The sequence below is a fragment of the Acinetobacter endophylla genome, assembly GCF_053543775.1.
The window spans coordinates 40569-88176 of the sequence record NZ_JBLVOM010000316.1 but is presented as its reverse complement, the minus strand read 5'-3'; the positions used below and the strand labels follow the sequence as shown (position 1 = coordinate 88176).

At 43.1% G+C, this 47608-nt stretch carries 40 protein-coding genes, 5 pseudogenes and 1 other annotated feature; of the genes and pseudogenes, 29 read left to right on the top strand and 16 right to left on the bottom strand.

The genetic code is table 11. The annotated features are described in order from the left end of the window. Positions 1–583 (bottom strand): annotated as a pseudogene (locus ACNPNW_RS18335) (IS3 family transposase); the annotation flags it as partial. Then, positions 192–308, bottom strand: a sequence feature (AL1L pseudoknot). Its footprint overlaps the pseudogene before it by 117 nt. Between ACNPNW_RS18335 and zorA the strand changes: the two are divergent. The 4 genes from zorA to ACNPNW_RS18315 are packed head-to-tail and all read left to right on the top strand — an operon-like array spanning position 568 to position 7897. Then, the gene (gene zorA / locus ACNPNW_RS18330; RefSeq protein ID WP_527890973.1) at positions 568–2538 is read left to right on the top strand and encodes an anti-phage ZorAB system protein ZorA; all 1971 of its coding nucleotides are present in this window, start codon (positions 568–570) and stop codon (positions 2536–2538) included. The pseudogene ACNPNW_RS18335 and the gene zorA overlap by 16 nt on opposite strands. 18 nt (positions 2539–2556) lie before the next feature. Then, positions 2557–3288, top strand: coding sequence for a type I Zorya anti-phage system protein ZorB1 (gene zorB1 / locus ACNPNW_RS18325; RefSeq protein ID WP_411689835.1), 732 nt, complete (start codon positions 2557–2559; stop codon positions 3286–3288). Between the two features lie 5 nt (positions 3289–3293). Further along, positions 3294–4667 (top strand): EH signature domain-containing protein, encoded by a 1374-nt coding sequence (locus ACNPNW_RS18320; protein WP_411689834.1) that lies wholly within the window; start codon positions 3294–3296, stop codon positions 4665–4667. Positions 4668–4687: 20 nt separating this feature from the next. Next, complete coding sequence (locus ACNPNW_RS18315) at positions 4688–7897, top strand: DEAD/DEAH box helicase (RefSeq protein ID WP_448767297.1); 3210 nt, start codon at positions 4688–4690, stop codon at positions 7895–7897. 1138 nt (positions 7898–9035) lie between these two features. Here ACNPNW_RS18315 and ACNPNW_RS18310 read toward each other — a convergent pair. Next, on the bottom strand, positions 9036–9278 hold the full coding sequence (locus ACNPNW_RS18310; RefSeq protein ID WP_420937421.1) for a hypothetical protein: 243 nt from the start codon (positions 9276–9278) through the stop codon (positions 9036–9038). Between the two features lie 465 nt (positions 9279–9743). Here ACNPNW_RS18310 and arsC point away from each other — a divergent pair, with 465 nt between their 5' ends. The 8 genes from arsC to ACNPNW_RS18270 all read left to right on the top strand — a co-directional run bounded on the left by arsC (position 9744) and on the right by ACNPNW_RS18270 (position 15695). Then, positions 9744–10178, top strand: a complete 435-nt coding sequence (gene arsC / locus ACNPNW_RS18305; RefSeq protein ID WP_420937420.1) for an arsenate reductase (glutaredoxin) — start codon at positions 9744–9746, stop codon at positions 10176–10178. A 286-nt stretch (positions 10179–10464) separates the two neighbouring features. After that, complete coding sequence (locus ACNPNW_RS18300; RefSeq protein WP_420937419.1) at positions 10465–11484, top strand: permease; 1020 nt, start codon at positions 10465–10467, stop codon at positions 11482–11484. Between the two features lie 19 nt (positions 11485–11503). After that, on the top strand, positions 11504–11743 hold the full coding sequence (locus ACNPNW_RS18295) for a thioredoxin family protein (RefSeq protein WP_420937418.1): 240 nt from the start codon (positions 11504–11506) through the stop codon (positions 11741–11743). A gap of 192 nt (positions 11744–11935) precedes the next feature. After that, positions 11936–12256, top strand: coding sequence for a metalloregulator ArsR/SmtB family transcription factor (locus ACNPNW_RS18290; RefSeq protein WP_005093699.1), 321 nt, complete (start codon positions 11936–11938; stop codon positions 12254–12256). 6 nt (positions 12257–12262) lie between these two features. Then, positions 12263–12736: an arsenate reductase ArsC gene (locus ACNPNW_RS18285; RefSeq protein WP_074382687.1), complete on the top strand. Its 474-nt coding sequence runs from the start codon at positions 12263–12265 to the stop codon at positions 12734–12736. 5 nt (positions 12737–12741) lie between these two features. Beyond that, complete coding sequence (gene arsB, locus ACNPNW_RS18280) at positions 12742–13782, top strand: ACR3 family arsenite efflux transporter (protein WP_004730035.1); 1041 nt, start codon at positions 12742–12744, stop codon at positions 13780–13782. Positions 13783–13786: 4 nt separating this feature from the next. Further along, complete coding sequence (arsH, locus tag ACNPNW_RS18275; protein ID WP_004280163.1) at positions 13787–14491, top strand: arsenical resistance protein ArsH; 705 nt, start codon at positions 13787–13789, stop codon at positions 14489–14491. Positions 14492–14633: 142 nt separating this feature from the next. After that, entirely contained in the window at positions 14634–15695 is a 1062-nt protein-coding gene (locus ACNPNW_RS18270; protein ID WP_420937417.1) for an ArsO family NAD(P)H-dependent flavin-containing monooxygenase, read from the top strand. Between the two features lie 114 nt (positions 15696–15809). Here the strand turns inward: ACNPNW_RS18270 and ACNPNW_RS18265 are convergent, their stop codons facing one another. From ACNPNW_RS18265 to ACNPNW_RS18250, 4 genes and pseudogenes are all read right to left on the bottom strand, one after another. Next, on the bottom strand, positions 15810–16793 hold the full coding sequence (locus ACNPNW_RS18265; RefSeq protein WP_420937416.1) for a potassium channel family protein: 984 nt from the start codon (positions 16791–16793) through the stop codon (positions 15810–15812). A 174-nt stretch (positions 16794–16967) separates the two neighbouring features. Continuing rightward, positions 16968–17114 (bottom strand): annotated as a pseudogene (locus ACNPNW_RS18260) (IS5/IS1182 family transposase); the annotation flags it as partial. A gap of 324 nt (positions 17115–17438) precedes the next feature. After that, positions 17439–18824 (bottom strand): sensor histidine kinase, encoded by a 1386-nt coding sequence (locus ACNPNW_RS18255; RefSeq protein WP_420937415.1) that lies wholly within the window; start codon positions 18822–18824, stop codon positions 17439–17441. Next, positions 18817–19491, bottom strand: a complete 675-nt coding sequence (locus ACNPNW_RS18250) for a response regulator (protein ID WP_420937414.1) — start codon at positions 19489–19491, stop codon at positions 18817–18819. Before ACNPNW_RS18250 ends, ACNPNW_RS18255 begins: the two co-directional genes overlap by 8 nt. Positions 19492–19599: 108 nt before the next feature. Between ACNPNW_RS18250 and ACNPNW_RS18245 the strand changes: the two genes are divergently transcribed. The 4 genes from ACNPNW_RS18245 to ACNPNW_RS18230 all read left to right on the top strand — a co-directional run bounded on the left by ACNPNW_RS18245 (position 19600) and on the right by ACNPNW_RS18230 (position 23610). Continuing rightward, positions 19600–21537 carry a protein-disulfide reductase DsbD gene (locus ACNPNW_RS18245; RefSeq protein WP_420937413.1) on the top strand — a complete coding sequence of 646 codons (1938 nt, stop codon included), beginning with the start codon at positions 19600–19602 and terminating at the stop codon, positions 21535–21537. Beyond that, the gene (locus ACNPNW_RS18240) at positions 21534–22382 is read left to right on the top strand and encodes a prolipoprotein diacylglyceryl transferase family protein (RefSeq protein WP_420937412.1); all 849 of its coding nucleotides are present in this window, start codon (positions 21534–21536) and stop codon (positions 22380–22382) included. Before ACNPNW_RS18245 ends, ACNPNW_RS18240 begins: the two co-directional genes overlap by 4 nt. 17 nt (positions 22383–22399) lie before the next feature. After that, on the top strand, positions 22400–23140 hold the full coding sequence (gene dsbG, locus ACNPNW_RS18235; RefSeq protein WP_348939813.1) for a thiol:disulfide interchange protein DsbG: 741 nt from the start codon (positions 22400–22402) through the stop codon (positions 23138–23140). A 107-nt stretch (positions 23141–23247) separates the two neighbouring features. Beyond that, positions 23248–23610 carry a YidH family protein gene (locus tag ACNPNW_RS18230; protein WP_004646570.1) on the top strand — a complete coding sequence of 121 codons (363 nt, stop codon included), beginning with the start codon at positions 23248–23250 and terminating at the stop codon, positions 23608–23610. Here ACNPNW_RS18230 and ACNPNW_RS18225 read toward each other — a convergent pair. Beyond that, positions 23607–23927: an ArsR/SmtB family transcription factor gene (locus ACNPNW_RS18225; RefSeq protein ID WP_004810630.1), complete on the bottom strand. Its 321-nt coding sequence runs from the start codon at positions 23925–23927 to the stop codon at positions 23607–23609. The genes ACNPNW_RS18230 and ACNPNW_RS18225 overlap by 4 nt on opposite strands. A 120-nt stretch (positions 23928–24047) precedes the next feature. On the opposite strand from ACNPNW_RS18225, the gene ACNPNW_RS18220 reads away from it, so the two are divergent. The 4 genes and pseudogenes from ACNPNW_RS18220 to ACNPNW_RS18205 all read left to right on the top strand — a co-directional run bounded on the left by ACNPNW_RS18220 (position 24048) and on the right by ACNPNW_RS18205 (position 26608). Continuing rightward, positions 24048–24464, top strand: coding sequence for a YeeE/YedE family protein (locus ACNPNW_RS18220; RefSeq protein WP_016659403.1), 417 nt, complete (start codon positions 24048–24050; stop codon positions 24462–24464). A 1-nt stretch (position 24465) separates the two neighbouring features. Continuing rightward, positions 24466–24882, top strand: a complete 417-nt coding sequence (locus ACNPNW_RS18215; RefSeq protein WP_005404969.1) for a DUF6691 family protein — start codon at positions 24466–24468, stop codon at positions 24880–24882. Positions 24883–24884: 2 nt separating this feature from the next. Further along, complete coding sequence (locus ACNPNW_RS18210; RefSeq protein WP_420937411.1) at positions 24885–25757, top strand: MBL fold metallo-hydrolase; 873 nt, start codon at positions 24885–24887, stop codon at positions 25755–25757. 68 nt (positions 25758–25825) lie between these two features. Further along, positions 25826–26608: pseudogene (locus ACNPNW_RS18205) on the top strand (sulfite exporter TauE/SafE family protein). A 168-nt stretch (positions 26609–26776) separates the two neighbouring features. Here ACNPNW_RS18205 and ACNPNW_RS18200 read toward each other — a convergent pair. Then, positions 26777–27307 (bottom strand): annotated as a pseudogene (locus ACNPNW_RS18200) (transposase); the annotation flags it as partial. A 220-nt stretch (positions 27308–27527) separates the two neighbouring features. Here ACNPNW_RS18200 and ACNPNW_RS18195 point away from each other — a divergent pair. Next, positions 27528–28565, top strand: a complete 1038-nt coding sequence (locus ACNPNW_RS18195; protein WP_420937410.1) for a metallophosphoesterase — start codon at positions 27528–27530, stop codon at positions 28563–28565. A gap of 66 nt (positions 28566–28631) precedes the next feature. On the opposite strand, the gene ACNPNW_RS18190 is transcribed toward ACNPNW_RS18195, so the two are convergent. Further along, positions 28632–29054 carry an OsmC family protein gene (locus ACNPNW_RS18190; protein WP_420937409.1) on the bottom strand — a complete coding sequence of 141 codons (423 nt, stop codon included), beginning with the start codon at positions 29052–29054 and terminating at the stop codon, positions 28632–28634. Between the two features lie 147 nt (positions 29055–29201). Between ACNPNW_RS18190 and crp the strand changes: the two genes are divergently transcribed. The 4 genes from crp to clpB all read left to right on the top strand — a co-directional run bounded on the left by crp (position 29202) and on the right by clpB (position 34472). Continuing rightward, complete coding sequence (gene crp / locus ACNPNW_RS18185; protein ID WP_004280141.1) at positions 29202–29909, top strand: cAMP-activated global transcriptional regulator CRP; 708 nt, start codon at positions 29202–29204, stop codon at positions 29907–29909. Positions 29910–30082: 173 nt separating this feature from the next. After that, positions 30083–31132, top strand: coding sequence for an NADP(H)-dependent aldo-keto reductase (locus ACNPNW_RS18180; RefSeq protein ID WP_420937408.1), 1050 nt, complete (start codon positions 30083–30085; stop codon positions 31130–31132). Between the two features lie 143 nt (positions 31133–31275). Further along, positions 31276–31641: an antitoxin Xre/MbcA/ParS toxin-binding domain-containing protein gene (locus tag ACNPNW_RS18175; protein WP_396469702.1), complete on the top strand. Its 366-nt coding sequence runs from the start codon at positions 31276–31278 to the stop codon at positions 31639–31641. 251 nt (positions 31642–31892) lie between these two features. After that, positions 31893–34472, top strand: coding sequence for an ATP-dependent chaperone ClpB (gene clpB / locus ACNPNW_RS18170; RefSeq protein WP_420937407.1), 2580 nt, complete (start codon positions 31893–31895; stop codon positions 34470–34472). A 184-nt stretch (positions 34473–34656) separates the two neighbouring features. On the opposite strand, the gene rlmKL is transcribed toward clpB, so the two are convergent. Continuing rightward, positions 34657–36861 carry a bifunctional 23S rRNA (guanine(2069)-N(7))-methyltransferase RlmK/23S rRNA (guanine(2445)-N(2))-methyltransferase RlmL gene (gene rlmKL, locus ACNPNW_RS18165; RefSeq protein WP_448767296.1) on the bottom strand — a complete coding sequence of 735 codons (2205 nt, stop codon included), beginning with the start codon at positions 36859–36861 and terminating at the stop codon, positions 34657–34659. A gap of 231 nt (positions 36862–37092) precedes the next feature. Here rlmKL and ACNPNW_RS18160 point away from each other — a divergent pair, with 231 nt between their 5' ends. From ACNPNW_RS18160 to ACNPNW_RS18145, 4 genes are all read left to right on the top strand, one after another. Then, positions 37093–37437 (top strand): hypothetical protein, encoded by a 345-nt coding sequence (locus ACNPNW_RS18160; protein WP_168386798.1) that lies wholly within the window; start codon positions 37093–37095, stop codon positions 37435–37437. 224 nt (positions 37438–37661) lie between these two features. Then, complete coding sequence (locus ACNPNW_RS18155) at positions 37662–38678, top strand: aspartate carbamoyltransferase catalytic subunit (RefSeq protein ID WP_004280134.1); 1017 nt, start codon at positions 37662–37664, stop codon at positions 38676–38678. Positions 38679–38688: 10 nt separating this feature from the next. Continuing rightward, the gene (locus ACNPNW_RS18150; RefSeq protein ID WP_168386799.1) at positions 38689–39924 is read left to right on the top strand and encodes a dihydroorotase; all 1236 of its coding nucleotides are present in this window, start codon (positions 38689–38691) and stop codon (positions 39922–39924) included. A gap of 182 nt (positions 39925–40106) precedes the next feature. After that, a complete protein-coding gene (locus ACNPNW_RS18145) occupies positions 40107–41597 on the top strand; it encodes an OmpA family protein (protein ID WP_448767295.1) in 1491 nt (496 codons plus the stop codon). A gap of 63 nt (positions 41598–41660) precedes the next feature. Here ACNPNW_RS18145 and ACNPNW_RS18140 read toward each other — a convergent pair whose 3' ends face one another. The 6 genes and pseudogenes from ACNPNW_RS18140 to ACNPNW_RS18115 form a co-directional block, all read right to left on the bottom strand. After that, positions 41661–42299 (bottom strand): CoA transferase subunit B, encoded by a 639-nt coding sequence (locus tag ACNPNW_RS18140; RefSeq protein WP_448767294.1) that lies wholly within the window; start codon positions 42297–42299, stop codon positions 41661–41663. Positions 42300–42301: 2 nt separating this feature from the next. Further along, on the bottom strand, positions 42302–43006 hold the full coding sequence (locus tag ACNPNW_RS18135) for a CoA transferase subunit A (RefSeq protein ID WP_168386802.1): 705 nt from the start codon (positions 43004–43006) through the stop codon (positions 42302–42304). 93 nt (positions 43007–43099) lie between these two features. After that, positions 43100–44002, bottom strand: coding sequence for a hydroxymethylglutaryl-CoA lyase (locus ACNPNW_RS18130; RefSeq protein WP_448767293.1), 903 nt, complete (start codon positions 44000–44002; stop codon positions 43100–43102). Continuing rightward, positions 43999–45993: an acetyl/propionyl/methylcrotonyl-CoA carboxylase subunit alpha gene (locus ACNPNW_RS18125; RefSeq protein WP_448767292.1), complete on the bottom strand. Its 1995-nt coding sequence runs from the start codon at positions 45991–45993 to the stop codon at positions 43999–44001. The genes ACNPNW_RS18130 and ACNPNW_RS18125 overlap by 4 nt, the downstream gene beginning before the upstream one ends. A 19-nt stretch (positions 45994–46012) precedes the next feature. Continuing rightward, positions 46013–46807: an enoyl-CoA hydratase/isomerase family protein gene (locus tag ACNPNW_RS18120; protein WP_219309672.1), complete on the bottom strand. Its 795-nt coding sequence runs from the start codon at positions 46805–46807 to the stop codon at positions 46013–46015. A gap of 11 nt (positions 46808–46818) precedes the next feature. Beyond that, positions 46819–47608: pseudogene (locus ACNPNW_RS18115) on the bottom strand (carboxyl transferase domain-containing protein); the annotation flags it as partial.

Sequence of the window (47608 nt, the reverse complement as noted above, 5' to 3'; positions counted from 1 at the left end):
CGAGCAACTGTACAACGTGCAATCACATAGCCTTCACGTTTCAGTTGTTGCCAGACCTTACGCACACCATACCGACCTGAACTTTCCTTCCAAATTCGTTTAATTTGTTCAGCATGATGAAGGTCATGCAGATCCCGTTTCGCTCGATGTTCTGGATTGTCCGCGAGATCTAAAGTCCGGTAATAGGTTGAAGCAGCGATCGGTAAAATTCTACAAATCGCCTCAACACCATATAACGCCTTATTGTTATGGATAAAATCCACCATTATTTGTGTGGGCGGTCGAGCTCCGCCTGGGCGAAAAAAGCCGCTGCTTTACGTAGAATTTCGTTAGCACGTTGCAGTTCTTTATTTTCGCGTTCCAGTTGTTTGATACGTTCTTGGTCTGAAAGCTGCTGTGCTTTAACTGGATTTTGTTGATCTAAGTATTTTTGATACCAAACACGTAGTGTTTCAGGAGTACAGCCAATTTTAGGAGCAATTGCTGTGATTGCAGCCCAATTCGATGGATAATCTTTCTCGGATTCAATCAATAATTGAACCGCTCTTTCTCTGATTTCAGGGGTATATTTTACTTTTTTCATCGGGACATTCTCTCAGAAAGCTTGGTCTCCGACAAACCCGGTACGGTTCACAAGTTAAACAAGAATCAAATCTGAGTAAAAATGTTTTAGATCATGTCTTTGATAACAGTATTCCATTAAAACATGCTTGGTTGAATTATAAACATTCTTTTCATGATCACTATGAAGTCATTGATGGTACAGATGTCTTGAGTTCATCTCGTGCCACTGTATCTAGCGATGTTTTTTTCTCGCAGTCAGTTATTGTCGATACTCCCTTAAGAGTTGAATTTTATAAGCACCTACCTGGTATTATTACTGGTGTTGGTATTATTGCTACGTTCGCAGGTTTACTATTCGGATTATTAGCTTTTGATCCGGCTGGAGATCCTGAAAAAGTTCAAGATAGTCTTGGATTGCTGTTAGGTGGTGTGAGTGAAGCCTTTATGGCGTCTGCCTTGGCTATTGCTACAGCAATGTTAATTACATGGCGTGAGAAGTCATGGTTAAGACAGTGTTATGCACAATTAGAAATGTTAACAACAGAGATTGATGACTTCTTTGAACCTGATGATACAGGGGAGGAATACTTAGCTAGATTACTAAAATCATCACAGGCAAATGAAACAAACGCAAGACAATTAAAAGATAGTTTAGTCAATGATTTAAAGACAATGATGACTAACTTAGTTGATGAAAACAAAAAGAATCAAATTGCTTTTGCCTCTCAATTGACAGACAGTTATGCCAAGACAAGCAAAGATATGGCAGATCAAATAGGCCAGTCTATCTCTGATACTTTACAGGTTCCTCTAGAGAAAATTGCATCAAGTGTACAGCAGGTTAGTGGTGATCAAAGCTCTGCTGTCCAAGAGTTAATGACAGATGTGCTTACTGCATTTATGACCAAATTAGAATCAACGTTTGGTACTCAAATGAATGGTATGAGTGAGATGATGACTCAATCAGTTTCTGCAATGAAAGAAATGCAATTAGGATTCACCCAATTAATTACTGATATGAAGGTGAATAGTGAAAGTTCGACAAAGAGCTTAGAAACCCAAATGTCTAAAATGATTGAAGATATCCAACAAAAGCAAAATGCGATGTCCGATCAAATGAACTCTATGGTGGAGCACTTGTCAAAAGGTGCTGAAAAAATTGGAGAGCAGGGGCAATATGCGATTGAACAATTAAATGGAAAGGTTTCTGAGCTGATTGAGCATATGAGTGGAACTATGTCAGGCATGATGGCTGATATTGCTCAACAGCGTATAGAGCAAGATCGTAAAATTGCAGATAATCAGCATAAATTACATGAACAATCTTCAACCCTAATTGATAACCTTGGGGGAGAAATCAAAGAGTTAATTGTTCAAAGTCAAAATGCAGTTGAAGCTTATAAAAACAATATTCAAAAGCTTAGTCAGGTGACAACAGATAGTATTACCGGAATGAACGACGGCGCAGAAAAAATGCGTCTAGCCTCAGAACAATTTAATATGGCGGGCACATCGCTGATTAGCGTCACTGATAAAACATCACAATTGATTTCAGAAGTAACTACTACATCTACTCATTTGACTAGTGCAAGCAGTAATCTTATTTCGTTGTTGAGTGATTATAAAAACTCTCAGGATAGTGTTAATAAGGCGATCAGTACGCTTGAGGGACTGATTAAGCAAGTGCAATCTGAAACCGGTATGAGTACTAAAATACTTGAGGATATGGGGCAAATGACCACAGCATTGAATCAAGTGAAGAAAGAGATGCAGGATTATCTTGAGCAAGTAAGTGATGTGCTAGTAAAAAGTTTTGAGAGTTTTGGGGCTTCAGTTGAAACAAGCCTGAATCACTCATTGGGCATCTATGATAATACGCTCGACCAAGCAGTTAAACGTCTCTCAAGTGGTGTAGAAGGCTTAGGTAGCTTTGTTGAGGATCTTGAAGATATTGTAAGACAGAAGAAAAACTAAGTCTGGAGTACATGAATCATGCTAGGTAATCGGTACTCTAAAAAGTCACGTCCTAAAGATGAAGGGGAAAAACCTTTTTGGATTTCTTTTGCAGACTTAATGACAGCCTTAATGACTTTATTTCTTGTTGTTATGGCAGTATCACTCATGATCGTAACTAAAAAGATTAATGAGGCGACTCAAGCTGAAGATCAAAGAAGTGAAGAAATTTTAAATATTTGTCAGAGTATTAAGCAAAGTGTCGAATTGAAAGATGCTGGTATTGAAGTTGATTGCAAAAATAACCGCATTAATTTTGGTGAAGCAGGTCGTTTCGCTCACAATGATTATCGCCTGACTGAGATAGGTCGAAGTCGATTAAATACTATTGTTCCTATTATTCTTGAAGAGGCAAATAACCCACAAGGTGAAAAATGGTTTAAGCAAATAGTAATTGAGGGCTTCACAGATACAGATGGCTCATATTTGTATAACTTAAATTTAAGTTTACGCCGTTCGGAATGGGTTATGTGTAGTTTACTCGATCCTAAATTTAGTTCAGGTCTCTCTTTAACTGAACAGCAAAAAAATCAGGTTAAACAATTATTCTTGGCTGGTGGAGTGTCCTTTAACTCAGCTAAAGATAGTAAGGAAGCATCTCGCCGTGTTGAATTGAGAATGCAATTTTATGGCTTAAAAGAAAAAGAAAGTGCAGAGCCTCAACCTCATTTTGTTTCAGCGCCGATTGAAACATGCCAATTGACGCGGTGATATCTATGAGCATAGCGAATTTGAAACGCCGTTTGGAGGAAAAAGTAAGCGGTCATTCAGTTGGAGATGTTACTAATACGAAATTTGTAAAGCCTCAACGACTCCTCAAAACACTTTCTGTGCTTGAGCAGAAGTTTGATGATTTCGAAAATAGTATTCCCTTAGATGAAAAAATTTTTAGGTCAATTAGTAAATTAGAAAGTTCTGGTTTTGAGCACCTTACACGAAGAGATTGGAAAAATTTGGCTTGGGCATTGAGCAAAATATTACCAGGCATGCAAGAAAAGCTTCTCTTCAATGATATTGGTAAAAGGATTATCAGTCACTTCCAACAATCAGAGATCGATCTTATTGGAGTCGTTTATTTTCCATTGTTGTACAGCTATTTTGCATTAGAAAATGAAGATGTAAAAGATAGGCCGGTAATTTGGCTTCAATTGAGGGAGATATTAAATACAAAGAGGTCCAGTATTTATAAAGAGTTAAAGCAACCTAAAAAGTGGATGAATACCCTTATTGATTACTCTGAGATTTTATCTAATACACCAACAAAATTATTTGTTAAAAGATTTTTACAAGAGCAAGATACAAGTAGACTTTCAAGTGAATTAGAAAGCTTAAGGATGGCACCTAATAGTTGGTTTTGGGATGATTTAATTAAGTCTTCTATTCACTCTATCAAAACCATGAATGAAGGTGAATATTTCAAAGTTATTCCTCGTTTCTTATCATTGGCTGAGCAAAAAGTCTTATACACTACTGATATTCTGGTTGCTTTGTTAGAGCGTTATGCTCGTACCTTTGAACGAGCCAAAGTTCATGAGGAATTAAAACATTTAGCTTTGAATCATTGGGGAAATCCACAATATGAGTCTTCTGCAGGTTGGAATAATGTAAATGCTGATACAAAAAGAATGGTCATTCAATGGTTTGTAAGAGCTGATCTAGAAGCATTTTTTAAAGTCTTTAGCTATGGTGCAGAAACGCGCAGATTTAATTATTGGATGCGTTTTATTAAACAAGTTTCTCTCTCTGAAATATTTTTGAATGAGGATGCAATTTTTCGTGCAACTCGACAGCAAGAAGAATTTAAAAGGAAAAACCAAGGAAGATTCAAGCGAATTATTGGTAAGAGCTCAGCAGCCAATGCATTTATGATAAAGATTGGTGGTTATTATATTGTAGAGTTCTCTGAACTAAATAATGCTACTTATTTTTATAGAAATCTACCTTACAAACCTTCTAAATCTAATCTACAAGTTGTCAGTATTACAGATTTGAAATCTACAGCAAAGGCTGATTTTTATTTATCACATAATGGTGCTTGGGAGAAATCCTTCGATAATAGATTAAAAAGTCTGGGGATTTATCCAGACTAATTTATAAAAGGTATATTTAAATGAAATTAGCATTTTGGAAAAGAAAGAAAAGCACTGAGGTAGAGCATACAGAACCTGTTCAATCGAATTTCAAATCTTTTACGTATGATGAAGTAGGTATAATTTATTCATATACACAAAATGCTAAAACAGATGCTGATTTCTATTGGGAAAGCTTAGAAGAGGAAGAGCTGGCATATCTCATAGATGAACATTTTGTATTGCCTTGGGAAGAGCTTTTTCAAATTCAGCAAGATTCAGAACATGAAAATGTAATTCATTTACTAAATCTTCCAAAACAGGCTTCTCTTCGTCCAATAATTAGAAGTGAAAGGGGATTAAGTGACCCAGATTTCAAAATCATTTTAGATGGGTGGCTGAACGAAAATAACATTAAGGTTAAAAGTCTTATTCAGCGAGTTGGAGCGATCTTAACGATTGATGGTACAGAACATTTATTGAATGAACCAAATTTTCAACTTGTCGAAAAATTAAAAGAGTTTTCACGTCTAGAAAACAAAGATACGAAACAGAATCAAAAATATTGGGCGAACATCAGAAAACTAGCCAATAAATCTAATGCAAATTTAGATGATTTTTTACGAAAGACATTAGTTCTAGCACCTGATAAATTACAGTTAAATCTTCGAAAAAATTTGATTAGCCAGGAATCTGTTGTAGAAGTTCAGCCTGAATTTGATGAAGCTCCATCAAATTGGCTAAAGACATTTGATCAATATAATAATGTTCAAGATCAATACAGTGTTAGTTTAGCTGATGGAGGAATTGCACATGTAGTGATTGAGCCTCAAGTGAAGCAAGTTCTTAATGAAATTAAAAAAATGCCAAACAGACGTATTTCTGGTGAGCGTGCACAAGCATTTTTACACAATCCATTTGCTCAACTAGGTGATGATGCGATTGAAGTTATTTCACCTGAGAGTTTTGAGGAGTCAAAACAGCAAGCAGAAATTTATACTTATACTTTAGAAATAGAAAAAAATTATGATGAGTTACATCATTATGTTTCTGCGAAATTAGAGCTAAACGAGAATTCTGAAAGAGAACAAAATCCAATTTTTTTAGAACTATATAATGCGGATCAGACTTCTTATTTTATTCAAGCTTATGAGAAAACATCCCCTATTTTTATATGGGCAGGATATGAAATTGAACGAAGTAGCTATTTAGATAATAAAATTGAAGAATTAAAAAATGATCTAAACGAAATTCAAAAATATCAAGATGAATTACAGGCTCAAAAAGTATTGGATTTATCGAATTATAGCGGTCGTGTTATTGGTATTGGTGAAGCAGAAAAGCTGAACTCTGAATTTATAAAAAGAGACAGTGGTGAGTCCGAATGGTTGCCACAGCATTTAATTGACTTAGAGCTGCAACTACAAGATGAAAATTTTGATGAAACCATTGAATTACTTGAACATCGGATTAAGCAAGCAGAGCAAAACAGTCAAGATGAAGTAGAAATTCCATATACAGATAAAGAAGTGTCATTAGATGATGCTAAAAAATTACTAGACCGTTTATATGCTTCCAAGAAAGAAGAGCCAAAAGAGATATTGGAAGAATCTAAAGCTAATTCACAGAAAAAGAAAAAAGATACATTATTAATTGCTAATAATATTGATGAAGCTGAATTTACAAAACAGCGAGTAAATCGCTTACTTTTTGATGAGAATAATCCTCCTGTAGCGAGATTACCTACTAGTTTTAGAAGCCAAGAATTTAGTTTAAAGCCGCATCAAGAATATGGAATTGCATGGTTGCAGAATTTACATCAATATGCGCCTGAGCAGGTTAGTGGTTGTCTTTTAGCTGATGATATGGGCTTAGGTAAAACACTTCAACTCTTATGCTTCATTGATGAGTACCTTGAAAATGCTGAACATAAGAAACCAGTATTAGTCGTAGCTCCAGTTTCACTATTAGAGAATTGGGAAGTAGAAGCAAATCGGTTCTTTAGTAGTAAATTTGCCAAAATATTAAGTTTGTATGGTGATAATTTAAAAGATAGAAAAATTCCAAAGCATTTAATTTCGGCACAGTTAAGAGAGAATCATGGTATTTCCAATCTCTTAGAAGATGATTGGCGTGGTGATGCTGATATTGTTTTAACAACATACGAGACGATGCGTGACCTTGAATTTTCTCTAGCTCGAGAAGACTGGAGCATAATGATTTGTGATGAAGCACAGAAAATTAAAGTTCCTACAGCAATGGTGACAAAGGCTGCAAAAGCTCAAAAAGCAGATTTTAAAATTGCATGTACAGGTACACCAGTTGAGAACTCTTTAACCGATCTTTGGTGCCTATTTGATTTTATTCAGGAAAATTTATTAGGTCCTTTAAATGAGTTTGGTACAAATTATCGTAAGCCAATTGAAAATACTGAAAATAATGATGAAGCAGCACTATTAAGGCTTCGTGAGCTAATAGCTCCTCAAGTCTTACGAAGAATGAAAAGTGATGTCGCAGATTTACCCGCTAAAATTGAGGTAGATAACTGTAAAAATATTGAAATTTCATTATTGCAGAGACAATTATATATTGACGTAGTTAATCGCTTTAAAAAAATGTCAGCAGAAGGTAATCAAGGTGCAATGCTAACGTCTTTGCATAGTATGAGAATGATCTGTGCTCATCCATTACAATTTCAGTCAACTGCTAATTTAAATGATTCGCCAAAAGTAAATTGGTTAATCAAAAGTTTAGAATCTATTAAGCAAAGAAATGAAAAGGTCATTATTTTTACTGAATTTAGAGACATTCAAGTATTTCTTAAGCGTATTCTTCTTGAGAGATTTGGTTTAAACGTTACAACCGTCAATGGTGATTCAAATACCAGCAGTAAAAAAGGCTTAACACGACAAAATTTGATTGATAAATTTCAAGAAAAATCAGGTTTTAATATCATTATTTTGTCGACTACTGCTGTAGGATTTGGTGTTAATATCCAACGTGCTAATCATGTCATTCATTATACGCGTAGTTGGAATCCAGCTAAGGAAGACCAAGCAACTGACCGTGCGTATCGTATAGGACAAAATAAAGAGGTATTTGTTTATTATCCGACGATATTTGCTGATGATTTCGAAACATTCGAAGTGAAATTAGACAGACTCTTATCAAGTAAGAGAGAACTTGCTGATGATATGTTAAAACCAAATACGGATCTCAAAAATGAGTTATTTGATTTATTAGGTGAATAAACCTCTTATTGTGGGAATAGACATTTTATGATTAATTAGCTCAAAACTTCCTGTCAGTAATCTTCCTTGCTGAATGAGATTTTGGCTATTATTTTTGATTTTGTTTTTCTTAATAAGGTAGATTCAAATAGCAGTATAACTCTCAATCATAAATTTACTGGATTTCTTAATCCGGGGTTTTTGTAGCATTAGATTTAAATAGCTTATCTAAAATTTTTTACAAAAAGATACAATAAAAGCAAATATTTTCTTGTATCACAGTGTGTATCACTGATCTTTTTTAAATAAATAATTTATTTAAAATCATTATCTTAAATTGTTGTTCGGTAGTGGATATACCTACCAAGATTACTTTTTATACAGCTTTCTATAAGGTTGTATAAAGCAAAAAACCTCCTGAATTCAACGATTTAGGAGGTTTTTTTGTTTCTGGTGGTTTGGTATGTTTCTACAAAACTGACGCTAGCTTGTATCACTGTCTAATAATCTAACTCGGTGATACAAGGTGAAGCGCATATTTCGGACCGTATTGTCTGATTGAACAGATACTTTCTTCGCGGCGGTAAAAATCCTTAAGGGGTCTGACAGCAGTGGTGGATTCAGATAATTTTTGAAGGACGCCAGACTTAAACCGCACGTCTCATTTTTATCTTCTAGACAGCAGCTCAAGGCGGTATCCAGTGCCACGTGAGGAAACTGTACCTAGTGACAGCTTGCCGAATCCAACAGCCTGGAGATCTCGGAATATTGCCCTGTAAAGCCCATTTTCCTGAAGACCACCCTGAGATAGTCGAAAGCATTCATGCGTACAGGTAGGGACTTTATAAGGTAACGAACCAGCCAAAGCTGGCTGATCCTGTCCAGAACCAGTGTGCGTGATTTTCTCAGCGGAGCATTGTGATCATACAGATCTCCATAGTCTGGAGATAAAGGTGTCAGGAACAGCACTTCAGATCCAGGGCCTTGAGATATTGAATGCTCAAATCTTCCTTTAACTGTTCCAGTAAGGCATCTAGGCTATGGGGCGTGGAGATTCCGGAAAACAGAATGTTGGAGATCAGTACATTGCCAATGATCTCCTCATCAGAGAAGTACTGTGCCGTATTCCAGTAGCGCCAGATCTTCTGATGAATCAGGCTCACATAACTGGATCGTTGCAGCCATTCCCTTCAATGCTGAGCAACTGTTTGCAGGGCAGATCCAGCTCTAGGTCATATCGTTGATTAAACAGCATGATCTGCTTGCGGTAGCAGTGATACAGCATTTTCTTATGACGAACAGAGCTGGCTTTATTCTCAATAGCATCTTCTACGGTTTGCAGCATCGCAAGATGTTGTTGATGCTGATACGCCTCAAAGAAGGAAGGTAAGAGCAGATGCATCTGAATAAATGTTTATGCCTGCAGAATTTCGTCCTGTATGACTTTTTTACGTTGGTCGCTACGGCGCTCGCTTGCGAACTTAAGGTTTTTTGACATGGGACTTTTATAATTTTTATAACCAGTCTTCATGATAAAAGTAAATTGTGGGTCATAACCGTTTGATCAAAAACCTAGGAATAAACTACAGGATTTGTGTTGGAAAAGTCGCAGTTTTTATAGGGCTAAGTGCAGAATTAAAACGGATTAAATTTCTTAATAATCTGAAAAATAATAGTTTTTACTTAGAAATTCTCTTTGATTTTTAGCCATATTGTATTTTTTTTCTTAAGTTAATTGATGATATGCCCTACTTTTTCAGCACATATCAATCCATTTAAAAGCTTCCTTAGAAAATCTTATATTTTATATTGCGAATATGCGTATATTCATATATAAAACTATGATTCATTGATAAGGGTAAAGCTCATGAATCAAATGCCAAAAGTGCAAATTTATCATAACCCGGCCTGTGGCACCTCACGCAATACGCTGGCTTTAATTCGCAATGCGGGAATTGAGCCTGAAGTGATCGAATATCTAGTTACGCCTCCTTCTCGTGATGAGCTGATTCAACTGATTTCTGATGCAGGTTTATCGGTAAGAGATGCGCTCCGTAAAAATGTCGATCCCTATACCGAGCTGAATCTAGATGATGCCGGCTGGAGCGATGAGAAACTGCTTGATGCCATGCTGCAACATCCGATCCTGATCAACCGCCCGTTGGTGGTTACCGAGCTTGGAACCCGATTATGCCGCCCATCGGAAGTGGTACTGGATATTCTGCCTTCGCCACAATTAAAAGCCTTTGCCAAAGAAGACGGTGAAATCATCGTGGATCAACAGGGCAATCGGGTAAAATAAAGTGTCCCCCCTACGAAAAAGCTTCAACTTGATTGGAGCTTTTTTATCTGAAAAACACATGGACGATGATCCATATCATTTACATACTGAATGAAATAGGTTCTTGAAGGATAAAGGAATTGGATCATCAGCAGGCAGTTTCCCCGTATCAGGTTTTGACAGAGAGTACCATTTTTCAAATCTTACACAGGCTACCGACTGGAAACTGTTGCGCAGGTCAATGGTTCAAAAATCTGCCGATGAGTGCATCGACCTGATCTCATCCCCCTAAAACCAGGAGCTTTAAATGGAAAGCATAATCGCGATTTTTGCCTGGCTGAATGATGTGCTGCTTAAAATGACCTGGCTCTCGGAAGGCGTGCGCTGGCTGGTCGAAAATGTCTTCGGTTTATCGGTGGTGACCCGGCTCGGTGGCAGTATTCACTTCTTTATTTATGATGTTTTTAAGATCTTTATTCTGCTCTCAGTCCTGATCTATAGCCTGTCGTATATCCAGAGTTATTTTCCGCCTGAACGCACCCGGCAGATTCTGGGACGCATGACCGGGATCAAAGCCAATATCATGGGGGCCTTGCTCGGCACCATTACCCCATTTTGTTCCTGTTCTTCCATTCCGCTGTTTATCGGTTTTACCCGTGCCGGACTGCCTGTGGGGGTGACCTTTTCCTTTCTGATTTCATCTCCCTTAGTCGATCTGGCTTCGATTATTTTATTGGCCAGTATTTTTAACTGGAAAATTGCCATGATCTATGTGGTTCTTGGTCTGATTTTGGCAGTTATTGGTGGATCACTCATCAGCTTTTTCAAAATGGAAAAGTATGTCACTGAATTTGTTACGCAAAATAGTACAGCTCAGGGTGATGAAGATTTTAAAATGTCTGCGAAAGAGTGCCGGGAATTTGCCTGGGAACAGGTGGTGGAAATCTTTAGCAAGGTCTGGATGTATGTGTTGATTGGGGTAGGAATTGGTGCGGCAATTCATAACTGGATTCCTGAACAGTGGATTACCGCCTTGCTTGGTCAGGAACACTGGTATTCTGTGCTGATTGCTACAATCGTAGGCATACCGATGTACGCGGATATCTTTGGCACTTTGCCGATTGCAGAAGCTTTGGTGGCGAAAGGCGTGGGGCTAGGGACGGTATTGGCCTTTATGATGGCGGTAACAGCACTTTCCCTGCCATCCCTGATCCTGTTAAAACAGGTGGTGAAAACCCGCTTATTGAGCCTGTTTATAGGGATCGTTTTTGTGGGAATCTTGATTATTGGCTATAGCCTGAATACTTTGGGTAACTGGTTTTTATAAAATGTATGGAGAATAGAAGATGAAAATTAAAGTCTTGGGTACAGGCTGCCGTAAATGTAAGGCCCTGTTGGCTGCAACTGAAGAAGCAGTGAAAAGCACCGGTGTCAAAGCGGACATTGAGTATGTCACGGATATGATGCAGATTGCCGAAACCGGACTGTTAAGCACACCGGGTCTGATGATTGACAGTAAAATCGTATCCAGTGGTAAAGTTCTGGAAGCTCAGGCTATCGCGGAACTGATCGAGAAAAATAAATAACTTCAAAATTAAAGTTGTAGCGAAGAAAACCAGTGGTTCAAGTCGCTGGTTTTTCTATATTGGAAGAAGAGGGAAACTGTTAAATCCAGCGCTTTCTGGCTGTGATATCCTGATCCAGATATAATTTTTCACTTGTACTATTTACTATATATATGGATATGTATATATTTGCATAATAGAAGGGGAGCAGCTATGGACCACGTTCAGTTTTTTAAATGTTTATCTGATGAAACACGTCTCAGTATTGTCCTGCTGATTGCGGAAAATAAAGAGCAATGCGTCTGTGATCTGACCGATAAACTGCAGTTAAGCCAACCAAAAATTTCACGGCATTTGGCCTTGTTGCGGTCTTGCGGTCTGCTCAACGATCGTCGGCAAAGCCAGTGGGTGTACTACAGCCTCAATCCGCAATTACCGGCCTGGTGCTTTGAAATTCTGGACGTACTGAAACGTAGTGACGTTCCGGTTTTATTTGATTCTTCCGCTCTATCGATTCAGAGCCATTGCGAGTAAGTTTTCATGAAATTTTTGTTTTTATGCACGGGGAACAGTTGCCGCAGCATTCTATCTGAAGTGTTGTTCAATAGCCGTGCGCCAGAAGGCTGGGTCGCTTACAGTGCTGGCAGCAAACCTTCCGGTCAGGTGCATCCCTTGACGCTTGAAACCCTGCACAATCTGGGCTTGTCGACTAAAGGCTTATCCAGCAAGACGATTGATGCCTGTGAACAGTATCAGCCAGACGTGGTGATTACCGTCTGTGATGCGGCTGCACAGGAAGCGTGTCCTCTTTATCTTGGCGGAGCGATCAAGGCGCACTGGGGCCTGTCTGATCCGTCACATTTAGAGGTGGATAAAGAAGAAAAAATGCAAGCCTTTATGAACACTGTTGAACATATCAATCGTCGCCTGGATACTTTGTTTAAACTTAACGTAGATGAACTTTCTCGCTCACAATTGATTGCAGCGATTAATCAAATTTCGAATGTTGAGTAAGTCACATGTCTGAAAAACGCATGTCCTTTTTAGATCGCAACCTGACGCTGTGGATTTTTATTGCCATGGCGTTAGGCATCGCAATAGGAAACTTTTTTCCTCAAGCATCGGTTGCTCTGGATCAATTCAGTATTAATTCAGTCAATATTCCAATCGCGATTGGTCTGATTCTGATGATGTATCCACCCCTGGCAAAAGTGGATTATGCGACCTTGCCACAAGTGTTTAAGGATAAAAAGACCCTGACGCTATCTTTAATTCAAAACTGGTTGATTGCTCCGGTACTGATGTTTGCGTTGGCTGTGATTTTTTTGCATAGCTATCCAGAGTATATGACAGGCGTGATCCTGATTGGTTTAGCTCGATGTATCGCCATGGTATTGGTGTGGAATGGTCTGGCCTGTGGTGATAACCAATATGTTGCAGCATTGGTGGCGTTTAACAGTATTTTCCAGATTTTATTCTTCAGTACCTACGCCTGGTTATTCCTGACCTTCCTTCCGCCATATTTTGGTATTGAAGCTCAAGTGATCAATGTTAGCTTCTGGACCATTACCCATGCTGTTCTGGTTTATCTTGGAATTCCGTTCTTATTGGGTTTCTTAACGCGCTTAATTTTGGTGAAACAAAAAGGCGTGGAATGGTATCAAACCAAGTTCATTCCAAAAATCAGCCCGCTGAGTTTAATGGCTTTGCTGTTTACGATTTTGGCGATGTTTAGCTTAAAAGGGGGTGATGTTGTGAGTCTTCCACTGGAAGTTTTACGCATTGCGATTCCTTTAATCATTTACTTTGTGGCCATGTTCTTTATTAGCTTCTTTATGAGTAAATGGATGGGCAATGATTATCCAAAAACTGCTGCAATCTCATTTACTGCTGCTGGAAATAATTTTGAATTATCACTTGCAGTCGCTATTGCAACTTTTGGTATCGCTTCGCCAGTTGCTTTTACCACGATTATTGGGCCATTGGTTGAAGTACCTGTGTTAATTGCTTTAGTGAGTGTTTCACTGTGGCTAAGAAAGAAATATTTTAAAGAGGCTTGATCCGATGAACCTGCCTAACGTAGATCCAAATCTTATTGAACAACCCACCTTTGAAAAAGTCCAAGCCAAAGAGCTAGCTCATCCTCCTCGGATTTTGCTGCTTTATGGTTCTAATCGGGAACGTTCTTACAGTCGCCTTGCAGTTCTTGAAGCCGGTCGAATTCTTGAGTACTTTGGGGCAGAAGTAAAAATCTTCCATCCGAAAGGACTGCCTTTACCGGAAGATGCTGATACTGAACATCCAAAAGTGAAAGAGTTGCATGAACTTTTAGCATGGGCTGAAGGCATGGTGTGGTGTTCACCGGAACGACATGGTTCTATGAGTTCCATCTTTAAATCCCAGATTGACTGGATTCCATTGGCAGGGGGCGCAATTCGTGCCACTCAAGGAAAAACCCTTGCCTTGATGCAAGTCAGTGGGGGATCACAGTCCTTTAACAGCCTAAACCAGATGCGTGTTTTGGGGCGTTGGATGCGGATGATCACGATTCCAAATCAGTCTTCAATTCCAAAAGCATTCCTGGAATTTGAAGAAGATGGACGAATGAAGCCATCGGCATTCTATGACCGGATTGTCGATGTGATGGAAGAACTGTATAAGTTTACTTTACTAACCCGTGGGCAAAGTGCTTATTTGACCAACCGTTATTCGGAACGCAAGGAATCGGCTGAAGAGCTTTCCAAACGGGTAAATCAGCGTAGTTTATAAATTCTAGGTGATCAGAGAGACTGAAAAGTATCTTGAGCAATGGAAGGCTAATTTAAACGCTTGAAAATTTTATGAAATACGCCCAGTCTGATAAGCAGGCTGGGTTTTTATTTGATGACAATAAAGAAGGGGGGGGAATATTTTGGCTCAATTACAAGCTGAAGTTGATGTGATCATCATCGGTGCTGGACAGGCCGGTTTGTCCACAGCTTATTTCTTAAAGCGCAAGAACATTCCGTTTATCATCCTGGATGATCAGCCTCAGCCTGGAGGTGCCTGGCAGCATGCCTGGGAGTCCTTGCGTCTTTTCTCCCCGAATAGCTGGAGTTCGCTGTCAGGCTGGATGATGCCGGCGACCGAACAGACCTATCCGACCCGCAATGAGGTGATCGATTATTTGACCGCCTATGAGCAGCGCTATCACTTTCCTGTAGTTCGTCCGGTGCGTGTGGAACGCGTGGAAAGTAAGGGCCAGTATTTAGAGGTTTATGCCGGGGAACAATCCTGGAAAGCCAAAGCGGTGGTAAGCGCTACAGGGACATGGAGCCAACCATTTATTCCCGAGTATGCCGGCCGTGAGCATTTTCAGGGCGTACAACTGCATTCCGCAGATTATAAAAATGCTGAGTTATTTAAAACCAAGAAAGTCATGGTGGTGGGTGGCGGTAACTCTGGTGCACAAATCTTGGCAGAAGTATCTCAGGTGGCCGAAACGCTTTGGATCACCCAGACACCACCGCAATTTCTGGCAGATGATGTCGATGGCCGTGTCCTGTTCTTAAGGGCGACCGAGCGTTTGAAAGCCCAGCAGCAAGGCAGAAAGATCGAGCAGCCCATTGGTGGTCTGGGCGATATTGTCATGATTGATTCAGTCAAAGAGGCACGTGAGCGAGGCGTTTTACAGAGCAAGCGTCCATTTTCGTCTTTTACCGAACATGGCGTGAGGTGGGAAGATGGCAGCACCGCGCAAGTGGATGCAGTGATCTGGTGTACCGGATTTAAGGCGGCGCTGAATCATCTTAGCAGCCTCGGGATTATCCAGCAGGACCAGACCATCGCAGTGAAGGATGGCCGCTCGGTTCAGCTGCCGAATTTATGGCTGGTCGGTTATGGTGAATGGACCGGTGCTGCTTCGGCAACGCTAGTCGGTGTTTCCCGAACAGCCCGGGCAGTGGCGGAAGACATCGCTGCATTTTTGGCCTGAGATGATTTGATCCTGCTCTAAATGAGCAGATGGAGTGAATAGCATCGGCCTGCAACAAGTATCATATCCTGTGGGCTGATGCTGGTGATGATACGCTTGTATTGCCGTTCGAATTTAATCAGGTAACTTATGCCCACAGTGCGGACAAAAGAAATATTTATTTTTTTCCTGCTCGAGTTGTTCTTTCTTGCGCTCATGAATAAGTTCTAACAGAATATCCTGCATTTGCTCTGTGCTTAGCCCGACTTCTTTACGTAAAGTTTCAATTTTTTCTTGATCTTCAATCAAGTCAATTTCTGCGTCATCGAGCAGTTCACGAAATCTTAATTCCAGCTTGTGCTTGCGTTGTCTCAGCTCATTTGCCAGACCATTTGCCAGAATACCGGCGGGAAGTGCAGCCAGACCCACCCCTAAAATGGTAATTAAAGCCCCCAGAAAGCGGCCTAAGGGGGTGATTGGTGTCACATCGCCATAGCCGACTGTGGTCAGCGTCACCACTGCCCACCACATGGACGCAGGGATGGAGCTAAAGACTTCCGGTTGCGCCTTGTTTTCAACCACATATACCCCAGCCGCCGCGATGATGATCATGATCAGCAGGATAAAAATAACCGCCTGAAATGAGCCCTTTTCGCGCTTGATCACCCGCAATAAAATTTGCAGGGAGACAAAATAACGGGTCAATTTGAGTAATCTGAATAATCGAAGGATTCGCAGGTAGCGTAAATCGAGATGTACAAAGAAATTAATATAGGCTGGGAGAATCGCCAACAGGTCAATGATGGCACCGCCACTGCGGATCCATAACCATCGGTTTTTCCATGCACCTTCAAAGGAGTCTTTTTCGGCAATGGCCCAAAATCTTAATAAATATTCCAGGGTAAAAATAAAAATCGAGAATAATTCAAAGGCATCAAACAGCAGCTGATAGGATTGATAGAGGTCATTGATCGATTCAAGTAAAATAGCAGCAGTATTCCCAATAATCAATATAATCAGAAATATATTGATGATACGACTTAAGATGCTTTCGTGTTCTTCATTATGCAAATTGTCATAAATAAATCTGCGAAGCTTATACCAGGCCTTGAATTCCATAACAGTGCATTACGGTGCGATAAGATGCTTTGAGTTTAGCGCAAGCCTGGGCATCAAAAGGAAATTTTTAAAAAATTAATCAGAACTGTGGGGCGGTGATTATCCTGGATTTTTAGGGCTAAAGCGAGTGTGCACGACTCTAAAATACCCAAAGCGTTCTTGTAAATCTCGCTACAGAATACTTGAACGATACCGATACAATACTGCTTCAACAAATAGTCTGTTGTCTTTGGCAGTTACTCAAACAGTACTTGCTCGTCTGGGTAACAGATCCTTAATCTGTTCCCACTGATCATCTCTTAATGCATAGCGTTTAGTCATGAAAAAATAATGAGGACAGATTAGATTTTCTCAAGCTAATTGATGATAGGCCCTAGTTGCATCAAGTGATCTTTTACCTCTGGCGTTTTTGTTTTCATAGAGGGGTTTTATTATTTTTATACTTGTCTCTATGCTAAAAATTAAAACTGTGTTGTGATCGCCTGATCAGAACATTGGGAATACATCGAGGGTTTTTGTTGGAAAAAGTGTGTTTTTAAAAAATAAGAAAGAATGATTTAAAATAGTAAGTGTTAGATAGTTTCTTGAAAATTCGATATTTTTATCAATAGAAATCTCTTTGGTTTTTAGCCATATTGTATTTTTTTATGTCCAAGCTTGCAGGTCACGCTTAGACACGCCGTACTTGATTTCAATGCGGAGCCCATAGGGTCGAAGGGCATTGAAAGAGAGCTGGTAGCCATACTGTTTTAACAGGTTAGCGGTCAATGCCAGTCCCAGACCATGGCCATGCTGCTGAGCAGATTTGCGCCAGAAGCGTTGTCCTAAATGTTGGATATCCTCGGCTGTAAGTTGTTGTCCATCATCTTCAATTACCAGGTAATCAGACTGCATGGAAATCCAGATATGGGCAGCTTGTGCATGTAGCAGTGCATTTTCAAGCAGATTTTTCAGTACCGTATACAGCACAAATTCAGGTAGCTGAATTTCGCCTAGACTTTCCCAGTCTACCTGTATTTTTTCATTCATTTCTGGATAGCGTGTACTTAAGTCTGCAAGCACCTTCTCAAGCGTGGGGCGAAGCCAGATGGCTTCAGGCATTGCTTGGATACTGTTTTCTGATTGGGTCAGCAATAAAAGCTGCTCGAGTAACAGCGTATAACGCCGGATACTCTCATTGGCCTGCTGCAAATTGTGCTGAATGGATTCAGGCAGGTGCTGCTGCTGACCGATCAGCTGGGCCAGTTGTACATGGGTTTTAATTGCGGTCAGGGGACTGCGTAATTCATGTGCAGCATAGGCACTAAAGGCTTTCTCCTGTTGCAGACTGTCATTGAGTTTCTGAATCAACTGTGTGGAATTGTTGACAAAAGGCTGTACTTCCTGAGGAATGCTTGCAGGCTTGAGCTGCATTAAAAAATCTGCCGCCTCTGAATAGCTAAGGTTTTTCTGGTTCAGGTATTGACTGAGCTGATCCAAAGGCCGGAACTGTCTGCGGATAATAAAGATGATCAGGGCAATACAGATCAACAATGAGAAGATCAAGGGAACCAGTACGGACTGCAGGATCTGCTGTAGTAAGGTATCCCTCAACAACATGCGTTCTGCCGCCACCACCTGAATATCACCACGACGCAGGACATAACTGCGCCATTCCGTATCACCCTGCTGCCAGGTGCTGAATCCTTCTGGTCGCTGGCTTAAATTTTTGGGGGCACCGCGTGTTTTGGCAATCACCTGATTGCCTACCGAGATGTCAGAGCTAAAAAGAGAAACTTCACAGGCAATTAGCTGGTTTGCATCATCATTCTTGGCTAATTTGGATAAGGTTGCATCCCCCAGACTATCCAGCGGTAACTGCTGAATCAGCCGGGCAACCATTTGCGCAGATGCCGATAAGCGTTGATCCAGCGTGTCTTGTAAGCGTTGTTTCAGGTCAATATACAGCCATGAAAATACCGCACTCCACAGCACAATAAACACGGCCAAAAGACTCATGACCAAACGCCATTTCAAGCTGTGACTAAACATGACGATGCTCAAACGGTTTGAAAATATATCCCACACCGCGAACGGTCTGAATCAAGTCTGGATGCAGTTTTTGTCTCAGGTGATAAATGTGTACATTCAGGGCATTGCTCTCGATAGCGTCCTGAAAACCATAGAGCTTGTCAATAAGCTGTTCATTTTTCAGGATCTGGTTGGGGTGGCTCATCAGGGTTTCCAGCAGGCTGAATTCACGGCGAGATAAATTTACGGTCTGGTCTTGATAGGTCACAGTCTGGGTATCCCGGTTCAGAACCAGTTCATCAAATTGCAGTGTATTCGAGGCAAAGCCGCGGTGGCGACGGGTGAGGGCATGAATCCGGGCAATCAGTTCATCCAGTTCAAAGGGTTTGGTCAGGTAGTCATCGGCACCGGCATTCAGGGCCTGAACACACTGATCGGTCCGTAGCCGCGCCGTCAATACCAGTACCGGGAGATCAATCTGGTCGCATCGCCAGCTATGCAGCAGCTCCAGGCCATCCTGATCCGGCAGGCCTAAATCCAGTAAACACAAATCGACTGCACTATGCCGAATAAAATAATCTGCAGCACGTGCGTGACTGACATGCTCCACTGAAATATTCAGATAGTTCAGAGCAGCACAAATGCTCTGTGCGATATAGGGATCATCCTCAACCAATACAATAAACATAGAACATCCTGATCAAACTGCCATTATTTTATAAATGATTTGGGCTGTTAATGTTGCCTTAATTTTAGTTTTTCAATAATACAGTCCTAACAGGAGGAGAGCAGCTGGATGTTGAAGTGGATATTGGGTGCCGTGATTGGTGGTGGAATCATGACGGGAACTGCACATGCCGACTTTTTACCACCAGATCAGGCATTTCAGTTTCAGGTGGTTTCTACAAGTCAGGATCAGGCAGAGCTTAGCTGGAAAATCGCAGATGGTTATTATCTGTATCATGACCAGCTTAAAGTGTCTTCTCAGCAGACCCCAGTCAAGTTGGCATTGCCCAAACCTGAAGACAAAGATGATCCCAATTTCGGTTTGACTCAGGTGCATTATGGGCAAGTCAAAACCAATATGAATGTCCAGCCCAACCAGCAGTTTGCGGTGCAGTGGCAGGGCTGTGCAGAAAGCGGTTTATGTTATCCGGTGCAACGCACCACAGTAAAAACTGATGCAGATGGTTTATTTCCAGCGCAAAACCTGAGCAAAACACCAAAACTGCTGGCCAGCACTGCACAGCCAGAAGCAAATGACAAGATTCTGACCGCCCAGAAAGATAAACTAGAGGCTATAGGGAAAATTCCAAGTGCAGATCAAGCACTGACTGAAGAAAAGGTGGAGAAAGTGCAAGTCGCTGCAGTTTCCGACCCTGTGGTGCAGCCTGAGACGGGATTAGCAGAGAAAAACGACCAGCTCATTGCAGACCCTAAAAATCAAACTTCGTCAGCAGGCATGAATAGCCAGTGGAACAATGACCAGTATTTTTTAAGTTTGCTGTCGGAACAAGGTCTGTTAATTAATGCACTGATTTTTCTCGGGCTTGGCATTCTGCTGGCATTTTTACCGTGTTCTTTACCTTTAATTCCAATTTTAACGGGAATTCTGGTCCAGCAGCACCGGGGCTACCGTGCTGCACTGATTGCACTGGTCTTTGTTTTCGGTATGGCACTGGTGTATGCGATCATGGGACTTGCTGTGGCACAGCTCGGTTACAGTTTTCAGCGCTGGTTTCAAAGTCCCGTATTCATCAGTATTTTTAGCATTCTGTTTGTTTTGTTCGCGCTCAATCTGTTTGGAACATTTCAGCTGTCCTTACCCCAAGGAATGTTACAGCGGCTGGATCAATGGCAGCAAAAGCAGAAGGGCGGCACGCTGATTGGTGCTGGTTTCATGGGGATGATCGCCGCACTGATTGTAGGGCCATGTATGAGTGCACCGTTGGCCGGTGCCTTAATCTATGTGTCTCAGCTCAATCAGCCGATACTGGGCGCCAGTTATCTGTTTGTCTTAGGCCTTGGGCTGGGCTTGCCGCTATTTATTGCTGCCGTATTTGGGTCCCATCTTTTACCCAAACCTGGCATCTGGATGGATCGCCTGAAGTTCAGTTTTGGTTTTGTCATGCTGGCTCTGGCCTTGTATTTCGCCCGGCCCCTATTGCCCGGCATTTTATACCTGAGCCTTTTGGGGGTGGTACTGATCACCTGTTCAGGCTACTTCTTGTTCAAGATGCTGCCCCATGTGCATCGGTCTGTATCGAAAATAGTCCTGATGCTGCTCAGTGGTTTACTGGTCTATGCAGGAGGCATACAGCTCTATCATGTCTGGAGTCAGGTACAGGTGGCCCATGTAGAATCACGGCTTGAATGGCAGAAGGTCAGTACAGCCGCAAAATTACAACAGGTTTTAGCCAAACATCCTGCACAGCCGGTGGTGATTGATGTCTATGCAGACTGGTGTGTGGCCTGTCAACCGATTGAAAAGGAAGTGATTCCACGTAGTGATGTCCAGGCGGCTTTACAAAATGTGGTTCGTATCAAATTAGACCTGACCCACTATCATCCAAGTCAGGATGAGCTGCTAAAAGAATGGCAAATCCTCGGTCCACCCACTTTCATATTTTTAAATGCAGCGCATCAGGAGCAGCGTGAGTTGCGCTTGACCGGAAGCTTTAGTGCGGCACATTTACTAGGCACATTGCAGCAACTACAAGGGGAGCAACCATGATGATTTCCAGTGATGCGCTGCATCTGGGACCTTTGATGTTGCCCTGGACACTTATTATTGTTGCCACTGGCTTGATGCTGTTATCTGCCCTCCTGTTTGGATTAGCCAGAAAGTATTCATGGTCTAAACAGCTGCTTGGACAAAGTCAGGATTTGCTCTGGAGCAGTTTTTTGCTAGGGATGCTGGGTGCACGTCTTGTTTTCGTTCTGCTCAATGCCGAGCTGTATTTTGCAGCACCCATCGACATACTGAAAATCCAGGACAAAGGTTTTCATTTATGGGGCGGGGTGCTGATTGGTACTTTGTGGTATGTCATTCGAAACAGACAGCTGCAGACCCGATTCAAAGCCATCTTGTTGCTCATATTGGTACTCTGGATCGGGCTTGGACTCGCGTTCAAATCCAGTCTAAAAACTGAAGCAGCGTTTCCTGATCTAGCCTTTGCTGGACTAGAACAGGAGCGTCTGGGTACAGACAAGATTCCACTCAGCCAATTCATTGGCCAGCCCACGGTAATTAATTTGTGGGCGAGCTGGTGTCCGCCGTGTCATCGCGAAATGCCGGTGTTGGCCAAAGCAGCCAAGCAATATCCTCAAGTGAATTTTGTCATGCTGAATCAGGGTGAGGAGGTAGCCACCGTAAATGCCTATTTAAGAAAACATCAGTTTCAATTTAAACATGTCCTGCTGGACCCATATGGTGAACTGCCACAGCAGATGAATAGTTTTGGCCTGCCAACGACGCTGTTTTTTAATGCTCAAGGCCAGCTGGTCGAGCGGCATATGGGGGAACTCAGTCCGGCTATGTTGCAGCAATATTTAAACAGAATTTCAGATCAACCTTAAAAACGGAAGGACTTAGTATGAACAAAATTTACCGGGTGTTTGGTGCAGGCATGTTCCTGATCATGAGCATGCATACGCAGGCAAATATTAAGCAGAATATTGAAAAACAGGGTTTTGTGTTTGTAAAACAGATTCCAGCACCTCAAGGAATGACTGGCTGGGTGGGGCATGAAGACCAGTACTCCAATACGCTATTTATCTCCAACGATGATAAATATTATATCAAGGGCGAACTGTTTGATGCGCAAGGGAAAAGCCTTTCCAATGAGCAGATTGAAAAGCATATGAAAAAAGCGGTATTGGACGATGTCTGGAAAACCCTGGAAAAATCGACCTGGATTCAGGATGGCAAGCCAGATGCACCACGGGTGGTCTATGTCTTTTCCGATCCCAATTGTCCATATTGCTATAAATTCTGGCAATCGGCTCGGCCTTGGGTCGAATCAGGCAAGGTACAGCTGCGTCATATTCAGGTCGGTGTGATCCGTGAAGAAAGCCGTGGTCAGGTGGCAACATTGTTAATGTCGAAAAATCCAGCAGCAGTTTTTAATGATATAAACAAGAATAAAGGCAAAAAGCAGCTCAAGAAAATGGCAAAGATTCCTGCAGAAATTGCTGCAAAAATTGATGCCAATCAGGCCTTGATGGGGAAATACGGCTTTTTCTCCACACCGTCGATGGCCTGGAAAAACAATCAGGGTGAATTTAAATCTACTCAAGGCCTGGCGATGGATGTCAAGGAAATTTTTGAACAATAATATTTTAACTGCATGATAGAAAAGTAATTTTTACTTAAAACATCTATACATGATAGGGAGACAGATTAACATTGGTGGATAGGTTAAGCATGAAGAGCAGATAAGAAATGTCAAATTTGGATGATCCACGGGTACTGCTTGCTTTGGAACGAACCGCTCTGGCGTGGAACCGGAGTGGTTTGGCATTAATTGCTTTTGGTTTTGTGATTGAAAAATCCAACCTGCTAGTGCAACTGGTGGACCCAGACACTTATGCACAGAAAATAGCTTATTCACAATGGCTGGGAATTGCGGTGATTGTATTTGGTATGTTGGTGAATTTCGCCTCAATCCTGCAATATCGACGGGGTTTGACATCACTGCGACCGCCGGAATTTATTGAAGGTTATTACACCCAGTATCCCGTATGGCTAAATCTGTTTACTGCTTTTAGCGGACTGCTTCTGATCATTTCTTTTTGGCTGCACTAAGAAGAGGGCTGGGCGCAATACAGCTCGTACAGCTTTTGCATCAGGCTCAAGACCTTGGGATCACTCAGACGATAGAAAATCTGTTTGCCCTCACGTCGGGTGCCAACCATGTCGGCCTTACGCAGTACAGTCAGCTGTTGTGAAAGTGTAGGTTGATGAATATCGGTAGATTCTTCAATTTCCTGAACATTCATTTCCCCGTCGACTAAGATACATAAGATTTTCAGACGATCAGGATTGGCTAAAACTTTTAGGCATTGGCTGACGAAATCGACCTGTGAAAAATCAATTTTGGCATTTGCAGCAATCATATCCATAAATGTCCTCACAACTTTTGATGTAGCCCGTGCAGTTTACATAATTTACCATAAAACTGCTTGATTATTATTTTTTATTATATAATATAAAAAAGTATATTGTATAGGGATTAATTCATCATGCATGACTTCCTCATCGCATTTATTGGCGGCTTAATGCTCGGGCTTTCCGTAGTTGGTTATCTTTACGTCAATGGCCGTATTGCAGGAATCAGTGGTTTGATTGGGCAGGTATTAAACTCAAAAACCATGTTTAAAACGCCTGCAATCTGGTTTTTATTAGGCTTGATCCTCACACCGTTTATTTATGGTCTGTTTGTACAACCTGAAATCGAATTGAATGCCAGCCCACTGATGATGATTGTGGCAGGTCTGCTAGTGGGCTTTGGGACACGCTTAGGTTCGGGCTGTACCAGTGGTCACGGAATTTGTGGCATCAGTCGCCTGTCTAAGCGTTCTATCATCGCGACCATGACTTTCATGTTTGCAGGTTTTGTCGCTGTTTATATTATCCGTCATATCACAGGAGCATTCTAAAATGAAAAATGTGTTTGCCTTTTTATTTGGTGCGCTGTTCTCTGTGGGATTGATGGTATCGGGCATGTCCAATCCGGAAAAAGTACTCGATTTCCTGGATCTGTTTGGCGATTGGGATGCCAGTCTGGCCTTTGTCATGATGGGCGCGATTGCGGTAGCCTTTATTCCCTTCCAGAAAGCATTACGTACGGCGCAACCGAAAACAGTATTTAATGAACCTATTGATTTACCTAAAAATAATCAGATAGATAAAAAACTGATCACGGGTGCGGTTTTATTTGGTGCAGGTTGGGGCATTGCCGGCATCTGTCCGGCGCCAAGTTTCACCTTGATCGGTTTGGGCCACTATCAAGTGCTCTATTTTATTGTAGCAATGCTGGTGGGTGTATGGATTCACCGTAAATGGTCAGGAGCTTAACGATGTCAAACTTACCTATAGTAAAAGATTTTTTTCACGAAGATACCAATACCTTCAGTTATGTTGTACGTGATCCGGCGACCAAAGCCTGCGCCATTATTGATAGCGTTCTGGATTATGATCCGGCATCAGCAAGTACCTCAACTATTCATGCCGATAAAATTATTGCTTATATTAAAGAGCAGGGTTTAACGGTCGAGTGGATTCTGGAAACCCATGTCCATGCTGATCATCTGACTGCAGCGCAATATCTCAAAGCTGAGTTAGGTGGCAAGATTGCCATGAGCCAGAAAATTGGTATTGTTCAGGAAACTTTTGGCGCGATTTATCATCTGGATATTAAACAATGGAATGCCCAGCAGCTCTTTGATTATTTATTTGAAGATCATGAGTCGTTCCAAATCGGAACATTGAAAGCCTATAACATTCCAACACCGGGACATACTCCCGCTTGCCTGAGTTATGTGATTGGTGATGCGGTTTTTGTGGGTGATACCCTGTTTATGCCAGATTATGGTACAGCACGTTGTGACTTTCCGCGTGGCAGTGCAGAACAGCTTTATGATTCGGTACAAAGCCTGTTTCAGTTGCCAGAAGATACCCGGGTTTTTTTATGTCATGACTATTTGCCTGAAACACGTGAATCCTATGTGTGTGAATCTGATATACAGACACAAAAGACACAGAATATTCATATTCATCAGGGAATCAGTAAAACTGAATTTGCTCAGATGCGAAATCAGCGGGATTCAGGACTGAGTATGCCTAAACTGATTCTACCGGCGATTCAGATCAATATGAAAGCAGGGCAGTTTCCTGAGCCAGAAGAAAATGGTGTTTCTTACCTCAAGCTTCCTCTTAACTACTTCAAATAAGCTTGTGTCGTGATTCAACAAAAAGTTCAACCTTTATTGAATCACTTTTGTGGATAAGGGAGAGGGCGATGTGGGCATTAATACTTGAAGGGCTGGTTATCGGAGTGCTATTGGGTTTGACTGGTGCCGGTGGCGGTATTCTGGCTGTACCGGCACTGATGGCGAGTCAGGGTTGGACCGTGGCCCAAGCTGCGCCGGTGGGATTGCTTGCAGTCACGCTGTCCGCCTTGGTCGGAACGTTCGAGGGTTTGTTCAAGCGTATTGTGCGTTATCGTGCTGCGCTCTGGATCGCGCTGATCAGTATTCCTTCAGCCCGTTATGGCGTACATCTGGCTGATATCGTTTCTCCGGTCTGGCTAACGCTGGCTTTCAGTCTGGTGATGCTGATTGTGGCTTACCGGATCTTCTTTAATAAAGTGACCGATCATGGCAATGCACCGTGCAAGGTCAATCAAACCACCGGTCGTCTGATCTGAAATGTCAAAACTGCTTCGTTCCTAGCAGGTATTGGTGTCGTGGCAGGTTTATTATCCGGGCTGTGGGGGGTGGGGGGTGGTTTTGTCATTGTTCCAGCCCTGCGTAAATTCACCGACCTTGATATGCGCAGTATCGTTGCGACTTCCCTGATGATTATTTTTCTGATTGGTGGGGTGAGTATTTCTGCACACGTGCTGGATGGCTTTCAATATCCTGTTTCGGTTACGCTGACTTTTGTTCTGGCCTGTATTGCGGGGATATTAATTGGACGCAGTCTGATGCAGCGGATTGACAGTAACAAGGTACAGAAAATATTTGCCACTACCGTGGTTGGGGTAGCGATGTATTTAATCTATTCAGCGCTCATGGGCTAAATAGCCAGTTGGAAATTTAAACTCAAACGCTTTCAATCTACCTGAGCATCGTTTATACAAAATATAATTTTAATGGCCGAGGAAGAATGAAAATGATGAAAACTGCAGAGCAATTGATCCAGAATGCAAAAAGCCGGATTCAGGAAGTCAGCGTAAATGAACTGTTTGAAGCGATGCAAAACCATCAACCAATTGCTCAACCATTTTTATGTCAGCAACATGTCCATTCGATAAAGCAGAACAACTAATTTCACCAAATTGGTTCATCACGATATGTAATTTACAGCCATAAAACCAACCCATAGAACTTTTGCCACGTGATGCGATTTGGGCTAATGATTTATGGCATTGAATACGTTGATTTTTACAAACAGGTAGCGTTGTTGAATCAATCTATAAGTATTGTTTATCTTTGCCTTTCATCAAAGCTACATACAGGGCATGTAATGCTAATTCATGCCTATTGATCAAGTGAATCATGCGTTGGCAGCAAGGCAAGTGCTTAAATAAAAAGCTTTTATCCAGCTTTAGCCATGTAAAAAAGGCTTTGAAATTATTGAAATGAGAACATTTGTACCAAATGGTGATAAAGCAGATTTCTGAAATTGTGAGCTGAGCATTTCTGATTCTTAGAGAATGATGACTTTGTTTGAGGAACTTCCAATAAGTTGCTTCAAATTTAAGAAAGAAATCATCAATTAAGCAGAATCGGTACTATTGAACATCAGGACTAGAGTTGTGAGTTTGGTTTGGTAACTCAACTGATGGCTCTAGTCCTCTTATTTTTCAAGTCAATTTCTTATCCGTGATTCGGGTTAAATTATTTAAATGATGATTCATTCTGTATTCAGATCTTCATAAATTTAAAGGATACTTATTAGGGATATATTCTGTTTTAGACTTAATTCAGGATGCATAAATGAAGTACTCATTTATACAGCAGGCTTTCACTGGTCCCGTGGACATCGTAGGGGATATTCATGGTGAGATTGCCGCGCTGGAACAACTGATCCAGGTATTAGGTTATGACCGGAATGGTCATCATCCAGAACAGCGCAAACTAATTTTTGTCGGTGATCTATGTGACCGGGGGCAAGACAGTGTTGCGGTGATCAAACGCGTCAAACAGCTGGTAGATGAAGGCTATGCACAATGTGTGATGGGTAATCATGAATTGAACCTATTGACCGATACTTTGCGGGAAGGCAATGGCTGGTTTTTTGGTTCACCGCATCAGGATGATCTGAAACCTTTTGATTCGATCCAAGCCTCAATCAAAGATCGACAATGGATTCTGGATTTTTTAAATAGCTTACCGTTGGCTTTGGAGTCGGAGCAGCTGCGTGTTGTACATGCCTGTTGGCATCAAGGATCAATTGATCAATTACGCAATTCTGGTTTTACTTCGCTTGGCGAAGCCTATGCTGATTTCGTTCAACATACAGCGCTGGATCTGCAAGCCTTAGGTATTAATGAATTCATCCAGATAGAGCAGCAACGCTACCAACACCAGTTCAAAGACCCGGCTACAACTTTACCTTTATTGCAACATCTCGCAGAAAAAGAGCTACGTGAGCAAATGCACAATCCGATTCGGGTCATTACTTCTGGTGCGGAAAAAATCGCCTTAGAACCGATTTATGCCGGTGGAAGGTGGCGGATGATCGACCGCGTGCCATGGTGGGACAGCTATACCGACCAAATTCCAGTCATTACTGGACATTATTGGCGGAACTTTAAATCTACTGAAGAAAAAACCGGTTTACTCAAATCGATCGATGCACTGCAATGGTATGGACAGCAACAAAACGTATTTTGTGTGGATTATTCAGTGGGTAAACGCTATCTCGATCGTCAACAGGGTGTCGCGTTCAGACATCGACTCGGCGCCTTAAGATTTCCAGAAAATATCTTGAGCTTTGAAGATGGCAATCAGTATTCAGTTCAGCGGTTCTGAGAAAAGGCAATTTTCTGATACAAAAAAAGCAGCTTTTCCAGCCGCTTTTTTTACAGAATCTAGATTTTATTCTGCTTCGATTATTTCATAATCATGGGTGATTTCAACACCGCCATCAGACAGCATTTTGCTGGCAGAGCAATATTTTTCAGCAGAAAGTTCTACGGCTTTTACGACCTGTTTCTCTTTAATCGCTTTGCCGATCACTACAAAATGCAAGTGAATTTTCGTGAATACTGCCGGAATTGTATCTGCACGTTCAGCCTTTAATTCGCAGCGTACATCGGTAATATCCTGACGAGCCTTCTTTAAAATGGTAACAATATCAAAAGACGCACAACCGCCCAAACCCGTTAAAAGCAGTTCCATAGGACGGGGACCACGGTTTTCACCACCGTATTCAGCTGAACCATCCATGATAAGGCTATGACCACTTTGAGTTTTTGCTTCAAAAGCAACATTCTCTAACCAATGAACGCTTGTTTGCATTGCAACTACCTAAAAAAAGCTATAAATTTGTCAAGTAACTGTACACTAACATAAATTGGGTTGATACGGAATTTCAATCCCACTGTGTGACAAGTTCACATTAGGTCTTGTGCGATCTATAAATTATCCATAATCGGAACTGTTAGCATGACTTCAAACTTTTCACAATTAAGCACTGATGCGCTTTCTCCGGGGCAATTACCAGAATCCGTGAAAGCACTGTTAAAACGTGCATATATTAATCGTTATCCAAAACGTACCACGATCATTGATGCAGGATCAGAATCTAAATCTTTATATTTAATTCTGAAGGGGTCTGTATCTATCATTCTTCGTGAAGATGATGATCGTGAAATTGTCGTGGCTTATTTAAATGCGGGTGACTTCTTTGGGGAAATGGGTCTATTCGAGGTTAATCCACAACGTACTGCGGAAGTTCGTACGCGTGATGTGTGTGAAATTGCCGAAATTACCTATGAAAACTTTCACGAAATCAGCAAGCAATATCCTGATCTGAGCTATGCGGTATTTGCTCAATTAGTACGTCGTTTGAAAAATACCACACGTAAAGTCACTGATCTGGCATTTATTGATGTTTCAGGCCGGATTGCACGTTGTCTGATCGACCTGTCTTCACAGCCAGAAGCGATGATTTTGCCAAATGGTCGTCAGATCCGTATTACCCGTCAGGAAATTGGTCGCATTGTTGGCTGTTCCCGCGAAATGGTCGGACGTGTACTAAAAACCCTGGAAGAGCAGGGCATGATCGAAACCGATGGTAAAGCCATCCTGATCTTTGATGCTTCATTAGAAGAAGCATCTGAAGCAGTGGCAGATGGTGCCATAGACGAATAATCCAGATATTAAAAAGCAAATCTTCGGATTTGCTTTTTTTATGCGTCATTACTCAATACATAAAAATTTAGAACAAGCTTCTCAGAAAAGATGATTTAAGTCTCCCTTATAATTCCGATAGGCTATAGCCCACTTAATCTCAATTCACTGAATAAAATTCACAGGATGTTTTTATGCAATTCAGACCGTTGGCGGATACCGGCATTCTTTTGCCAGAAATTTGTTTGGGCACCATGACCTTTGGTGAGCAGAACATGCAAGAACAGGCTTTTCAGCAACTGGATTATGCCTTAGATCAGGGACTGTATTTCTGGGATACTGCGGAAATGTACCCGGTACCGCCAAAACCCGAAACGCAAGGTGCTACCGAGCGTATTATCGGGAACTGGATCGCTGCACGTGGTGGCCGTGACAAACTTTTTTTAGCCTCAAAAATTGCCGGACCCTCGCAAGGTGGTAGTCATATTCGGGATGGAAAAACCCGTTTTGTTGCCGATGAAATTTCAGCAGCGATTGACCAGTCGTTGTCACGCCTGCAAACGGATTATATTGATCTGTATCAGTTACACTGGCCGCAACGCCCAACCAATTTCTTTGGCAAGCTGGGTTATGGCAATGCTGAAGCGGCAGAAAATCGTGCCGTCACAGATCTCGAAGAAACCCTGACTGCCTTGCAGTATGAAATTAAAAAAGGTCGTATCCGTTATATAGGCCTTTCCAATGAAACCCCGTGGGGCACGATGAAGTTCCTGCATCTCGCAGAAAAATTAGGTTTGTCCAAATTCGTCAGCGTGCAAAACCCCTATAACCTGCTGAACCGTACTTATGAAATTGGCATGTCAGAAATTGCCCGATATGAAAATGTAGGTTTGTTGGCGTATTCACCTTTGGCATTTGGTTATCTGACCAGTAAATTCCGTCATGGTGCGCGTCCTGCCAATGCACGTGTAACGCTATTCTCCCGCTTTAGCCGCTATAGCAATCCGCAAAGTGAATGGGCAACCGAGCAATATGCCCAGCTGGCAGAACAGCATGGCTTAAGTCTCACTCAATTGGCTTTGGCCTTTATCAAGCAGCAGTTCTTTGTGACCAGTACGATTATTGGTGCCACCAATCTGGATCAGCTGAAAGAAAATATTCAGGCATTTGAAATTGATCTGTCTGAGGAAATACTGAAAGGTATTGAGGCAATTCACCGTCAGCAACCGAATCCGGCACCATAATCATGGTGTTGTTATTTTAAAGCACCCTCCAAGCGAGGGTGTTTTAATTTTATGAGAAATTAAATTTGATGATAAACAACATGGCCGGAAAACAATAAAAGCAGCATAATCGAAATAAGACGCATCAAGATGATTTGATAAAAATGAATAGTGAAACAGGTATTTCTAAATCCCAAGTATTAGCTATAGCAGTATTCAACTTAGCTGAGCAGTTGCAACTGAAAGAATTCGAACTTGCATTGATTCTGGGTTTATCTGAGGCGGAATTATCTCTGGTTATAAATGAAAAAGAATTAGAACCAGATACTACAGCAGGCGAAAAAGCTATAGCTTTAGTAAATATCTATCAAAAGTTATTTAGCTTGCATGGTGGAGACTTGAGCTGGATGCGCCATTTTATCAATTCACCTAACAAGCTTTTGAATCATCAAACGCCAAGATCCTTGATGCAAAAAGAACATGGTTTGAGTGAAGTATTGCGATTACTAGGAAGGTTGCAACCGTACTAAAAATATCTCTCTATTCTCTACTAAGCTGAAAAATAGCAGAGTAAATTAAATAAAATATGAATTGTTTATCTTCACCTTAAAAATTCTTCTAACCTCACTTGAAATCTGCTTTATATATACCAATATTATTACTGATATCTGTCTCCTAATATAAATTAAGTTTTTGAAAAATATATAAAAATGATTTGAAATTTTATCAACCGCACCCATATATCCATCAAGTAGAAAATTTGTTGTGAGGAATAACAAGAATGCGTTTTGAAAAATTTACCAATCGCCTGCAGCAAACCCTTTCCGATGCGCAATCGCTGGCCATGAGTAAGGACCATACTTCGATTGATGGGATCCATATCTTGGCCACCTTGATGGATGAGGCATCCAATGTCAGCCTGCTGCAACAAGCCGGTGCTAATCTACGTGAGCTACAAACCAAGCTGCAAACAGCATTGAGCAATGCAGCAACCCTGACCAATCCATCAGCAGATATCAACCTCAGTCCTGAAGCGGCAAAAGTATTGCATCTGGCAGACAGCTTTGCGCAAAAAGCCGGAGATGAGTTTTTATCTACGGATTGGGTGCTGTTGGCGCTGGCAGAAACCGGAAATACCAAAACCTTATTAAATAGTGTTGGCGTAAAGGCAGAGACTTTAGGTCAAGTGATTAATCAATTTCGAGGCGATGAAAAAGTCATGAGCAACAATCATGAAGATCAGCGTGATTCACTGAATAAGTACACCATTGATTTAACTGAACGTGCATTGGCAGGCAAGCTTGATCCTGTGATTGGCCGTGATGATGAAATCCGCCGTACCATTCAGGTCTTGTCACGTCGTACCAAAAATAACCCGGTACTCATCGGTGAGCCAGGGGTGGGTAAAACTGCAATCGTCGAAGGTCTGGCGCAGCGTATTATCAATGGTGAAGTACCTGAAGGACTCAAAGGCAAACGTGTTTTATCGCTAGACTTGGGTTCATTGCTGGCCGGTGCCAAATACCGTGGTGAGTTTGAAGAACGCTTAAAAGCCGTTCTGAAAGATATTGCCAAACACGAAGGCGAAATCATCCTGTTTATCGACGAGTTGCATACGCTGGTGGGTGCTGGTAAAGGTGATGGCGCAATGGATGCCGGTAACATGCTGAAACCTGCGCTGGCACGTGGCGAGCTGCGCTGTGTCGGTGCGACCACACTGGATGAATATCGTCAGTATATTGAAAAAGATGCAGCGCTAGAACGTCGTTTCCAGAAAGTGCTGGTCGATGAGCCAAGCGTGGAAGACACCATTGCGATTCTGCGCGGTCTGAAAGATCGCTATGCCACCCATCACGGGGTACAGATTCTGGATTCCGCGATTATTGCGGCGGCGAAAATGTCGCATCGTTATATCACAGACCGTCAGTTGCCGGATAAAGCCATTGATCTGATTGATGAAGCAGCATCACGCATCAAAATGGAACTCGATTCTAAGCCAGAAGCTTTAGATAAACTGGAACGCCGTCTGATTCAGTTAAAAATGCAGCTGGAAGCGGTGAAAAAAGATGAAGACTCAGGTGCCAAAGCTGAGATTCAATACTTGTCCGATCAGATCGCCACAGTTGAAAAAGAGTATCAGGATCTGGAAGAAGTGTGGCGTGCAGACAAAGCCTTGGTTGCTGGTAATAAAGACATTCAGGTCAAACTGGATCAGGCTCGTATTGCACTGGACAAAGCGCAACGTGAAGGTGATCTGGCTGAAGCAGCACGGTATCAATATGGTGTCATTCCGGAGTTGCAAAAACAGCTGGAACGTATTGAAGCAGCTGAAGAAAGCGAAGCGCCAAAACTGCTACGTGATAAAGTCACTGACAATGAAATTGCAGAAGTGGTGAGTGCAGCCACCGGTATTCCGGTTGCGAAAATGTTGCAAGGTGAGCGTGACAAGCTGCTGCATATGGAAGAATTCCTGCATAACCGTGTGGTGGGGCAAGAAGAAGCCGTGGTGGCAGTCTCCAATGCGGTACGCCGTTCACGGGCAGGCCTGTCAGACCCGAACCGTCCAAGTGGTTCTTTCCTGTTCCTGGGGCCAACAGGTGTCGGTAAAACAGAACTGACCAAAGCCCTGGCGAACTTCCTGTTTGACAGTGACGATGCCATGGTGCGTATCGATATGTCGGAATTTATGGAAAAACATTCGGTCAGCCGTTTGGTCGGTGCGCCTCCGGGCTATGTCGGTTATGAAGAAGGCGGGGTACTGACTGAAGCGGTACGTCGTAAACCGTATAGCGTGATCTTGTTTGATGAAGTCGAAAAAGCGCATCCGGACGTATTTAACATCTTGCTACAGGTACTGGATGATGGCCGTTTGACTGATTCGCAAGGCCGGGTAGTGGACTTTAAAAACTCTGTGATCGTCATGACTTCGAACCTGGGTTCGCAGGATGTACGTGAATTGGGCGGTAATGCCACTAAAGAAGAAGTCCGTACGGTGGTGATGAATGCGGTATCGGAACATTTCCGTCCGGAATTTATCAACCGTATTGATGAACTGGTAGTGTTCCATGCGCTGGAAAAAGACCAGATTCGCGGTATTGCCGATATCCAGTTGGACCGTTTACGTCAACGTCTGGCAGAACGCGATATGCGCTTGTCGGTAGATGACAGCGCTTTCGATCAGCTGATCGAGGCCGGTTTTGATCCATTGTATGGAGCACGTCCACTGAAACGTGCAATCCAGCAGCGGATTGAAAATGGTCTGGCGCAGAAAATCCTGGGCGGAGAATTCCAGCCGGGCGATACCATTCTGGTGAAAGCTGAAGCAGGTGAGTTAATCTTTGAAAAAATGAAACTTAACTAAACCGCTTCTCCTTGCAACAAAAAACCCAGCCTAGGCTGGGTTTTTTTTAATCTTATTTTAACTTCGAGCATTGCAACACTTTTGTATTCTTGTTGCGGCGAGCTTTAAAGCATGGCTTAAAACTCAGCTCAGGGAAAATAAAGAAGATATCAATCGTGATAAAGACAGTTAATTCATCATCAAATTACACTTGCGGATGACGGATTTTCCAGGCACGGTGAATCTTTTGATTCCGCTTGAAGTCAGGTCCAATGGTTTCCTGGGTAATTTCTTCAACATCAAAGAAGGCCAGAATTTCTTCATCCATCTCAAAACCACGATAGTTATTTGAGAAATACAAGGTACCATCAGTGGTTAAGCGGTTCATCGCACGTTTTAACAGGGACAAATGGTCGCGCTGTACGTCAAAGGTCCCATAGAATTTCTTCGAGTTTGAGAAGGTTGGTGGGTCGATAAAGATCAGCTCATATTGCTCATGACCTTCTTTTAGCCATTCGAAACAGTCAGAGGCAAAGAACTGATGCTGTTCATCCGCATGATCCACGGTTAAGCCGTTCAGAACAAAATTTTCTTTAGACCAGTTCAAATAAGTATTCGACAGATCGACGCTGGTTGTACTTGCAGCACCACCCAAAGCAGCATGTAAACTTGCCGTTGAGGTATAGCTGTACAGGTTTAGGAAGTGTTTGCCTTTTGCTTCACGTGCAATACGTAAACGCATTTGACGGTGATCCAGAAACAGACCGGTATCCAGATAATCGGTCAGGTTGACCAGAATCTTGGCTTGACCTTCCTGAACGATAAAACGCTTGGATGCTGTACTTTGTTTGGTGTACTGGTTTTTACCTTCCTGACGTGCACGGGTCTTGATAAAGATCGCATCACGGCCCAAACCGGTCACGGCACGAATGGCCTGTAGTGCCAGGTTAAAACGTTTTTTGGCTTTTTCCGGATCAATGGTTTTAGGCGGCGCATATTCTTGTACATGCAAACGCTCGCCATACAGATCTACTGCGACGTTAAAATCAGGTAAATCTGCATCATAGAGACGTAAACAATGGATCTGTTCCTTGACTGCCCATTTTTTTAGAGCTTGCATATTTTTGGTCAGACGGTTGGCAAACTCCATCGCACCTTCAATCGGTTCAAACTGCTGAGGCTGCCAGCTTTCTAGGAATGGACGTACCACTGCGGCCGGTTTAACCGTACCGAAGCGGATATAGATCGGCAATTTACCATTCATCAAACGCAGGATTTGCGGATCATTGAACGCCAGCACATCGGCCTGTTCCACTTGGGAGGCAATCACAGCCGCGTTTTGATTCGGGAAATTCTTTTGCAATAAAGCCGATAAACCCAGGTATAAAGAACGGTTTTGCGCTTTATCGCCGAGACGTTCGCCATATGGCGGGTTGGTCACGAAGAATACTTTCTTGCCTTCTGCATGGAAATCAGGCCAGTCATTTAAAGTCCGTTCTTCGATCATGATATTGTCGAGAGCAGCTTCAAAACCCGCCGCGATAATATTTTGTCTGGTGGCTTTAACCGCTTCCCAGTCCGCATCGAAGGCATAGAATTGTGGTAATGGATTTTCCATTGCCGCTTGATGACGTTCAGCAGCTTCGGCCTTGATGCTCATCCACAGTTCATGGTCATGGCCATTCCAGCCATTAAAACCGAAACGACGGACCAGACCCGGTGCACGGTCGGTCAAAATCATTAGGGATTCAATAATAAAGGTACCTGAACCACACATTGGATCGACAATGATGTCCGGATTTAACGCTTTTAAACCACCTTTTTGCAGAATCGCAGCGGCCAGGTTTTCCTTGATTGGGGCGTCAGTCATAAAGCGGCGATAACCGCGTTTATGCAAAGAGTCGCCAGACAGGTCCAGGCAGTAAGTATGTTCTTTCTTGCCTGCCAGAATATACATGGTAATTTCAGGCTGTTTGGTATCAATGCTTGGACGTTTGCCTACGGCTTCCATAAAGGAATCTACGACACCATCTTTGGCACGTAAAGTCGCAAACTGGGTATTGACCTTGATATCACGTTCGACATGCAAACGAATCGCAAAGGTACTTTGTGGTGCAAAAATCAGCGACCAGTCAAAGCTGAGAGCCCCTTCATAGAGTTCTTCTGCCACATCACGGGCATCATGAGAAAATTCAATTTCATGCGTGTGGATCGGCATCAAGACACGTGAAGCCAGACGTGACCACATGCAGATACGATAAGCATTTTCCAGTGTGCCTTTAAAGGTCAAACGGCCCGGAAAACGCTCAATATTCTGAACACCTAAGCCTTGTATTTCTTCTTCTAATAAGGTTTCCAGACCATCGGCACAGGTGACCCAATAATTGCTTAAACGTGGAGAGGTATTCATATAATAGAGAGACCAAAAAGATAAATAAAAAACTGCGCTAAGTTTACCGTATTTTTATATTGAAAGCTTTTGAAATTCTCTGAAAGGCCGTGGCATGTGATAGAGAAAAATAATATTCACACTATAAATTGAGGAACTGGTACGCATTTTGCTCTATACATGGCAAATCAGGCGGTCAGTCGATGGGGAGCGATGGCTGCCTGATTTTTCAATTTTATAATGGGGGTTAAGATGTTAGAGAATCAGTTACGCAACCATGACGCTTTTTCAGTGGCCACTTTAATTTATGCACGTTTACGACGGGTTTCCGGTCGGGTGATTGATGCAATTTATCTGGCAGAGAATCTGGACTATGCCCGGCATGTGATTCAACTGGCAGAGCAAACCCAGGATCCAGATTTGAATCATCTGATCCAGCGCCTGAAAATGGTACTGGAGATTTCGGAAACAGCACCAGACTCACAAACAGAATCTGCACAGCCGATCCAGCAGGAAGGGCTGATCTCGGTCGAACCGGATGAAGACGATATCTATCGTGCACAGGTGTCACATCGTTATATTGGTGCACTGCGTTAAACCTGAGATGGGTGTGAATGCTCCAGACTGAAGCGCCCGTTGGTTTTGTACTTAAAATCAGCAAGATGCAAATCGGGTTAAATTATCTTATTGAAAAAATACAAAGGAATCTGATTTTTTATTTTTATTGTTCAGATGCTTTTTGTACAAGTAGCAGCATGGCCAACTATAAAAATTCGCCAATCTCTGTATAATATGTTGACTTAACGCATAAGGAATCTCTCATGCACTTGGCGGCATTGCATACACCGAGCCAGATTCAACTCAATAAAGAAGGTAATCTAAAACACTTCTTGACCATCGAAGGTCTTTCTAAAGAAACCCTGACAAAAATATTGGACACTGCACAGTCCTTTTTTAATGACCAAAATCAGCTGATCACCAATAATTTGCTCGAAGGCAAAACGGTGATGAACCTGTTCTTCGAAAATTCAACCCGTACCCGCACCACCTTTGAAGCCGCTGCCAAGCGCCTTTCTGCCAACGTTCTCAATATCGATATTGCCCGTTCGAGTACTTCCAAAGGTGAAACCCTGCGTGACACCTTATGGAATCTGGAAGCCATGGCGGCCGATATTTTCGTGGTGCGTCATTCATCTTCAGGGGCAGCGCATTTTATTGCCAAGGATGTCTGTCCAACAGTGGCAATTATTAATGCCGGTGATGGCCGTCATGCGCATCCGACTCAAGCGATGCTGGACATGCTGACCATTCGCCGCGAAACCAATAAAAAATTCGAAGAAATGTCGATTGCCATTATTGGCGATATCAAGCATTCACGTGTCGCGCGTTCAGATGTGGCTGCCTTGCAAACTTTAGGTTGCCAGGATATCCGGGTGATTGCACCGAATACCTTGCTGCCATTAGGCTTTGAAGAATATGGCGATGGTGTTCGTCTATTTAACAATATGGAAGACGGCATTAAAGACTGCGACGTGATTATTACGCTTCGTATTCAAAATGAGCGTATTGATTCTCCGGCACTGGCCTCGCAAGCTGAGTTCTACAAAATGTATGGCTTGAATAAAGAACGTCTTGCCATGGCCAAACCGGATTGTATTGTGATGCATCCGGGACCAATGAACCGCGGCGTTGAAATCGACTCAAGTATTGCGGATGGTCCACAATCTGTGATTTTGAAGCAGGTGACCAATGGCATTGCAGTGCGTATGGCGGTGTTGGCTTTATCGATGCAAGGCCAGTTACAAGAACAAGGTTTGATTGAAGCGATTGCGGGTTAAGGAATAAGTCATGACTATTGTAAAAATTGAAAATGTCCGTGTTCTTGATCCGATCCAAAACACTAATTCTATCCAGACCGTGTATCTGGAAAATGGAAAATTCGTTGCAGAAACAGCAGATGTCTCTGAAACGATAGATGGTCAAGGTAAATGGTTAATGCCAACCATGGTCGATTTGTGTGCGCGTTTACGTGAACCGGGTCAACAGCAACACGGTACGCTTAAGTCTGAAGGAAAAGCGGCACGTGAAAATGGCATTTTGCACGTATTTACGCCACCCGATTCAAAGCCAATCGTACAAGATAATGGTGCGCTGATTCACGGTCTGGTCGAAAAAGCCATGCTGGATGGTGGGATCTATCTTCAAGTGATTGGTGCGCAAACCCAAGGCTTAAATGGTCAACAACCGGCAAATATGGCGGGCTTGAAAAAGGGCGGTTGTACTGCGGTTTCCAATGCCAGTGCGCCGTTTGCCAATGATGATGTGGTACTTCGTACCCTTGAATATGCTGCAGGTTTAGACCTGACGGTGGTGTTCTATGCAGAAGAACCACAAATCGCCAAAGACGGCTGTGTGCATGAAGGCTTTATTGCTTCACGTCAGGGCTTGCCGATGATTCCTGCACTGGCTGAAACCGTGGCAATTGCCAAATATCTACTGATGATTGAATCAACCAAAGTGCGAGCACACTTTGGTCTGTTGTCTTGTGGCGCTTCGGTGGAACTCATTCGTATTGCCAAGGAAAAAGGCTTACCGGTGACCTGTGATGTGGCCATGCATCAGTTACATCTGACCGATCATTTGATTGATGGTTTTAATTCACTGGCACATGTGCGTCCGCCACTTCGTTCTGAACACGATAAAGAATTATTACGCCAAGGTGTGAAATCAGGCGTGATTGATGCGATTTGTACTCATCATGAACCGCTGAGCAGCTCTGCGAAAATGGCGCCGTTTGCTGAAACGCAGCCAGGTTTCACTGCTTTTGATACCTATGTGCCTTTTGGTCTGCAACTGATTCGTGAGGGGTTGTTGACTCCACTGGAATGGGTGGAAAAAGTGACCTTAGCTCCGGCTAGTGTTGCGCAAATGGCAGATCGATGGATAAATGAATCAGGCTGGGTGCTGCTAGATCCGGAACTGGAATGGACCCTGAATAAAGAAAGCATCGTGTCACAAGGTAAAAATACCCCGCTAATTAATCAAAAAGTGCTGGGTAAAGTTGTTCAAACTTTTGCTGCTTAAGTGATCCCAATTTTATAAAAGTCAGCTTCGGCTGGCTTTTTTATTTATATAAATTCTCTATCTGTAAAATGAGTACTCAACAAAAACAGTGAAACTTTATGATATTCATACAATTATTTACATTTTCAAAAAATGGGGATCGTTACACTGATTAAATATTAAACATTAGAAAAATCAAAAGAATGGTGACGATTATGAATATAGACTTTATAGAACGCTTAAAAAGCGATGTTACGGCGATTGTGCTTCAAGGTGAAACCGAGCATTTATTTGCCAAAGATCAAGCTTTGGCTCAATTCTATCCCATCTTTTTAAGTATATTGCGTGCACGTCCCGCCTGGATTGAAAATATTGGTCAGCAACTCAATCCAAAAATCCATGAATTATTTAATGCAAACCCGGCACTCAAGCAGCAGTTTCTCGATCAAGTGGATCAGAGTGCACCGCAAGACGAAATAGAACATACCTTGAACCGGTCAATTGTACCGACCATGAATTTTTTACAGACTGAAGCGGGTGCTTCAAGTCCGGAAGCGATTAGCCATTTGCTCGAAACTCATGCCGATTCGATTCAGCGCGCATTACCCGTTTGGGCTGGCCCTATTCTGGCAGCGCTTGGAGTTTCACCCTTGGCAGGGCAGAATTTAAATCAGGAACCTGTATTGGCGGAGCAGACCATCATCGTTCAGGAAGAGAGAAAAACCGGCTTTTTATGGCCGTTTATTATTTTTCTGATCCTGGCGGGTTTGATCCTGTTTTTGGTTCGTAGTTGCATGCAGGATGATGTTGAAGATTCAAATACCCAAGCGACCAGTGAAGTTGCTGCAGCTCAGCCTGCATCCTTGCGATTAAGTACAGGCAGTAATGGCGAAGTTGTCAGTTGTCAATTACAGCTGAATAATCCGCAGTATATGGAAATTTTGCAAAACGAGATCAAACAGATCTTTAATTATAATATTGGTTGTGGCGCGCTGAGCAGTGAGATTTACCATTCAGAATTTATTGATCAGGATACCATTCCATCAGTATTGAAAGCGCTTCAGGGGATGCCAAATGTGTCACTGGACTGGATTGGCAATCAGGTTTCGGTACGTGCAGCAACCAATGCAGAGGCTGAGCGTCTGGCAGCACAAATTCGTAGTCTGGCCAAAAATGTCACAGTGGTGACTCAGCAGCCGCTCAATAGAAGTGACGTGATTAATACGGCCAATAGCGAAGCAGAACAAGCCTTGGCCAGTATCAAGACTGATAATGTTAAAGCACTGGATGTGGCGACTGCACTGAATTTACAGATTATTAATTTTGATACGGCATCGACTGAAGTTCCGGAAGTCAATAAACTGGTGCTGGATCAAGCTGCTGCATTATTACAACGCGCGCCTCATGTGATTCTGAAAGTCACAGGACATGCTGATGCTCAAGGCAGCGAAGCAGAGAATAAGGTGCTGTCCGTACAGCGTGCTCAAGCGATTACCAGTTATCTCGTGCAAAAAGGCGTTGACCCTGCACAATTACACGCAGTTGGCATGGGAGAGGATCAGCCGGTTGAACCCAATGCGACACCTGCCGGGCAGTTTCAGAACCGTCGCGTGACCTTTGAAGTCGTGAATACCGAAACAGGAATTGTGCGTGAAGTAGATGATGAAGGCGTGGTTGAGAAGACGGAAAATTAAGAGAGCGACCTAAATAAAAAAGGACGAATTCTCGTCCTTTTTTAATGGATGACAAAAGCGCGTTTAAGCAGCTACTTTTTGTAAAGCCACCCCAGTGACTTTTTGAATCTCTTCAAAACTTACCTCTGGTGCCAGTTCGACCAGTCGAATTCCATCAGGACTAACATCCAGTACACCGAGATCGGTAATAATCCGGTTCACCACAGCTTGGCCGGTAAGGGGCAGGCTACATTGCGGTACAATCTTCGGTGTGCCATCTTTGGCGCAGTGTTCCATCAAGACCACGACCTTTTGTACACCCGCGACCAGATCCATGGCACCGCCCATGCCTTTGACCTTTTTACCTGGAATCATCCAGTTGGCCAGATCACCAGTTTCAGACACTTCCATGGCCCCCAGAATGGCAATATTGACATGACCGCCACAGATCATGGCAAAGGAATCGGCACTTGAGAAAAATGAAGCACCTTTTCGCGCGGTAACCGTCTGTTTACCGGCATTGATCAGGTCGGCATCGACAGTCTCCTCGGTTGGAAATTCGCCAATCCCCAGCAGGCCATTTTCCGACTGCAGCCAGACATTGATATTTTCCGGAATATAATTCGCGACTAGCGTCGGCAGGCCAATCCCTAAATTGACATAGAAACCATCTTCAAGCTCTTGTGCCGCGCGCTGCGCCATTTCATTACGTGTCCAAGCCATGATCAAGCCTCCGCCTTTAAGGTCATCTGTTCAATACGTTTTTCCGGTTGAGCATTCAGGACTATCCGGTTCACATAAATGCCCGGAAGATGGATTTCGTCCGGATCCAGCGCACCAATCTCTACAATTTCTTCAACTTCAGCAATGGTGACTTTGCCCGCCATGGCACAGACCGGATTAAAGTTCTGGGCGGTTTTACGGAAAATCAGGTTACCGGCTTTATCGGCCTTATAGGCTTTAACCAAGGCGACATCAGCAGTTAAAGACTCTTCCAGGATATATTTCTTGCCCTTAAATTCACGTTCATCCTTACCTTCAGCAATCACGGTTCCGACACCCGTCGCCGTATAAAAAGCCGGAATACCGGCACCGCCAGCACGTAATTTTTCTGCCAAAGTCCCTTGTGGAGTAAGTTCAACTTCCAGTTCGCCATTTAAATATTGACGTTCGAATTCCTTATTTTCACCGACATAAGAGGAAATCATTTTTTTAATCTGTTTGGTTTCCAGCAGAAGTCCGAGACCGAAGCCGTCTACGCCGGCATTGTTGGAAATACAGGTGAGTTGCTTAGCACCTGTTTCTTTTAAAGCTGCGATCAAAGCTTCCGGAATACCACATAGGCCAAAACCACCAACGGCCAGGGTATGACCATCTTGCACCACATCCTTTAAGGCGGATTGAGCGCTGTCATAAACCTTGTTTGACATCTTGTCACCTCTATTATTGTTGTAGCAGACTTCAATCTGCTGCTTATATCCTTATGGTTTGCTTAAGAGCATTTTGCTCAAGCAAGTTTATTTTCAAGCACAGGCTTTTTGCCAATAGGCATTGGCATAATTGGATGGATTGTTGCGCTGCAAGACTTCACTGATATTACGGCTGGCCTGCATCAGGGCGTCTAGCTGAATACCGGTTTGAAAGCCCATATTCGAGAGCAGGTAATACAGGTCTTCAGTTGAAACATTGCCTGAAGCGCCTTTGGCATAAGGGCAGCCACCTAAGCCTGCAATGGATGAATCAAATACACGAATGCCTTGCAACAGTGACTGGTAGATATTGGCGATGGCCATGCCGTAGGTATTATGGAAATGTCCCGCCAACACTTTGGCATCAAGTTCAGCCAGACAAGCATCCCAGACATTTTTCACCCGATCCGGTGTTGCTGTGCCAATGGTTTCACCCAATGACACTTCATAGCAGCCCATCTCCAGCAAACGCTGGGTGACTTTCACCACCTGCTTCGGATCAATAGCACCTTCATAAGGACAGTCCACCATGCAGGAGACATAGCCGCGCACCTTAATATCATTGGCTTTGGCTGCTGCCATGACATCGGCAAACTTCTCGAAGCTTTCATCAATCGAGCAGTTGATGTTCTTGCGGGTAAAGCTTTCAGAAGCAGCGGTAAATACCGCGACTTCTTTGCAACCCACAGCCAGTGCCGATTCAAAACCTTTCAGATTTGGGGTTAACAAACTGAACTGAATATTCGGATCTTGGGGTAGGCTGGCAAAGAGCACATCACTGTCTGCCATTTGCGGTACCCATTTGGCTGAAACGCAGGAGCCAACTTCGATTGACTGTAGACCGGTTTTCATCAGGTCTAGAATCAGGTTTTTCCGGTCATTCAGGGTTAGTGGCGTCTTTTCATTTTGCAGGCCATCGCGTGGCCCGACCTCTACGATCTTGACAAAATCCGTCATGCCACTTCCTCCGCCAGAGGCTGGAACTCGACCAGTTCATCACCGGCCTTGACTTGGTCACCTTTCTGGAAATATGAACTTGCAATGATGCCGTCATGCGGTGCACGAATTGAATATTCGATCTTCATGGCTTCCAGCGTCATCAGCACATCATCTTTTTTGACTTTGTCATTGGCTGCCACGAGCACCTGGGTAATGACACCTGGCATTGGCGCGATCAGATTATTTTCCGTGCCTTGTTCATCCTGATTATTAAAATCAGACTTCAGGTAATTAAACTTATAGCTTTGACCATTCTGGAACAGGGTAATGCCTTGCTCAGTCTGGCTAAAAGCCAGTTTTTGCTGTTTGCCTGCCAGTTGCAGCGCTAAAGTATGTGCATCAATAAGCTGACCCTGAATTTGAATTTGCTGACCGTTATAGCTGGTGACAAAACCTTGATCTTGGGCCTTGAACTGAATTTTCAGGTTAATGCCATTGCGTTGTAATTGCACTGTATGGCTATTTTGCTGATTCAGACGCCAGAATGCTTGCTGCTGCCACACCGGATTGCTTGGAACGGGATTCTGTGCCTGACGTGCCAGGAGTTCAATCAGTGCGGCACTGACTACCAGTTCAACACTGATATCTGCAGAAGGTTTGAGCAGAAATTCTTCTTCACGCTGAATCAGGCCAGTATCTAAATGTGCATTTTTAAACGAATCACACAGCACCAGGCGATCTAGAAAAGCGATATTATTGCCCAAGCCATCAACATGGAAATGGCCCAGCGCGTGATGCATTTGAGTCAAGGCCGCTTCACGGTTTTTGCCCCAGACAATCAGTTTGGCAATCATCGGATCATAATAGGTGCTGATCTCATCACCTTCGACAATACCGCTATCCACACGGACATAGTCATTTTGTTCTGGATAGTGTAAATAGCTGATCTGGCCAATCGCCGGGATAAAGCCTTTTTCCGGTTCTTCGGCATAAACACGGGCTTCGAGTGCATGACCATGAATCTGCAATTCATGCTGCTGCTTCGGTAAGGGTTCACCAAAGGCCACGCGCAATTGCCATTCCACCAGATCCTGTCCGGTAATCATTTCAGTGACGGGATGTTCAACCTGAAGACGGGTATTCATTTCCATGAAGTAAGCTGTGCCGTCTTGTTCCACGATAAACTCGACTGTACCGGCACCAACATAATTTACTGCACGCGCAGCATCGATTGCCGCCTGACGCATCGCCTCCAGTTTGTCTTCCGGCATTTTCGGTGCAGGCGCTTCTTCCAGCACTTTCTGGTGACGGCGCTGTACCGAGCAATCACGTTCGAACAGATGTACATAATTGCCGTGGGTATCACCAAATACCTGCACTTCAATATGACGTGGTTGAATCACATAGCGTTCAATCAGTACATCTTCATTACCAAAGCTGGAGCGTGCTTCACTTTTACATGAGGCCAGTGAACTCAGGAAGTCTTCACTGCGTTCCACCAGACGCATGCCTTTACCGCCACCGCCGGCACTGGCTTTAATCAATACCGGATAACCAATATTGTCTGCCTGCTGTTTCAGGAAATCTGCATCCTGATTGGTACCATGATAGCCGGGTGTTAAAGGCACACCGGCTTTTTCCATCAATGCTTTAGAGGTGGCTTTAAGACCCATTGCTAAGATCGCATCTACTGGTGGGCCAATGAAAACAATGTTGTTATCCTGACAGGCCAGGGCAAATTGGTCATTTTCAGACAGGAAACCATAACCTGGATGAATGGCCTGAGCACCAGTGCTTTTGGCTGCCTGAATAATGTGATCAATCTGTAAATAACTTTGTGCAGCTGGCGATTCACCAATATAGATCGCTTCATCGGCCAGTTTGACATGTTGTGATAGTGCATCGGCATCGGAGTAGACGGCAACAGTAGCAATACCTAATTTCTTCGCTGTACGAATCACACGGCAGGCAATTTCACCACGGTTGGCAATTAAAATCTTTTCAAACATCGTAGGATCCTTCTTGTTGTTATGCCGTGGTCTTGATCCAGGCCGGGCTTTGTTTGTTCAAAAATGCATTCAGTCCATTTTTCGCCTCATCTCCCTGGCGAATATGGGCAATATGCTGTGCTGTTTTAAGCAGTAAATCTTCGGTCAAAACCTGTTGGTCAACCAGTTGAATCAACTGTTTCGATGCGCTCTGTGCAGCAGGACCACCCAGTAAAAGTGCTTCTACAATTTCATCAATTTTGCTGTCGAGCTGTTCTGGTGTAGTAACTTCATGCGCAAGACCAATGCTTTTGGCCTGTTCAGCAGTAATCCGCTCGGCGGTCAGGAAATAACGTGAAGCTTGACGTGTACCAATTGCACGAATTACATACGGGCTGATGGTCGAAGGTGCCAGACCTAAGCGAACCTCGGAAGTGGCAAACTTGGCATCTGTACTGGCCACACAAATATCACAGGCTGAGGCCAGCCCCATGCCGCCACCAAAGGCAATGCCGTGTACCCGGGCAATGGTTGGCTGTTTTAAGGTCGCCAGACTTTGCAGCATTTTTGCCAGTTTGAGCGCATCCGCCTCATTGTCTGCCTGTGATGCCTGACCGGCCTGTTTCATCCAGTTCAGATCCGCACCCGCAGAGAAGCTTTTGCCACGACCCGCCAGAATCACCACGCGTACATCATCACGGTTATTTAAAGACTGGAAGCAAGCATGCAGTTCTTCAATGACTTGAGTATTAAAGGCATTGTGCAGTTCAGCACGGTTAATCCAAACCGTTGCCACCTGATTCTGCTGTTCGAGCTGTAAAAATTGATATGTCATTTTGTCACCTCTTACATGCGGAACACGCCGAATTTGGTTGGCTGGATTGGCGCATTCAGTGCCGCAGCCAGACTCAAGGCCAAGACTTCACGCGATTGCGCTGGATCAATCACACCATCATCCCATAAACGCGAAGACGCATAATAAGGGTGGCCTTGGCGTTCGTATTGGTCACGGATTGGTTGTTTAAACTGGTCTTCTTCTTCAGCTGACCAAGTTCCGCCTTTTTGCTCAATCTGGTCACGTTTTAAGGTCGACAAGACGCTGGAGGCCTGTTCACCGCCCATCACTGAAATACGCGAGTTTGGCCAGGTCCACATAAAGCGTGGCGAGTAAGCGCGTCCACACATACCATAGTTGCCTGCACCAAAAGAACCGCCAATCACTAGAGTCAGTTTCGGTACATTGGCATTGGCGACGGCCATCACCAGCTTAGCACCATTTTTGGCAATGCCTTCATTTTCATACTGGCGGCCGACCATAAAGCCGGTAATATTTTGCAGGAAAATCAGCGGAATATTGCGCTGGGTACACAGTTCAATAAAATGTGCGCCTTTTTGGGCAGACTCGGAAAATAGAATGCCATTATTGGCAATAATCCCGACCGGCATGCCATAGAGCTTGGCAAAACCGGTCACCAGGGTAGTGCCGAAACGTGCCTTGAACTCGTCAAAACGTGAGCCATCGACAATACGCGCTATCACTTCACGGATATCAAAAGGCTTGCGCGCGTCACTCGGCACAATGCCGTACAGTTCCGAACTGTCAAACAGCGGCGCTTCGATTTCATCCGCGGTCGTG

Bases quoted from the DNA above. Each gene is read 5' to 3' on its own strand.
- zorB1 (WP_411689835.1), top strand. From the start codon at position 2,557: ATGCTAGGTAATCGGTACTCTAAAAAGTCACGTCCTAAAGATGAAGGG.
- ACNPNW_RS18320 (WP_411689834.1), top strand. From the start codon at position 3,294: ATGAGCATAGCGAATTTGAAACGCCGTTTGGAGGAAAAAGTAAGCGGT.
- ACNPNW_RS18315 (WP_448767297.1), top strand. From the start codon at position 4,688: ATGAAATTAGCATTTTGGAAAAGAAAGAAAAGCACTGAGGTAGAGCAT.
- ACNPNW_RS18310 (WP_420937421.1), bottom strand. From the start codon at position 9,278: ATGCATCTGCTCTTACCTTCCTTCTTTGAGGCGTATCAGCATCAACAA.
- arsC (WP_420937420.1), top strand. From the start codon at position 9,744: ATGAATCAAATGCCAAAAGTGCAAATTTATCATAACCCGGCCTGTGGC.
- ACNPNW_RS18300 (WP_420937419.1), top strand. From the start codon at position 10,465: ATGGAAAGCATAATCGCGATTTTTGCCTGGCTGAATGATGTGCTGCTT.
- ACNPNW_RS18295 (WP_420937418.1), top strand. From the start codon at position 11,504: ATGAAAATTAAAGTCTTGGGTACAGGCTGCCGTAAATGTAAGGCCCTG.
- ACNPNW_RS18290 (WP_005093699.1), top strand. From the start codon at position 11,936: ATGGACCACGTTCAGTTTTTTAAATGTTTATCTGATGAAACACGTCTC.
- ACNPNW_RS18285 (WP_074382687.1), top strand. From the start codon at position 12,263: ATGAAATTTTTGTTTTTATGCACGGGGAACAGTTGCCGCAGCATTCTA.
- arsB (WP_004730035.1), top strand. From the start codon at position 12,742: ATGTCTGAAAAACGCATGTCCTTTTTAGATCGCAACCTGACGCTGTGG.
- arsH (WP_004280163.1), top strand. From the start codon at position 13,787: ATGAACCTGCCTAACGTAGATCCAAATCTTATTGAACAACCCACCTTT.
- ACNPNW_RS18265 (WP_420937416.1), bottom strand. From the start codon at position 16,793: ATGGAATTCAAGGCCTGGTATAAGCTTCGCAGATTTATTTATGACAAT.
- ACNPNW_RS18255 (WP_420937415.1), bottom strand. From the start codon at position 18,824: ATGTTTAGTCACAGCTTGAAATGGCGTTTGGTCATGAGTCTTTTGGCC.
- ACNPNW_RS18250 (WP_420937414.1), bottom strand. From the start codon at position 19,491: ATGTTTATTGTATTGGTTGAGGATGATCCCTATATCGCACAGAGCATT.
- ACNPNW_RS18245 (WP_420937413.1), top strand. From the start codon at position 19,600: ATGTTGAAGTGGATATTGGGTGCCGTGATTGGTGGTGGAATCATGACG.
- ACNPNW_RS18240 (WP_420937412.1), top strand. From the start codon at position 21,534: ATGATGATTTCCAGTGATGCGCTGCATCTGGGACCTTTGATGTTGCCC.
- dsbG (WP_348939813.1), top strand. From the start codon at position 22,400: ATGAACAAAATTTACCGGGTGTTTGGTGCAGGCATGTTCCTGATCATG.
- ACNPNW_RS18230 (WP_004646570.1), top strand. From the start codon at position 23,248: ATGTCAAATTTGGATGATCCACGGGTACTGCTTGCTTTGGAACGAACC.
- ACNPNW_RS18225 (WP_004810630.1), bottom strand. From the start codon at position 23,927: ATGGATATGATTGCTGCAAATGCCAAAATTGATTTTTCACAGGTCGAT.
- ACNPNW_RS18220 (WP_016659403.1), top strand. From the start codon at position 24,048: ATGCATGACTTCCTCATCGCATTTATTGGCGGCTTAATGCTCGGGCTT.
- ACNPNW_RS18215 (WP_005404969.1), top strand. From the start codon at position 24,466: ATGAAAAATGTGTTTGCCTTTTTATTTGGTGCGCTGTTCTCTGTGGGA.
- ACNPNW_RS18210 (WP_420937411.1), top strand. From the start codon at position 24,885: ATGTCAAACTTACCTATAGTAAAAGATTTTTTTCACGAAGATACCAAT.
- ACNPNW_RS18195 (WP_420937410.1), top strand. From the start codon at position 27,528: ATGAAGTACTCATTTATACAGCAGGCTTTCACTGGTCCCGTGGACATC.
- ACNPNW_RS18190 (WP_420937409.1), bottom strand. From the start codon at position 29,054: ATGCAAACAAGCGTTCATTGGTTAGAGAATGTTGCTTTTGAAGCAAAA.
- crp (WP_004280141.1), top strand. From the start codon at position 29,202: ATGACTTCAAACTTTTCACAATTAAGCACTGATGCGCTTTCTCCGGGG.
- ACNPNW_RS18180 (WP_420937408.1), top strand. From the start codon at position 30,083: ATGCAATTCAGACCGTTGGCGGATACCGGCATTCTTTTGCCAGAAATT.
- ACNPNW_RS18175 (WP_396469702.1), top strand. From the start codon at position 31,276: ATGAATAGTGAAACAGGTATTTCTAAATCCCAAGTATTAGCTATAGCA.
- clpB (WP_420937407.1), top strand. From the start codon at position 31,893: ATGCGTTTTGAAAAATTTACCAATCGCCTGCAGCAAACCCTTTCCGAT.
- rlmKL (WP_448767296.1), bottom strand. From the start codon at position 36,861: ATGAATACCTCTCCACGTTTAAGCAATTATTGGGTCACCTGTGCCGAT.
- ACNPNW_RS18160 (WP_168386798.1), top strand. From the start codon at position 37,093: ATGTTAGAGAATCAGTTACGCAACCATGACGCTTTTTCAGTGGCCACT.
- ACNPNW_RS18155 (WP_004280134.1), top strand. From the start codon at position 37,662: ATGCACTTGGCGGCATTGCATACACCGAGCCAGATTCAACTCAATAAA.
- ACNPNW_RS18150 (WP_168386799.1), top strand. From the start codon at position 38,689: ATGACTATTGTAAAAATTGAAAATGTCCGTGTTCTTGATCCGATCCAA.
- ACNPNW_RS18145 (WP_448767295.1), top strand. From the start codon at position 40,107: ATGGTGACGATTATGAATATAGACTTTATAGAACGCTTAAAAAGCGAT.
- ACNPNW_RS18140 (WP_448767294.1), bottom strand. From the start codon at position 42,299: ATGGCTTGGACACGTAATGAAATGGCGCAGCGCGCGGCACAAGAGCTT.
- ACNPNW_RS18135 (WP_168386802.1), bottom strand. From the start codon at position 43,006: ATGTCAAACAAGGTTTATGACAGCGCTCAATCCGCCTTAAAGGATGTG.
- ACNPNW_RS18130 (WP_448767293.1), bottom strand. From the start codon at position 44,002: ATGACGGATTTTGTCAAGATCGTAGAGGTCGGGCCACGCGATGGCCTG.
- ACNPNW_RS18125 (WP_448767292.1), bottom strand. From the start codon at position 45,993: ATGTTTGAAAAGATTTTAATTGCCAACCGTGGTGAAATTGCCTGCCGT.
- ACNPNW_RS18120 (WP_219309672.1), bottom strand. From the start codon at position 46,807: ATGACATATCAATTTTTACAGCTCGAACAGCAGAATCAGGTGGCAACG.